Raw genomic sequence first — 56,511 nt, 5'->3', positions numbered from 1 at the left:
CGACGGCGGCACCACCTACACCGGCGCCGAGATCAGCCCCCACTTCGACTCGATGCTGGCCAAGCTCACCTGTCGCGGCCGCACCTTCGAGTCGGCCGTCCAGAAAGCCCGGCGGGCCCTGCTGGAGTTCCGCATCCGTGGCGTGTCCACCAACGTCGGCTTCCTGCAGGCGGTGCTCGCCGACCCCGACTTCGCGGCCGGCGGGGTGACCACCTCGTTCATCGAGGACCACCCCCAGCTGCTCCGCCCCCGCGTCGGCGGCGAGAGCGCGTCGCGCCTGCTCGCCTACCTCGCCGACGTCACGGTCAACCAGCCGCACGGCCCGGCGCCGGTGACGGTGTCGGCGGCCAGCAAGCTGCCCGCACTCGACCGATCGCAGCCCGTCCCCGCCGGCACCCGCCAGCTGCTGCGCGAGATCGGCCCCGACGAGTTCGCCCGTCGGTTGCGCGCCCAGAAGCACGTGGCCGTCACCGACACGACCTTCCGCGACGCCCATCAGTCCCTCCTCGCGACCCGGGTCCGCACCCGCGACCTCGTCGCCGTGGCCGACCACGTCGCCCGCACCACGCCCGAGCTCTGGTCGCTCGAGTGCTGGGGCGGAGCGACGTACGACGTGGCGCTGCGCTTCCTGTCCGAGGACCCGTGGGAGCGGCTCGCGGCGCTGCGCGAGGCAGTCCCCAACATCGGCCTGCAGATGCTGCTGCGCGGGCGCAACACGGTCGGCTACACGCCCTACCCGACGCAGGTCACCGAGGCCTTCGTGCAGGAGGCCGCGGAGACCGGCATCGACGTCTTCCGGATCTTCGACGCCCTCAACGACGTCTCGCAGATGCGCCCGGCGATCGACGCCGTGCGAGCGACCGGGACGACCGTGGCCGAGGTCGCGCTGTGCTACACCGGTGACCTGTCCTCGCCCTCGGAGAAGCTCTACACGCTGGACTACTACCTCCGGCTGGCCGAGCAGATCGTCGACGCCGGCGCCCACGTGCTCGCGGTCAAGGACATGGCCGGGCTGCTCCGCGCCCCCGCCGCCCGGACCCTGGTGACCGCGCTGCGTGAGCGCTTCGACCTCCCCGTCCACCTCCACACCCACGACACCCCCGGCGGCCAGCTCGCCACCCTCCTGGCCGCGATCGATGCCGGGGTCGACGCCGTGGACGCCGCCTGCGCGTCGATGGCCGGCACCACCTCGCAGCCCGCCCTCTCGGCGCTCATCTCCGCCACCGACCACTCGCCGCGGGAGACCGGCCTCAGGCTGGATGCCGTCAACGCGATGGAGCCCTACTGGGAGGCCACGCGCCGCGTCTACGCGCCCTTCGAGTCGGGCCTGCCGGCACCGACCGGGCGGGTCTACCGCCACGAGATCCCCGGCGGCCAGCTGTCCAACCTGCGCCAGCAGGCGATCGCGCTGGGCCTCGGGGAGAAGTTCGAGCAGGTCGAGGACATGTATGCCGCGGCCAACGACATCCTCGGCAACGTCGTCAAGGTGACACCGTCCTCCAAGGTCGTCGGCGACCTCGCGCTCGCGCTGGTCGCAGCCGGCGCCGACCCGGCGGAGTTCGAGGCGGATCCCGCCTCCTACGACATCCCCGACTCGGTCATCGGCTTCCTCAACGGTGAGCTCGGCGACCCGCCGGGCGGCTGGCCCGAGCCGTTCCGCACCAAGGCTCTCGCGGGCCGCACCTGGAAGCGGCCCAGCGAAACCCTCACGCCCGAGCAGCTGGCGGGGCTGGACACCGACCGGCGCGCGACCCTCAACGAGCTGCTGTTCCCCGGACCCACTACGGCGTTCCTCGAGTCGCGCGAGCTCTACGGCGACCTGTCCGTGCTGCCGACCGTCGACTACCTCTACGGCCTGCGGCGCGGCGGGGAGCACCCCGTACAGCTGCGCGAGGGCAAGCAGGTCCTCTACGGGCTCGAGGCGATCAGCGAGCCCGACGAGCGTGGCCTCCGCAACGTGCTGGCCACGATCGACGGCCAGCTCCGTCCGGTGTCGGTGCGCGACCGCAGCGTCTCCGCCGAGGTCGTCTCGGCCGAGAAGGCCGACCTCGCATCCCCCGGTCAGGTCGCGGCACCGTACGACGGTGCGGTGACCGTGACAGTGGCCGAGGGCGACACGGTCGAGGCCGGCCAGACGGTGGCGACCATCGAGGCGATGAAGATGGAGGCATCGATCACCGCTCCGGTCGCCGGCACGGTGAGCCGACTGGCCGTCCGCTCCACCCAGGCCGTCGAGGGCGGCGACCTCGTGCTGGTGATCAACCCTCGTTGAGCACCACGACGTCCGGGTCCGGCTCGGCGTACTCGGTGACCTCCGCCGGATCTTCGCCCGTGACCTGCCGGAACACCTCGGCGGCCACGCCACGCATCCCGTTGATCTTGGGGTGGAACGGCGCAGCGACGCCGGCGCGGAACCGGGGCCCGTTGACCCAGGCGCGGCCCTTGGCGCACACGTCGTGCCCCTCCGAGATCGCCTCGACGTCGACGTACGACGCTCCTGCCGCCGCCGCGCCCTTCTCCAGCGAGTCGTTGAGCAGGCCGGCGATCCCGGTCACAGGACCGAGCACGTCGGCCGGGACGCCGACGGCCCGGCAGGTGCCCTCGGTCGGCAGGATGTCGGGATAGCCCACGACGTGGACGGCGGCGTCGGGTGCAGCCTTCCGGATGCGTCGCACTGCCCGCGCGATGCGATCGGCGACCTTGCGGGCGTCGGCCTCGAGCTCCTCGACCGGGCAGGGACCGCCGGGCTCCTGGCACCGGATCAGCGAGTCGTAGATCGAGAAGTCGTTGCCGCCGATGCCGATCGTCACCAGGTCGGTGTCGGCCGAGACCGCGTCGAGCTGGGGCGGGGCGATGTTGCCGTCGTACATCCGCATCGGCGCGTAGAGGTCCGCGGTGACCGCCGCGGAGCAGGTGACGTCGGTGTAGCTCGCGACGTCGAGCCAGTCGGCGAGGAAGGCCGGGTAGTTGTCGCGGGACCGGGCGCACCCCTGGGGGTCGGTGCGCATGGTGCCTATGAACGGGCCTGCGGAGAAGGAGTCCCCCAGCGCGACGTAGTCGATCGGGGTGGTCACCTCGGTGTCGACGATCGGGTCGGGCAGCCCGGCGTCGCCGTCGGTCACCCCGCCCGCCTCACACCCGGTGGCGGCGAGTGCCAGGGCGGCGAGCAGCGCCGCCGACCACCGGCGTGGACCCGTCACGGGCGTGCTGGTCCCTTCTGGTGCGGGGCGACCGTGAAGGTGAACCAGTCGGAGTAGAGCCCGAGGTAGGAGCGGACCGTGTCGCCGTCGACCCGGGCGGTGCCGGTGGTTCCGATGAAGGCCAAGTCGGTGACCCGGCCTCCCCACTCGCCGTTGCCGTCGCGTGAGGTCACCTCGATGGCGGTCAGGTCGCCGATCGCCGGCCAGTGCTTCTCGACCTGGGTGTCGTCGATCGTGGTGGTCCAGGTGGAGTACTTGTGGCCGGTCACGCCGTCGTACGGGTCGGCCTGGGCGACGAGGTAGGGCATCGACCCGGCCGAGGAGAAGCCGCCGTTGCTGGCGGAGAACTGGGTGAAGGCGGGGCGGCCGTCGTAGAACAGTCCCTGCCTGGCGGTGGCCTGGATCGCGGCCGTGGCGGCGGGGTGCTCGACGTCGGCACCTCCGTAGACCTGGCACTGCGTGGTGTCGCACAGGTCGTAGTGGCCGGCGGAGGGGTGCGAGCGCTCGAACGCGGCGTAGGTGCGCGCGGCCACCGACTGGGCGCTGACCGCGGCGGGCTCCCACAGCGCGGGGACCTCCTGCGGCACGACGCCGCGCAGGTAGGCCTCCATGCTGAGCTTGTTGACCGTCTGCCGCTTGCCCTGGCGGGGCGCGACCGACTGCAGGGTGCCCCGGTAGTCACGGCGGGCCCCGGGGAGCACCAGCGTCAGGAGCCCGGTCGCCGAGGAGAACTCGGCCTCCCCCGGCACCTTCTTCCACGTCCGCCAGGCGCCACCTCTCGTGAACTGCACCGCCGTGTCGTCACCCGCGGCGACCAGGCGCCACTTCTTCGCCCCGACCGTCGGGAGCCGCCAGGTGCGCGAGCGGGCGAGGCTGCTGACCTTGATCCCCCGAGAGGCCACGACCTGTACGTCGCGACCGGTGTCGGCGGTGATCAGCACGCGGATCTTGCCCCTGATCTCGCCCCACGTGGTGCCGGGGTAGTAGAACTCGTCGATCTGCTGCCAGGTCAGTCCTTGCTGGGCCGCGCCGAGGGCGCCGTACTGGGAGAGCCCGTGACCGTGCCCGAAGCCGTGGCCGGTCAGCGTGATCGCGGTGCTGCCGGGGGTGGCCCAGGTCTCTACCAACTTGCGCGGCGCGGCCTCGGCGGGCAGGACGGGCAGCAGCACGGCGCCGGCGAGCAGCGCGAGCAGCAGGCGAGGAGGGCGGGTGCGCAGCATCGGTGAGTTCTCCCCCGAGAAGTCGGTCAGCAGAATCACCCAGAGTACAGCCGGTCCAGAACACCCGGAACCGACCGTGGGATCGATGGCATCATGGAGCGCATGCTCGGTCGCCGACGGCGGGAGAGGCACCAGCTCGAGCTCGCGGAGCTCGATGCCTTCCGGCACGTGCGCCGCGCGGCCGACGAGGACGTGACCCGGTTCGGCGAGGAGCTCTCGCAGCTGCACTTCGACACCCTGTCCACCGACCTGGACGACGCCATGCGGGCCGACTACCAGCGGGCGCTGGACTCCTACGAGGACGCCAAGGCCGCGCTGCGGCGCTCGTCGGCGGCTGCGGACGTCACCGGCGTGACCGCGCGGCTGGCCGACGGCCGCTTCCACCAGGCGTGCGTGCTGGCGGCGCAGGCCGGCGACGCCCGGCCCGAGCGCCGCCCGCCGTGCTTCTTCGACCCCGCGCACGGGCCGGCGAGCCGCGACGTCGAGTGGGCGCCTGTGGGCGGAGTGCCCCGCGAGGTCCCGGTGTGCTTCCGCGACGCCGAGCGACTGGCCGCCGGCGCGCAGCCCGAGGTCCGGCTGGTGCGGCTGGGCGATCGCCGGGTCGCCTGGTTCGCCTCGGGACCGCTCTACGCCGCGTGGGCCGCAGGCTGGTACCACGAGCTGGTGAAGGAGGGCCGTATGGAGGCCGAGCGGCTCACGATGGCCTACGTCGGCGGTGGCCTGGCGGGGCGGGCGGGTGTCGAGGTACCGCTGGGCGCCGCGTGGGCGGACCCCGGTGCGTGGGCCGAGGGAGGAATGATCGACGGCCACGACTTCTCCGGCTACGGCGGGGACGTCGGCGGGGGCGGAGACTTCGGTGGCGGAGACGGCGGCGGGGGCGGCGGCGACGGCTGATCAGCCGCGCCAGGACCCGTCGACGATCAGACCCGGTGCAGCCGCCGCGCGGCCTCGGCGACCGAGCCGCTCATCGACGGGTAGACCGTGAAGGCCTGAGCCAGCTGGTCGGCCGTCAGCGACTCCGACACCGCGATCGAGACGGGGTGGATCAGCTCGGAGGCGCGCGGTGCGACGACCACTCCCCCGACGACGATGCCGGTGCCGGGGCGGCAGAAGAGCTTCACGAAACCGTCGCGCACGCCCTGCATCTTGGCGCGGGCGTTGCCGGCCAGCGGCAGCATCACGACCTGGGCCCGGATCTCGCCCGCGTCGACGGCGTTCTGCGACCACCCGACCGTGGCGATCTCCGGCGAGGTGAAGACGTTGGAGGAGACCTTCTTGAGGTCCAGCGGCGAGACCGCGTCGCCGAGGAAGTGCCACATCGCGATCCGGCCCTGCATCGCAGCGACCGAGGCCAGCATCAGCACGCCCGTGCAGTCTCCGGCGGCGTAGATCCCGCGCGCCGACGTGCGGGAGACCCGGTCGACCTTCACGAAGCCGCCGTCGTCGACGGTGACGCCTGCGTCCTCGAGGCCCAGGTCGGCGGTGTTGGGGACCGAGCCGAGCGCGAGGATGCAGTGGCTGCCGCTGACCGTACGGCCGTCGGTCAGGGTCACCGTGACGGTGTCGCCCTCGCGGGTGACCGACTGCATGCGCGACTGCCCGAGGACGTTCATCCCGCGGCGGGTGAGCACGTCCTCGAGGACGGCGGACGCGTCGGCGTCCTCGCCCGGCAGCACCCGGTCGCGGCTGCTCACGAGGGTGACGTCGATGCCGAGGGACAGGTAGGCGCTGGCGAACTCGGCGCCGGTGACGCCCGAGCCGACCACTATCAGCTTCTCCGGGACCTCGGTGAGGTCGTAGACCTGCTCCCAGGTCAGGATCCGCTCGCCGTCGGGCTTGGCACTGGGCAGGGTGCGCGGCGCAGCTCCGGTCGCCACGATGATCGCGTCGGCCTGCAGCGTCTCCTCGCCGTCGGCGGTGGTGGCCGTGACGGTGAGGTCGGGCCCGAGCCGGCCACGACCCGTCACCACGCGTACGCCGTCGCGGTCGAGGCGGGCCGCGATGTCGGCCGACTGGTCGGCCGCGAGCTGCTTCACGCGGGCGTTGACCCGCGCGAGGTCGACGGTGATCGTGGTGGCGGCGTCGCCCTGGTGGTCGTGGAAGTTGACCCCGAGCTCCTGCGCCGACGACATGTCGGTCATCAGCTCGGAGGTGGCGATGAGCGTCTTGCTGGGCACGCAGTCGGTGAGCACGGCCGACCCTCCGACACCGTCGGTGTCGACGACGGTGACCTCGGCGCCGAGCTGCGCGGCGACGTGCGCCGCCTCGTAGCCGCCCGGGCCGCCGCCGACGATGACGATGTGGTCGGCCATCAGAGGTTGATCATGTGGCCGGCGAGGCCGTGGACGGCCTCCTTGACGGCCTCGCCCAGCGTCGGGTGCGCGAAGACGTTGCGGGCCACCTCGTCGGCGGTGAGGTCCCACTTCTGGGCCAGCGTCAGCACGGGCAGCAGCTCGGTCACGTCCGGCCCGATCATGTGCGCGCCGATGATCTCGTTGTGCTCGGCGTCCGCGACCACCTTGACGAAGCCGACGGCCTCGCCGAGCCCCATGGCCTTGCCGTTGGCGGTGAACGGGAACGTCGCGGTCTTGACGTCGTAGCCCTTGTCCTTGGCCTGCTGCTCGCTGTAGCCGAAGGAGCCGATCTGCGGCATGCAGTAGGTCGCCCGCGGCACGAAGTCGTACTCGACCGGCATCGTCTCGGCGCCGCTGATGGTCTCGGCGGCCACGATGCCCATCGCCTCGGCGACGTGGGCGAGCATCATCTTCCCGGTGCAGTCGCCGATGGCGTAGACGTTGTCGACGTTGGTGCGGCAGTAGTCGTCGATCTCGATGGCACCGCGCTCGGACACCTTCACGCCGATCTTCTCGAGGCCGAAGCCCTCCACCCGCGGCGCGAACCCGAAGGCGGCCAGGAACTTGTCGGCCTCGAGCACCTGCTCGTCGCCCCCGGCGGCGGGAGCGACGGTGACCTTGACCCCGGAGCCGGTGTCCTCGACCTTCTTCACGGCGGTCGAGGTCAGCACCTTCACGCCGAGCTTCTTGTAGTGCCTGGCGAGCTCCTTGGAGATGTCGGCGTCCTCGGTGGGCACCATCCGGTCGAGGAACTCCACGATCGTCACGTCGACGCCGAAGTTGGCCATGACGTAGGCGAACTCCACGCCGATCGCGCCCGAGCCGCCGATGACGATCGAGCCCGGGAGCTGGTCGGAGAGGATCTGCTCCTCGTAGGTGACGACGTTCTCGCTGAGCTCGACGCCGGGGACCAGGCGCACGATCGCGCCGGAGGCGATGATCAGGTTGTCGAAGGTGTAGCCGGTGGTCTGGCCGTCCTTGCCCTTCACGTCGACCGACGTCGGGCCGGTGATCGTGCCCCAGCCGTCGACCTCGGTGATCTTGTTCTTCTTCATGAGGAAGTGGACGCCCTTGACGATGCCTGCGCTCACGTCGCGGCTGCGCTTGTGGGTCGGGCCGAACGCCATGGTGGCGTCACCCTCGATGCCGAACTTGGCCTTCTCGTGCTGGAGCGTGTGCGCCAGCTCGGCGTTCTTCAGCAGGGCCTTGGAGGGGATGCACCCGACGTTGAGGCAGACACCTCCCCAGTACTTCTCCTCCACCACGGCCACCTTCTGGCCGAGCTGGGCTGCGCGGATCGCGGCGACGTAGCCACCGGGGCCGGCGCCGAGGACGAGGGTGTCGAAGTGGGTGTCGGTCACGGGCCCCACCCTAGTTGTCCGCCCGTCGAGGGGGACAACTGGACGTCCGGGCTGGGTAGCCTGTCGCTCGTGACGCTCTACGCCGCCTACGGGACCAACCTCGATCCCGCCCGCATGAGCGAGCGCTGCCCCCACTCGATCCTCCACTCGACCGGCTGGCTGACGGGGTGGCGGCTGACGTTCGGCGGCGAGGAGCACGGCTGGGACGGCGCCCTCTCGACGATCGTCCAGGACCCGTTCGAGCAGGTCTTCGTCGCGGTCTACGACGTCACCGACGAGGACGAGAAGGCTCTCGACGGCTGGGAGTCCGCCGACACCGGGCTCTACCGCAAGACCAAGGTCCGGGTCTCGACGATGACCGGCGAGCTGGTCGTGTGGGCCTACGTCCTCGATGCGTACGAGGGTGGCCTGCCGTCCGCGTCCTACCTCGGCGTGCTCGCCGACTCCGCCGACGCCGCCGGAGCGCCCGAGGACTACGTCGCGGCGCTGCGTCGCCGGGCGTGCCGCTCGACCGGCCTCTGAGCGGGCCTCTGACCGCCACGCGCGCTCTCACCGAGTGACCTCGCCGTCGCTCGCGCGTTGGACAGGCATGCCGCACCACCGCACACACCGGGTCCTGTCGACCCCGCTGGCGTTCCTGCTGGTCCTCCTGCTCGTCGCGCCGCTCATGGGTGCGGCGGCCGAGGCCGCGTCGTCCGCTGCCGCACCGGGGACAGCAGAGGTCGACGCGGCCGACGGCCGCTCCGAGCCGGCGGCCCGCGCCGTGCGCAGCGTGATGTTCGTCGGCAACAACTGGGCCGGCACCGCGACGGTGGTCGACGCCGACACGCGGGAGGTGCTGCGGCGCGGCATCGACCTCGTCCCGGACCTGGAGGAAGAGCTCGCCGCGATCCGGACCGACCCGGAGCGGCTGGCCTTCTACCTGGCCGTGCAGCAGGGTCCCGGGGAGGGCCACGACCAGCTCGTCGACGACATGTTCACCACCCGCAACGGCCGCTACCTCGCGGTGTCGCGCCCCAGCCTCGGCGACGTCGTGTGGATCGACATCGCCAAGGCCGCGGCGGACGACCCGACCGCGATCGTCCGCGAGCAGCAGATGGACGGCCACCGCACTGACCACATGGGCCTCTCACCCGACGGGCGCCGGCTCCTCGTCAGCGACTCCACCGCTCGCCAGGTGATCGAGTACGCCATGGCCCGCCAGACCCTCCCGGACGGGACCGTCGTCCGCATGGGCGACCGGCTGCGCACCTTCGAGTCGGGCGAGACACCGCACGAGAACACCTACAGCGACGACGGACGCACGATCTTCCACGCCTCGATCGGCCGGGTCTACACCCCCGGCGACCACGGCACGGTCCTCGAGGACCCGGTCAAGGGCGACCGCTGGTTGCAGGTCGTGCGCGACCGCGACTTCCGGGTCCTCCGGCGCTGGGACATGGGCAAGGAGCTCGCCGAGGCCGGCTACCCCGGGATGAGCTCGGCCGTGCGGCCGATGGCGCTCGGGCCCGACGAGCGGTTCCTCTGGTTCCAGGTCTCGTTCTTCCACGGCTACGTCGAGTTCGACACCCGAGCCCCGGACCTCAACGGCGTCGTCGACTACTCCTCCGACACCTTGCCCGAGCCCCGCCGCGGGGCGGTCACCCGCGTGGTGCCGCTGCCCAACCGCGTGCCGACCATGCCGCTGGAGCAGTACGTCAACGACTCCGCCCACCACGGGCTCTCGATCGGGGACGACGACCGCACGCTCTGCGTGGCCGGCACGATGGACGACTACGCGGCCCTGGTCGACTCACGCACGACCCGCCGGTGGATCTTCGACCGCGCCACCACCGGGCACGACTACCTCAAGCCCTACTGGACCACCGAGGGCCCTCACGGCACGTGCTGGATCTCGCTCAGCGAGTCCGACGCCGTCGCCGTGCTCGACGTACGCCGTCGCACGGAGGTGGCCTACCTCGCGGTCGGCGACCACCCGCAGCGGGTGCGGCAGGGAGTGGTCCGGGAGGAGGTCGTGGCCCGCTGGTGAGCGGTCTAGAGTTCCCGGCGTGACCAGCCACGACGCACCCCGCCACGACGCCGCGAGTCCCTACGAAGCCGCCACCTCCGCTGCCGCGAGGCTCGCCGAGCTGACCGGGGTCGAGCGCCACGACATCGCCCTCGTCCTGGGCTCGGGCTGGTTGCCGGCCGTCGACGCGCTCGGCGAGGCCACCGCCGAGATCGACACGACCGACCTGCCCGGCTTCAGCGCCGCCGCCGTCGCGGGACACAGCGGCAAGATCCGCTCGATCCGCACCTCGACCCCGGACGGCGAGCGCAACCTCCTGGTCTTCTTGTCCCGCACGCACTTCTACGAGGGCAAGGGCGTCGCCGCCGTCGTCCACCCGATCCGCACCGCGGCCGCCGCCGGCTGCTCGGCGATCGTGCTGACCAACGGCTGCGGCGGTCTCAAGCAGGGCTGGCAGCCCGGCCAGCCCGTGCTGATCTCCGACCACATCAACCTGACCGGGACCAGCCCGATCGTCGGGGCCAACTTCGTGGACCTCACCGACCTCTACAGCCCGCGGTTGCGCGCGATGTGCAGGGAGATCGACCCGAGCCTCGACGAGGGTGTCTACGTCCAGTTCCCCGGCCCCCACTACGAGACCCCTGCTGAGGTCCGGATGGCCGGCATCATCGGCGGCCACCTGGTCGGCATGAGCACCACGCTCGAGGCGATCGCGGCCCGCGAGGCAGGCATGGAGGTCCTCGGCATCAGCCTGGTCACCAACCTCGCCGCCGGCCTGAGCGGCGAGCCGCTCAACCACGAGGAGGTCCTCGAGGCGGGGAAGGCCGCGGCCAGCCGGATGGGCGGTCTGCTCAGCCAGGTCGTCACGAAGATCTGAGGAGCAGCTGATGCGCGTACTCGTCTCCGGCGCCGCGGGCAGCCTCGGCCGGGTGATCACGGTCGGGCTGGCCGAGCTCGGCCACGACGTCGTCGGCCTCGACCTCGTGCCGGCTCCTGAGGGCACCCCCTTCACCTGGCACGAGGCCGACTGCGCCGACCCCGACGCCGTCGCGGCGGTCTTCGCCGAGGAGCGGCTGGACGCGGTGGTCCACCTCGCCGGCGTACCTGACGAGGTGTCGCTGCCGGACGAGCTCACCTCCCACGTCGTCACGACGGCGGCACTCCTCGACGCGATGGTCGCGCACCGGGTGCCGCGCATCGTCTACGCCTCGTCCAACCACGCCGTCGGCCGCACCCCCCGCGCCGACGGTGGGCTCACCGAGCACGCGCTCCCCCGGGCCGACACCTACTACGGCGTCGCCAAGGTCGCCGCCGAGGCCCTGCTGCGGCTCTTCGTCGACCGGCACGGCATCGACGCGGTCTCCTGCCGGATCGGCTCGTTCCTGGAGGAGCCCACCTCCCTGCGCGCGCTCTCGACCTGGCTCTCGCACGGCGACGGCGTACGCATGGTCGAGGCAGCGCTCACCACACCCGCCCCCGGGTACGCCGTGCTCTACGGGATCAGCGCCAACACCCGCGCCTGGTGGGACCTCGAGCCCGGACGGCGCCTGGGCTACGAGCCCCGCGACGACGCCGAGCAGTTCGCCGACCGGATCGAGCCGCGTCCGGACGACGAGGCGGAGGCGGAGTTCGTCGGCGGGCCGTTCGTTCTCGCCCAGCACTATCGACCGGCCCTGGGCTGACAGGAAGCAAGGCCGGGGCCCCGTAGCCTTGACTTGGAGTGCACTCGAAGTCGGACACTGACCCGATGACCAGCCTGAGCATCGCCGAGGCCGCCGAGCAGACCGGGCTGACGGCGCACACCCTGCGCTACTACGAGCGTGACGGGCTGATGCTGCGCTCGGTCGAGCGTGCCTCGTCGGGCCACCGTCGCTACACCGACGACGACCTCCGCTGGATCCAGATGGTGACCCGCCTCCGGTCGACCGGCATGCCCATCCGCGACGTACGCCGCTACGCCGCTCTCGTGCGCGAGGGTGAGGGCAACGAGGGCGAGCGCCTGGCCCTGCTGCTCGCCCACCGCGAGGTCGTCGAGCGCCAGCTGGCCGAGGTCACCTCACACCTGCGGGCGATCGACCACAAGATCGCGATCTACGAGAACAAGGTGGCGCCCGGAGCTTGATCCCCGCGGGGTTGACTTCGAGCGCGCTCGAAGGACTTCGCTGGAGGCATGAGCATCCAGAAGCGACAGATCGGCGCCCTGACCGTCTCCTCCCTCGGCCTCGGCTGCATGGGGATGTCGGAGTTCTACGGCACTCCTGACGAGCAGGGCGGCACCGACACCATCCACCGGGCCCTGGACCTCGGCGTGACGTTCCTCGACACCGCCGACATGTACGGCCCCTTCACCAACGAGCAGCTCGTCGGCAAGGCCATCGCCGGCCGGCGCGACGAGGTGCAGCTCGCCACCAAGTTCGGCAACGAGCGGCGCCCCGACGGCACCATGGTCGGGATCAACGGTCACCCCGACTACGTGCGATCGGCGTGCGACGCCTCGCTGCAGCGGCTGGGCGTGGACCACATCGACCTCTACTACCAGCACCGCGTCGACAAGACGGTGCCGATCGAGGAGACCGTCGGCGCCATGGCCGAGCTCGTCGCGGCCGGCAAGGTCCGTCACCTCGGGCTCTCCGAGGCGTCCGCGCAGAACATCCGGCGCGCGCACGCGGTCCACCCGATCACCGCGCTGCAGACCGAGTACTCCTTGTTCACCCGCGACCTCGAGGACGAGATCCTGCCGACCATCCGCGAGCTGGGAATCGGCCTCGTGCCCTACTCCCCGCTGGGTCGCGGGCTGCTCACGGGGGCCATCAGCGCCCGGCGCGGTGCCGACGACGAGCTGGACCGCCGCCGATCGGCGTACTTCCCACGCTTCCAGGGGGAGGCGCTCGACGCCAACCTCGCCCTGGTTGAACAGGTGCGCTCGATCGCTGCGGAGAAGGGCTGCACCCCCGGTCAGCTCGCGCTCGCCTGGGTCCTTGCGCAGGGCGACGACGTCGCGCCCATCCCCGGCACCAAGCGGGTGCGCTACCTCGAGGAGAACGTCGGCGCCACAGACGTCGAGCTCAGCGCCGGCGACCTCGCCGCGCTGGAGCAGGCCGTCCCCCGTCACGCCGTGGTCGGCGCGCGCTACGGCGACATGACCCACATCGACGCCTGAGCCTCATCGCTCCCGCAGGGGTCAGGTGGAGGCGATCCCCACCTGGCCCTCGCGGAAGGCGTCGACGAACAGCGCGTGGTCCTCGCGCGCCCGCTCGGCGTAGGCGATCCCCCAGTCGCACAGCCAGGTGACGAACTCGTTGCGGCGGCCCTTCACGGACTGCGCGATCGCCTCCTCGACCTGGAAGTCGACGAGGTCCTGCTGGCTGTCCTCGTCGGAGGCGCAGTGGATCTTCGCGGTGGCCCGGCCGAGCAGGTCGACGACGGCCCGCATGTCGGCCGGCTCGTTGATCTCCTCCCAGTCCAGGTCGACCTCGTAGGGCGACACCTCCGACACGACGTACCCGACCCCGTCGATGCGGGTGTGCCCGAGCAGCGGATCGGTGTGCACCTGCAGGGCCCGCTGGCTCACGACCGTGCGGTGCCCCTCGTGCTCGAAGTAGGCGTCGACCTCGCTCGAGTCGACGAACCGGCTCAGCGCGGGGATGTTGGCCTGCTTCATGCTCAGCACCACGTCGTTGTCGAGGGCCTGGCTGTAGCCCTCGACCAGCACGTTGTACGCCGGCAACCCGGCGCTGCCGATGCCGAAGCCGGTCTTGCCCACCACGTCGCGCAGCTCGTAGAAGAGCTGGCGGTCGAAGCGCTTGGAGTCCGGGATCGTGTCGAGGTAGTCGCGGAAGGCACCCACGACCTCCGTCCGCTCGTCGCGCGAGAGGCGTCGCGTGGTCCCGTCCTCGGCGAACTTGCGGGTGCCGCGCTGCATGACCGTGACCTCGTCCAGGAGGTCGGCGCGGCGCATCAACCGTGCCGCCTCGAGCGCCGCCAGCACCGGTCCGTGGGCGTTGTCGAGCCGGATCGCGAAGTCCTCGTCGTCCGCGGTCCCGGTGTAGTGATTGACCTGGGCGAGGTAGGAGCGGGCGTAGCGGGCGATCAGCTTGCGGATCGCGTCCTCGGGGAGGGCCTTCTGCCACGCGAGGAGGGCCAGGCTGGCGGCGAAGCGCTGGAGGTCCCAGGTGAACCGGCCGACGTAGGCCTCGTCGAAGTCGTTGACGTCGAAGATCAGCCGGCCGTCGGAGTTGAGGTAGGTGCCGAAGTTCTCGACGTGGAGGTCCCCGTGGATCCAGATCCGCTCGCCGCCGTGCGTGGCCCACTCGTCCGGCTCCGCGGTCACGTCGTTGTAGAACAGGCAGGCGGTGCCGCGGTAGAACGCGTGCGGCTCCCGGGCCATCTTGCGGTACTTCGCGCGGAAGGCGGCCGGATCGGCGCGCATGAGGGGCGCGAAGGCGTCGCGCAGCGCATCGACGATCACGGCGGTGCGGTTGCCGGGGGCCATGTGGGCACTCTAGGCGTCAAGGTGTCAGGGGCCGTGCGATAGGAATAGGGCCATGGCAACCACACAACTCGGCGACACCACCGTCAACACCGTGGGCGAGCTGCCCCCGGTCGGCTCGCAGGCACCCGGCTGGGACCTGGTGGGACTCAAGTTCCAGCAGCTCACCGACGCCGACACCGCAGGCAAGCGCGTGGTCCTCAACATCTTCCCGAGCATCGACACCGGCGTGTGCCAGGCGAGCGTCCGCAGGTTCAACGAGCTCGCGGCGGAGCTGGACAACACCGCGGTCGTCAACGTCTCGGTCGACCTCCCCCTGGCCCAGGCGCGGTTCTGCGGCGCCGAGGGCATCGAGCGCGTCGAGGTCGGCTCGGCGTTCCGGTCCTCCTTCGGCGAGGACTACGGCGTCGCGATGGCCGACGGTGGCTGGCAGGGCATGCTCGCCCGCTCGGTCATCGTGCTCGACGAGGACCGCACGGTCCTCCACACCCAGATCACCGACACGATCGGCACCGAGCCCGACTACGACGCCGCGGTCGCCGTCCTCTCCTGACGCCCCGTCCAAGGGCTCGCTTCGCGCCGCGACGCCCCGGGTCTCCACCGGGACTCGTCACTGGCGCGAGGCGAGCCACTCGTGCTCGATCCGAGGCAACAGGTTCGACTCGAGGAAGACCGCGGCAAGCTCCTTGTCGCCCATCGAGGCGCGGAAGAACATCGGCACCGTGAGTCCGTGCCCGGGGCGGTGCAGGACCGTGATCGCATCACCCGGCTCGATCAGCCCGGGCTCGCGGACCGCGAGGTAGGCGCCGGTGCGGCCATGCTCGGCGAAGCGCCGCACCCAGCGGGGCTCGGCCATGTGCTTGGCGAAGGTCGCGCACGGCACTCGCGGACCGCACACCTCGAGCGACGCGCTCCCCACCTGCCAGCGCTCGCCCACCTCGGCGGCATCGACGTCGAGGCCATGGGTCGTGAGGTTCTCGCCGAACATCCCGTCGGCCAGGTCGCGGCCGAGCTCCGCGCCCCACCAGTCGAGCTCCTCGCGCGCGAACGCGTAGACGGCCTGGGTCTCCCCGCCGTGGTGCTTGCGGCTGAAGATGGCGTCGCCGACCACACCACTGCCGAGCCCGCCCCGCTTGGGTCCTGGATCGCGCACCTCGATGCGGTCGACGGGATGCTTGTGGATGCCGCTCGGGCGCCGGAGACCGGGGACCGGCGCACCGGCGCTGGCGTTGACGGAGCGGACAGTGGCGGTCACGGGCACACGCTAGTCGCCCGTGTGGCAGACCGCCTCGATGTTGTTGCCCTCGGTGTCGCGGACGAAGGCGCCGAAGTAGCCGGGGTGGTACTCCGGCCACAGGCGCGGCTCGTGGAGCGACTCCGCGCCGGCCGCCACGGCCTCGGCGTGCCACGCACGCACGGTCGCGGAGTCGGGGGCGCGGAAGGCGACGTGCACCTCCCGGTTGGCACCGACGCCCTCGAAGGTGCTGATCCAGAAGTCCGGCTCCTCGGTGCCGTAGCCGATGGCCACGTCGAAGTCCATGATGCGCCGGTGGCCCAGCACCCCCAGGACCCGGTCGTAGAACGCCGCCGCGCGCGGCAGGTCGGTGCAGTTGATGCCCAGGTGATCGATCATGTCGGGATCCTTGCACCGGTCACCGACAGCCGGTCCTCACCCGCTCCGGCCGACGGGACCGTCGCGCGTCGCACGGCGAGCGCGAGGAACGAGGCCGCCACCAGGTAGGCGACGCCGTAGGCCATCCGGCCCACCTCGGGCAGGTAGAACTGCGGGAGGAAGAGGACGAGCAGCACGCCGAGCGGCCAGCCGGCCCAGGCCAGCTGCCCCGCCATTTCCCCAGCCATTGCCCCAGCCATGCGTCGCCAGGCGCTGGCCATGGCCACGCCGCTCACCGCGAGGAGCAGCAACCCGAGTCCGAACATCGTCATGGCGACGGGCTGCTCGCGGATCTCGGTGATCAGTGCCATGCTCGCGGCGTCCGCGTCGTGAGCCTGGCGCGCGACCACGTGGAGTGCAAACGTCTCGGCGCCGTAGTAGGGCAGGACCAGGACGACCCCGCCCAGGCCCGCCCAGCGCGCCAGCAGGCCGCTCACGCCTCCGGCGTAGTCCGAGATGCGGAGGGCGGCGCGCGCGACGGACGCGAGGGCCAGCATCCCGCAGACGTGGGAGACGACCCACCAGCCCGACGCCATCGCCTGCACCGCCTCCGGGCCTGCGCCCTTGTCGCCATAGGGGCGCAAAAGCAGGTACGCCGCCATGAGCACCCCGCTGCTGACCAGCGGCATCGCCGCGTCCCGGATCGTCCGACCTCGCATCGCCTGTCTCCTCCCAGAATGAGAGAGCGGTGCTCTCTCTTTCGGCAAGAGTAGCTGGTTCTGGTCACCAACTGCAAGAGCAGTGCTCTCGTTCTGTGCCACACTGGCGCCCATGGCGGGAGCACGACGAGAAGCGCGGGCCGAGATGACCGATGCGATCCTGGCCGCGGCCAGGCGGGAGATCGCCGCCAAGGGCGGCGGGGGTCTCTCGATGCGTGCCGTCGCGCGGGAGGTGGATCTCGTCTCGTCCGCGGTCTACCGCTACTTCCCGACGCGCGAGGCGCTCCTCACGGCCATGATCATCGAGAGCTACGGCCACCTCGCCGAACGCCTGGAGGCCGTCAGCGCACGCGGTCGCGAGCGCCGCTGGCGCGGCCTCGCGCGCGCGATGCGTGACTGGGCGCGCTCGTCCCCGCACGAGTTCCAGCTGATCTACGGCACGCCCATCCCCGGCTACGTGGCCCCACCGGAGACGATCCCCGCGGCCGCCCGCGTGGCCGACCCCTACCTGAGGTGCGCAGCCGTCCAGCCCCTGGAGCCGTTCGGGGACCGGGCGCTCCGCGCCCAGATGTCGGAGCTGGCAGACCTCGGACTCGATCCGTCCGGCGCGGCCGCGACACTGGCCGAGCTGGCCGCACTCGTGGGGTTCGTCAACCTGGAGCTCGCCGGCCACTTCGTCGGCACGGCCGACCCGGCCGATCGACTCTTCGACGCCCTGGTCAGGCGCCAGTGCGCGTCGCTGCGGCTCGGGGATAGCGTGCGCCCATGACCGAACCGACCGCCTCCCTCCTCGACGTGGCCCGAGCCTGGGCCGCGGAGGACCCCGACGAGCAGACTCGTGCCGAGCTCGAGTCGGTGATCGCGGCTGCCGAGCGCGGCGACGGGACCGACCTGGCCGACCGCTTCGCCGGGACGCTCGAGTTCGGCACCGCGGGTCTGCGGGGCGCGCTCGGCGCAGGCCCCAACCGGATGAACCGCGTCGTGGTCACCCGCGCCGCGGCCGGCCTGGGGGCCTACCTCAAGGACACCGGCCACGCGGGCGGTTCCGTGGTGATCGGATTCGACGCGCGGCACAACTCCGACGTCTTCGCCCGCGACACCGCCGAGATCATGACCGGGGCGGGGTTCAAGGCGCTCGTGATGCCGCGGACGCTGCCCACGCCCCTCCTCGCCTTCGCGATCCGCGAGCTCGGCTGTGCGGCCGGCATCATGGTCACGGCCAGCCACAACCCGCCGCAGGACAACGGCTACAAGGTCTACCTCGGCGACGGCAGCCAGATCGTGCCGCCCGCCGACACCGAGATCGCGGAGCGGATCGCCGCGGTCGGCGCGATCGCCGACCTGCCGCGCGGCGACGCGGGCAAGGTCGTGGGCGAGGCCCTCGTCGACCACTACCTCGACACAGTGGCGGGCCTCGCCGGCGACGGCCCCCGCGACCTCACCATCGTCTACACGCCACTGCACGGCGTGGGCGGCACGACGGTCGCCCAGGTGCTGGAGACCGCCGGGTTCGACGCGCCCAGCATCGTCGAGCAGCAGGAGCACCCCGACCCCGACTTCCCGACCGTGTCCTTCCCCAACCCCGAGGAGCCGGGCGCGATGGACCTGGCCATGGCGCTCGCGGCCGAGCAGCGCGCCGACCTGGTCGTCGCCAACGACCCCGACGCAGACCGATGCGCCGTCGCGGTCCCCGACGCCCACGGCTGGCGGATGCTGCGCGGCGACGAGGTCGGCGCCCTGCTCGCCCACCACCTGATCGCGCGCGGGCGCACCGGGACGTACGCCAACTCGATCGTGTCCTCGAGCCTGCTCGGCAAGATGGCGGCGGCCGCGGGGCAGCCGCACGAGGAGACGCTCACCGGCTTCAAGTGGATCGCTCGCGTGGAGGGCCTCGCCTTCGGCTACGAGGAGGCGCTGGGCTACTGCTGCGACCCCGAGCACGTCCGCGACAAGGACGGTGTCTCCGCCCTGCTCCTCGTCTGCGAGCTCGCCGCGCAGGCGAAGGCGCAGGGGCGCGGCCTCACCGACATCCTCGACGACATCGCGCACCAGCACGGCCTGCACGCCACCGACCAGCTCTCGGTGCGCTTCGACGACCTCGCCGACATCCCCGCGACCATGGACCGGCTGCGGGCCGCTCCCCCGACCACCCTCGGCGGCCTCGCGGTGGAGCGGGTCGAGGACCTGTCCGAGGGCTCGGCGGCTCTGCCACCCACCGACGGCCTGCGCTACTCCCTCGCCGACGGAGCGCGGGTGATCGTGCGCCCGAGCGGCACCGAGCCGAAGGTGAAGTGCTACCTCGAGGTCGTCGTGCCCGTGGGTGACGCCGGACAGGATGAGGGTGGGGTGGACGCGGCCCGGATCTCCGCGGCCGGGCGACTCGACGCGATCAAGGCCGACCTGCGGGGAGCGGCGTTCAGTGGTTGAGATGTCGGCACTCCCCCTCCGTGCCCTGGCCGTCCTCTGCCTCGCGGTGCCGGCCGCCGGCGGCGTTCCCGCACCCGCGTCGTCGTACGCCGCCGAGGCCCCGCGCACCTGGCGGGTCGGCCCCGACCGGGCGCTGGCCACACCGAGCGCCGCGGCGGCGTTGGCGGAGGACGGCGACACGGTGCTGATCGATCCCGGCACCTACTCCGGCGACGTCGCCATGTGGACCCAGGACGACCTGACGCTGCGCGGCGACGGCGGCCGGGTGCACCTGCGCGCCGACGGGCGGGACGCCCAGGGCAAGGCGATCTGGGTCATCGCCGGCGACCGGACGACGGTCGACCGCATCGAGTTCAGCGGCGCCGCGGTGGCTGACCGCAACGGCGCCGGCATCCGCCAGGAGGGCACCGGGCTCACCGTCACGCGGAGCTGGTTCCACGACAACGAGACCGGCATCCTGACCGGGGCGGACCCCCTCAGCGACATCGTGATCACCCGGTCCCGCTTCTTCCGCAACGGCGCCGGTGACGGCTACTCCCACAACCTCTACGTCGGCGCCGTGCGGTCGCTGACCGTCAGGGGCAGCTGGTTCTCGGGCGCCGACACGGGCCACGAGATCAAGTCGCGCGCCGGGCGCAACACGATCGTCGCCAACCTGATCAGCGACGGCGACGCCACCGCCAGCTACTCCATCGACCTCCTCAACGGGGGGCGCTCCGTCATCGCGGGCAACGTGATCGTGCAGGGTCCGCACTCGGAGAACTCCGCGCTCGTGTCCTACGGCGCCGAGGGGCTCACCCACCCCTCGCACACGCTCTGGGTCGTCAACAACACCTTCGCCAACCGGCGCGACTCCGGAACCTTCGTGGCCCTCGCCGAGGGCAGTCGCGCCCACCTGCGCAACAACCTCCTCGTCGGCCCCGGCGACCTGACCGACCGCGCGAGCGCCGACGCGCGGGCCAACCGGCGGGTCGGGGTCGGTGGCTTCGTGGACGCCGCCGCGGACGACTTCCGCCTCCGGCCCACCTCACCTGCCGTCGACCGCGGCGTCGCCGTGCCGCCGCGCTGGCGGGCACTCTGGGAGTACGCCTCCCCTGCGCGGGCCACCCGCCGCACGGTCGTCGGACGGATCGACCTCGGAGCCCACGAGCTCCACTGACCTCGGACTACCCTGTGCCCATGACCCGGACCGCTGCCGTGCTGCTGGCACCAGTGCGTCCCGCGCTCGCCCTGACGCTGGTCGGCATCGCATCACTGCTGACGGCGTCCCTGCTGGCCCCGACGATGTCCGCGCAGTCGGTCCTCGTCCTCGCGGCACTGACCACCGCGACGGCAGCCATGCTCGGCGCCCGTCGCCTCGTGGTGCCGCCCGCCCCGGGTGGGCTGATGCTGCCTGCGCGATGGGCCGACGAGGTGCTCCCCCACCTGGCCGGGCGCTCCACCGACGTCGTCCACCACCCCCAGCGCCCACGCGCTCCTGGACAGGTCTGACACGTCGCCTTCGGCGACCGCGTCCCCGACCGTCCCTTCATCATCTCCAGGAGCCACGCATGTCCTTTCTCGACCCCTTCTCGCACGCCCTCGCTGCGGTCCTCGCGGCCGCCCACGACGGCCTCACTGACCTCGGCGCCGACCCGGCAGCCGGCGGCACCTGGCTGCTCTGCGTCGCCGCCGTCGTCGTCACCCTCCGCCTCGCCCTCCTCCCGGCCGTGGTCCACGGCGTGCGGCAGGCCCACGCCGCGGCCCGCGCCCGACCTCACCTCCAGGACCTCGCCAGCCGCCTCGGCGACCGCCCGGACGCCGACAGCCTGCGCCGGCACCTCGCCGAGCGCCGCCGGGTCTCGGCCGAGCACGGCGTCAGCCGGCTGGGCTGCCTGCCGGTGCTGCTGCAGCTGCCCGTGTGGCTGGCGCTCTACCACCTCCTGACGGACGTCGCCTCGGGCACCGCAGTGGGTGCGATGGGTCCCGGGCTCGTGTCGTCCCTGGGAGCCGCGTCCGTCCTGGGGGTCTCCTTGGCCGGGAGCGGCTACCTCGGCGGCGGGCCCGTCCACCTGGCCGTCGTCACCGGGCTGGCCCTCACCGCCGCGACCCTGTCGTACGTCACCCAGCGCTGGGTCGTCGCGTCCAACACCCTCACCGAGGGCCTGCCCGAGGCGCTGGTCTCGGCACAGCGGATGATGCCCGCGCTGTCCGCACTCGGCCTGGTCGTGGCGGGCGGCGTCGTCCCGGTAACCCTGCTCGCCTACTGGGTGTGCAACTCGGCGTGGACGCTGGGCCAGTCGGCCGTCGTCACGCGCTGGTTCGCCACCCCCGGGACGGCGGCAGCTGCCAGGTGGAGCTAGGGGGTGACGACGACGTTGCCCACCTTGCGGCCCGAGTCGACCAGTCGGTGCGCCTCGACGATGTCGTCCAGCGGCAGCGTCCGGCTCACCACGACGCGCAGGTCACCGGCCGCCACGAGGTCGAGCAGCGTCGTGAAGTCCTCGGGGCGCTCCGGGGCGGGGCCGGCGAACACATCGCCGCGCGCCCGGAGCGTCTGGCCCAGGTCGGCCACCGCGAGCAGCAGCACGCCGCCCGGCGCCAGGAGCGAGCGGCCGAGCGGGGTGGAGACGTTGCCGACCGTGTCGAGGACGACGTCCCAGCGCTGGGTGACCGACGCCAGCGGGGTGCGGGCGTAGTCGAGGACGCTCTCGGCGCCCAGGTCGCGGACCAGGCCGGCGTTGGCGGCGCTGCACACGCCCGTGACGTGGCCGCCTGCGCGACGCGCCAGCTGCACGGCCGTCGTCCCGATCGCGCCCGACGCGCCGTTGACCAGCACCCGCTGCCCCGGGCGCACGCGGTCGCGCAGGAAGTGCAGCGCCGTCGTGCCACCGAAGAGCACGGCCGCGGCATCCTCGTGCGTGACCTCGGCCGGCTTGACCACGAGGCGGTCGGCGCGCGCGGCGACCAGCTCGGCGTGCGTCCCGAGCCGAGCGCCCGTCATGCCGCACACCTCGTCGCCGACGGCGACGCCCTCGACCCCGGGACCGACCTCCTCGACGACACCCGAGAAGACGCCTCCGAGCACCGGCCGGCGCGGACGCCGTACGCCGAACGCGAGCCGCGCCACCTGCCCGAAGCCGCGCGGGAAGCGCGCCGCGCGGATCCGGCCGTCGGCCGAGGTCACCGCCGCCGCACGCACCCGCACCAGGACCCCACCCTTGGCCGGCGAGGGCGCCGGCACCTCCCGGACCCCGACCAGCTCGGGCGGGCCGTACTGCTCCACGACTGCTGCCAACACGTCCGTCTCCTTTGCCTTACACCTGTAAGTCAGGCTGGCGCCAGAGTAGCCTTACGCCCGTAAGTCCGCCATGCGAGGAGCTCCCGTGTCCAGACCACCCCTCTCGACCCAGCGGGTCATCGACGCCGCCAGCCGGGTCGCCGACGTGGCCGGGCTGGCCGGCGTGAGCATGCGGAGCGTGGGTCGCGAGCTCGACGTCGAGGCGATGTCGCTCTACCACCACGTCGCGAGCAAGGAGGCGCTCCTGGACGGCTTGGCGGACTGGGTCTTCGAGCACAACGACACCCCCTCCACCACCGCGCCCTGGCGCCCCGAGATGGAGGCCCGCGCCCGGTCGGCGCGCACGGTGCTGGCCGCCCACCCGTGGGGCCTCGGGCTGATCGAGTCGCGCCGCTCGCCCGGCGCGGCCACGCTGCGCCACCACGACGCCGTGCTCGGCTGCCTGCGCAACGCCGGCTTCTCCGTCGCGCTGGCGGCGCACGCCTTCTCGGTGCTCGACGCCTACGTCTTCGGTTTCGTGCTCACCGAGGTCAACCTGCCCTTCGAGCCCGGCGAGTCGGCGGAGGACTTCGTCGCCGACCTCGGCGTCGTCCTGGCCGACCACCCGCACCTGGCCGAGATGGTCGCCGAGCAGGTCGTCGGCCGCGACTACCAGTACGGCGACGAGTTCGACTACGGCCTGGAGCTCATCCTCGACGGGCTCGAGGCGAGGTTCCTGGACGACCGCGACAACGCCTGACCGGGACTCCCGTCCCGGCTGGACCGGGATCACAGACCCTGTCGCCCCGCGAGCCGAGGGCGTACAACCGAGGGATGAGCCGGACACGCACCCTCCTCGTGGCAGTGGCATGCACGACCCTCCTCGGCGGTGGGCTCGGACCCGCCGGCGCGACCGGAACCGCCGGCGCGACCGGGCCCGCCGGGCATGGCGAGCGGGCCCAACGCCCGCTCGCCTGGACCAGGACCAGCGATCCGATCGTTCTGCGACCCAACACGGTGATACGGGAGATCGGGTGCTCCCCCACCGGCTCCGCGTGCGTCGCGGTCGGACATCGGCATGACGAGAGCCGCGCACAGGTGCCGGCCGTCCAGCGGTGGGACGGGTCGGCCTGGCAGGCGGAGGCGCTGGTCCCGGCTGCGAGCGAGGGGTTGGTCGAGGTCGACTGCAGCACGCCGCTGGACTGTGTCGCGCTCGAGGCTCCCCAGTGGAACGGCGGGCTGACGCGTCGGATGGCGGTCCGGTCCGCTCCCGGTTGGCGGTGGCTCGACTTCCAGGTCGCCGACGAGAGCATGGAGCTCACCTCCGTGTCCTGCGCGTCCCCCGTCTCGTGCGTGCTCACCGGTCCCGGGCGCGGGGTCGTCGTCTTCGATGGCACCACGGTCCGGTCCTTGCCCCGCACGCCTGTAGAAGTCAGCACGCTCTCCTGCCCCAGCGCTGCCTATTGCGCTGCGGTCAGCCAGGGCGCCTTCGTCGAGTGGGACGGCACGACATGGACGACATCGGCGCTCGAGGGGACGGGCTCCCTCACCGACGTCGACTGCTGGGCCGAGCAGCGCTGCCTCGCCATCGCGGACGGCGACGGCGGGACGTCGTCCTATGTGCGGTCGCCGGGGTCGACCTGGCGGCAGGACACGGCGCCCGGCGGCCGATCGACGTCCTTCGACGAGTCGGGACTCGGGGCGCCGGGGCTGGAGTGTGAGGGCACCGGGGAGTGCCACCTGCTCCGTTCCTTCGGCCCGCGCCGCGCACCGGAGCTGCGCCTGCTGTCGTGGAATGCCGGCTTGTGGGCCTCCCACACACCGCCGGATCCCGACGGAGTCGTCGTGGCCCTCGGGTGCCGAACGGGAGAGTGTGTGCTGGTGGACCTCATCGTCACGTCCCCTGGGCAGCCGGCGGTCCTCACAAGCGCGCTGCACGGCTACGGCACTCAATGGGCGCGCCACACCATGGCCAACCCGCTGGGCGTCCCTCCGCAGACCTACCCCCATGAGGCAGCCTGCCCGGCACGGGACTGGTGCCTGGTCCTCGGCGCGTCAGGGGACGTAGGGCAGTACGTCGTCCGGGGGGACGGGGCCGGCTGGCAGGAAGTGCCCGCGGCGCTGGAGGACCAACGCGATCTCGACTGCTGGCGACCCGACGCCTGCGTCGTCGTCGGGTCGGACGGGAAACGGCCCCGCAGCGCTGTGCTCCGAGACGGACGTTGGCGGCTGCTGCCCGCTCTGTCGCCCGGGTGGCTCGTGGCCGGCGCGATCACCGGCGTGAGCTGTGTGGAGGCCCACTGTGTCTACTCCGGGTACTACCGGGCGCGGCACGACGTCGGCACGGGCATCTTCGTGGCCCGACGCACCGGGGGGGCATGGCGAGCACAGCGGCTCGGTCCGCTGGTGCGCGACGAGGGCGCGTTCACAGGACGACCGTCCATCGACTGCCCCACGGCGTCGCGCTGCGTCGCCGTTGTCTCGATGAGGCTGGCGGACGACAGGAACCCCACCTCGTTCGAGCTGGTCCTGGAGGACGGCCGCTGGCACCACGCCGCACTCGGCAAGGGCTTCTCCCTCTTCGAGCTGGACTGCGCTGACGCGATGCACTGCGTCGCCGGAGGCGAGGAGGGGCGGCCCGCGCTGGTGATGTCGAGGGGTGCCGACGGCACCTGGCGACGCGTGGCCGTCCACACCCGCAACGCCGCCTTCTACTCCGTGTCCTGCCCGACGGCGCGCGAGTGCTACCTCGCGGGCGTGGGCAGTCGGGTCCGTCGGCTCACCCGCACGCAGGAGGTGTGGCGGGCAGGAGCTGCTGCTGTGCCGCGCAACATGACCGACGTCGCGTGCTCGGGGCCGCGAGCGTGCCTGACGTTCAATGCAGAGTCGACCTGGATCGGGCGGTGACCCCGGGGGCACCTACGTCGCGTCAATGTGCGTGGATTCAGCTGCTCATGACCAGCGACACGGCGAGCACGAGGACGGCGACCACGATCAGCGCCAGGGGGAGCCACGCCCGCTCACGGCGTACGGGGTCGGGCAGCGCGAGCTGCTCGGGCGAGCCGGGCCGGACGCCCGCCTCACGCCGCGCGGAGTCCACCAGCTCGTAGAGGCGGTTCTCCACGAAGTCTGCGTAGGGCATGCCCTCCTGGGGGACGGCGTCCCCGGAGGCGCCGGGAGTGCCCCGGGCCGTGATCGCCTTGCGCCACGGACGCCCGACCACGGTCGAGACCCAGCGACGGTCGCCGGCGCGCACCACCAGGACCTGGCGGACCGCCATCTCCTCGACCGCGGCGAGCCGGACATGGAGGGTCTCGGCGAGGTTGCGCATCACCAGGTGCTCGTGGGTCGCCCACAGCGCCGGGCGCAGCATCGCAGCCCAGGCCAGCACGCCGAGCAGCGCGGCGGCGGCTGTCAGCCACGGCGGGAATCCCTCGTCGAGGTAGACCAGCCCGGCGAGCACCACGACCCCTGCCAGCACCACGGTCAACCACCCGGTCACCCGGCCGCTGGTGGGGTGGAACCGCTCGACCACCTCGTCGGAGTCGTCCTGCAGGGGTGCCATGTTCTCCTCGTCCATTTGGGCAGACTTTGGCCCTCTGTGGATTGCCCGGCCCTTCCACGCCAACTCTATGCTGGGTCGGTGACACCCATTGCCAGCTCGACGGCGAGCTCCACCTCTGACTCGGGGGTCTTCGACGACGTCGTGCGCTCGGACTCCTCCCTCCGCCGGTTCCTCCACGGCCTCCCCGGAGTCGACCAGGTCGGCTGCGAGGCACGCGCCGCCGGACTCGGCACCCGGTCGATCAAGACCACGGCGAAGGCCTACGCGATCGACCTGGCGATCCGCATGGTCGACCTGACCACGCTGGAGGGCCAGGACACCCACGGCAAGGTCCGCGCGCTCGCGTCCAAGGCGATGCGACCCGACCCGGCCGACCCGTCCTGCCCCGCCACCGCGGCGGTCTGCGTCTATCCCGACATGGTCGCCACCGCCAAGCAGACCCTCGGCGACAGCGGCGTCCACGTCGCGGCCGTCGCCACCGCGTTCCCCAGCGGTCGCGCGGCGATGGACATCAAGCTGGCCGACACACGTGACGCGGTCGAGGCCGGCGCCGACGAGATCGACATGGTCATCGACCGCGGTGCGTTCCTCTCGGGCCGCTACCTCGACGTCTACGAGGAGATCGTCCAGGTGCGCCACGCCTGTGGCGACGCACACCTCAAGGTGATCTTCGAGACCGGCGAGCTGCAGACCTACGACAACGTACGTCGCGCCAGCTGGCTCGCGATGATGGCGGGCGCGCACTTCATCAAGACCTCCACCGGCAAGGTGCAGCCGGCAGCGACCCTGCCGGTCACGCTCATCATGCTCGAGGCGGTCCGCGACTTCCGCGAGCAGACCGGCCAGATGGTCGGGGTGAAGCCGGCCGGCGGCATCAAGACCAGCAAGGACGCCATCAAGTACCTCGTGATGGTCAACGAGACCTGCGGACCCGACTGGCTCGACCCCGACTGGTTCCGGTTCGGCGCGTCCACCTTGCTCAACGACCTGTTGATGCAGCGCACCAAGATGACGACCGGTCGCTACTCCGGTCCCGACTACTTCACGCTGGACTGAGGCTCACCCCATGACCGACAACACCTTCGAGTACGCCCCCGCACCCGAGTCGCGCGCGATCGTCGACATCAAGCCGTCCTACGGCCTGTTCATCAACGGCGAGTTCGTCGACGGCAACGGCAGGGCCTTCAAGACGATCAACCCGGCCACGGAGGAGGTCCTCGCGGAGGTCGCCGAGGCCGACGACGCCGACGTCGACGCCGCCGTGAGGGCCGCGCGCCGCGCGTACACCCGCGTCTGGTCGCGGATGTCGGGCGCCGAGCGCGCCAAGTACCTCTACCGCATCGCCCGGATCATCCAGGAGCGCGGCCGCGAGCTCGCGGTGCTGGAGTCGATCGACAACGGCAAGCCGATCAAGGAGTCGCGCGACGTCGACGTCCCGATCGTCGCGGCACACTTCTTCTACTACGCCGGCTGGGCCGACAAGCTCCAGTACTCCGGCTACGGGTCGACCCCGCTCGGCGTGGCCGGTCAGGTCATCCCGTGGAACTTCCCGCTGCTCATGCTGGCGTGGAAGATCGCACCGGCGCTCGCGTGCGGCAACACCGTCGTGCTCAAGCCGGCGGAGACCACTCCCCTGACCGCGCTGCTCTTCGCCGAGATCTGCCAGCAGGCCGACCTCCCGCCGGGTGTCGTCAACATCGTCACCGGTGCGGGTGAGACCGGGCGCGCGATCGTGTCGCACCCCGACGTCGACAAGGTCGCGTTCACCGGGTCGACCGAGGTCGGCAAGGCGATCGCCCGCGCAGTGGCCGGGAGCGACAAGAAGGTCACCCTCGAGCTCGGCGGCAAGGCCGCCAACATCGTCTTCGACGACGCCCCCCTCGACCAGGCCGTCGAGGGCATCGTCAACGGCATCTTCTTCAACCAGGGCCACGTGTGCTGCGCCGGCTCCCGCCTCCTCGTGCAGGAGTCCGTGGCCGAGGAGGTCATGAGCCGCCTCAAGCGCCGCATGGCGACGCTGCGTGTGGGCGACCCCCTCGACAAGAACACCGACGTGGGCGCGATCAACTCCGCGGAGCAGCTCTCGAAGATCCGCGAGCTGTCGGAGGTCGGCGAGTCCGAGGGCGCCGAGCGCTGGTCGGCCCCGTGCGACCTGCCGTCCAACGGCTACTGGTTCGCCCCGACCGTCTTCACCGGCGTGTCCCAGGCCCACCGGATCGCGCGCGAGGAGATCTTCGGCCCGGTCCTGTCCGTGCTGACCTTCCGCACGCCGTCCGAGGCCGTCGAGAAGGCCAACAACACCCCGTTCGGCCTGTCGGCCGGCGTGTGGACCGACAAGGGCTCGCGCATCCTGTCCATGGCCAACCGCCTGCGGGCCGGCGTGGTCTGGGCCAACACGTTCAACAAGTTCGACCCGACCTCGCCGTTCGGCGGCTACAAGGAGTCCGGGTACGGCCGCGAGGGCGGCCGCCACGGGCTCGAGGGCTACCTCAAGAACACTGAGAAGGGAGCGAACAGCTGATGTCTCGCATCGATGTGCGCAAGACCTACAAGCTCTACATCGGCGGGCAGTTCCCGCGCTCGGAGTCCGGCCGCTCCTACGTCGTCAACGACGCCAAGGGCCGCCTGCTGGCCAACGCCGCCCAGGCCTCCCGCAAGGACGCCCGCGACGCCGTGCTCGCCGCCCGTGCCGCCTTCGGCGGCTGGTCGGGCAAGACGGCCTACAACCGCGCGCAGGTCGTCTACCGCATCGCCGAGGTGCTGGAGGGCCGGCGCGAGCAGTTCGAGGCCGAGCTGCGCGCCTCCGAGGGGGTGTCCCCGGCCAAGGCCCGCACCTACGTCGACGCCGCGATCGACCGCCTCGTCTGGTACGCCGGCTGGGCCGACAAGATCACCCAGGTCGTCGGCAACGCCAACCCGGTCGCCGGCCCGTTCTTCAACCTCTCCAGCCCGGAGCCGAGCGGCGTCATCGCCGTCGTCGCCCCCCGGGGTCCCCTCCTGGGCCTGGTCAGCGTCGTCGCGCCGCTCATCATCACCGGCAACACCGTCGTGGTGATCGCCAGCGAGGACCACCCGCTGACGGCCATCACCCTCGGTGAGGTCATGGCCACCAGCGACCTGCCCGGCGGCGTGGTCAACGTGCTCACCGGCTCGGTCGCCGAGATCGCGCCGTGGCTGGCCTCGCACATGGACGTCAACGGCATCGACCTCACCGGCGTCACCGACGCCGACCTGGCCGTCGAGCTCGAGGTGGCCGCAGCCGACAACCTCAAGCGCGTACGCCGTCCCGCCCCCGGCACCGACTGGCTGGCCGAGCCCGACCTGGACCGGATGACCCGCTTCCTGGAGACCAAGACGGTCTGGCACCCCATCGGGGTCTGACTGGCGTTCACACTTCTCAAGCTCGAAGTTTGCTCGCGGTATGTACGGGCGAACTTCGAGCTTGTCTGTTCGGTAGCGTCGCCGCGAAGAGTCGGTCGCTCGCAGGGAGGCGCTCACGACAGCCGGGGCGAGCCTGCGCGGACCTGGCGGGCAACCCTGAACTTCCACTCGTGCGAGTGGAACTCCATCAGCCGCGGGCGTGAACACAGCACAACAGGGATGAGCTTCCGCCCCTACGAGTGGAGGTTCATCCCTGTTGTACTGGTCAGCGCTCGATCAGCGGTTGAGCAGGGCCGAGGCCAGCACGCCGAGGATCTCGTTGGGGTTGTTCACCAGGTAGTTCTTGCCCCCGGTCGCCGCGGCGATCTGCTCGAGCTCGCCGGTGTCGGCGTCCTCGGAGATACCGATGATGATCACCTTGACCGGCTTGGCGGGGTCGCGGATCGTCTTGAGCTGGTTGACCAGCGAGTCGAGCGACAGCGAGCTGGAGTCGTCGCTGGCGCCGTCGGTGAAGATCACCACGGAGTTGAACCACGCCGGGTCCCACTTCTCCTGGGCGTGCTTGTACGCCGCCAGCGTCGTGTCCATGACGCCGGTGCCGCCACGGACGCGGCCCACGAGCTTGGCTGCCTCGCTGCGCACGACCTCGCCGTGACTGCCGGCGTCGCCGGCGTCGGCGTCGAGGCGGTCGAGGCTGGCGTACTCCTCGTAGGACACACCACCCTCGCCGCGGTTCTTGGAGAAGCCCCAGATGCCGATCCGGGCCTGGGCCGGGAAGGCGTCGAGCGCCACCTGCGAGGCCTGGACGGCGAGCTGGATGCGGGTGGTGTCGCCGATGGCGGTCTTCATCGAGCCGGACAGGTCGACCACGGCGAGGATGCTGGAGGGCACCGAGAGCACGCGCCACTGGCGCAGCGTGTCGTCGGTGGTCTTCTGGGCCACCTTCTCCAGCACCTTGGTGTCACCGAGGCCGATGCCGTTGGGCAGCGGGGCGCCGTCGGGACCGCGCAGCTCGGCTGCCTCGATCGCCGCGACGCCGGCGCTGGAGGTGAACCAGCGGGTCATCGCGCGACCGACGCGGGCCGAGAGGTCGCCACCCGAGGCGAGCACGTCCATGCTGCCGCGGTTCACGTCGATCAGCGGGTACTGCAGCATCGGCACGCCGGTCGCAGGCGCCACCATGTTGATCTGGTCGTTGCCGCGCCGGGCCGCGAGGTAGGCGTTCTCGGTCGCGGGCACCAGCTGGGTGCTGCTGGCGGAGATCGTGCTGAGGTCGGTCTCCGTGGAGCCCCCGGCGACGGCACGTTCACCGTAGGTCTGCGCGACGGGGACCGTCTTCTCCTCGATGGACTGAGGGGTCTCGCCGGTCTGCTTCATCTCGGCGTACGGCGCCAGCAGCGCCAGCGCCGAGGCGCCCTCGGCGCTCGGGTCGGCCATCGCCAGGCTGCCGTTGCCGAGGGCGGCGCTCCACGAGGAGGGCGCCTTGGCGGCGGGGCCGCCGATCAGCCCGACGGGGGTCTGCGCGAGGACCGCGGCGATCTCCGTGCCGGTCCAGCCGGCAGCGGTCAGCTGACCCTTCCAGGTCGGGCTGTCGGGGATCCAGATCTCGGGCAGCTCGGCATTGGGGTCGGCCAGCAGGGCGACCACGTCCTTGACGCTCCCGGTGGAGACCTGGATGTCGATGCAGGGCTCGTCGGCGTTGACGTCCTTCACGGCCTCCTTGACGAGGAGCTCCATGGCCGGAGCTGTGGTCAAGGTCACCTTCTCGGAGACACAGTCGGCTGCTGCGGAGTCGTCGTCCCCGCCCAGGGTGAAGAAGGCGATGACGCCGACCACCAGGAGGAGGGCGAGTCCTGCCAGCAGCGGCACGTTTCCGGCGAGGCCGGAGCGGTGGTCCGCCCCTGCTGGGCTGTCTACGGTTTCGGGCGCGGTCGAGTCGTCGAGACTCATGAAGGTCCTCCCACAAGGAGCGTTCAATCGGGGGTCTGGGCGAGACTAGTCTCCGGCTTTACCGTCCGTGGCCGAACGAAGGAAATGAGTCTCCAGCGATGCAGAGCGCCCAGGTGGTGGTCCTGGCAGGGCCGAGCGGAGCCGGCAAGTCCCGGCTCGCCGAGCGGCTCGGGCTCCCGATCCTCCGGCTCGACGACTTCTACAAGGACGGGGACGACCCGTCGCTACCCCGCATCACCACCGGGGCGAACGCCGGCATCGTGGACTGGGACCACCCGGACTCCTGGAGCCACGACGACGCCCTCCAGGCGATCGAGGAGCTGTGCCGCACGGGCCGGACCGAGGTCCCGATCTACGAGATCGCCCTCAACGGCCGGACCGGCTCGCGCCCGGTCGACCTGGGCGGCCGGACGCGCTTCGTCGCCGAGGGCATCTTTGCGCCGGAGGTCGTCGCCGAGTCCCGGCGGGCCGGTTTGCTCGCGGCGGCCTACTGCATCACCCAGCACCCGTTGGTCACCTTCTGGCGCCGGCTCACCCGCGACCTGCGCGAGCACCGGAAGCCGCCCGTCGTGCTCGTGCGTCGCGGCCTGGACCTGTTGCGCGACCAGCGCCGCGTGGTGGCGCACGCCGTCGAGCGCGGGTGCCGCCAGGCCACGCCCGACCAGGCGTACGCCGAGCTGACCGCCCAACCCCAGCCCTCGACCGGCTCGGCGTGAGGCTCCAGCAGCCCGACCGCCGGTCGTGCGGGGCCGCCTCGCTGGTGATGGCCCGCCGACTGGTCCACCCGCCCTACGCCGGGCTGGTGCGCGACCAGGCGACCTTCGCCCACGAGGCGCGCACCCTGCACCGCCGGATCACCTCGCTCACCGACACGGCCGGGGGCTGGCAGGTGCCGTGGCCGCGCGCGTTCGGCACCCCGCCCTGGGCGGTGGCACGCGAGCTGCGCCTGCTCACGGGGGTGCGCTACGCCGTCCGCGTGGTCCGCCTGGGCCGTCGGGTGTTGGCCCACCTCGAGAGCGCGAGCGCGGACCGGCCCGCCGCGGTCTTCGTCGGCGACCGGGTCCTGCCGCGGCACGTCGTGCTGGTGACCGGCGTCGCGGGCGGCCGCACCCGGACCTACGAGCCGGCGTCAGGGCTCGTCGTCGACCTGGGCCGGGACCAGTGGGAGCAGGGCGACCTCGGCCTGGCCGGCTGGGACCGCCCGTGGTTCGTGGTCAGCCCCGCCCGATCACGGGCCCGTCAGTCCTGAGCGATGAGCTCGGCGTAGCCGGGCTTGACGACCTTCTCGATGATCGCGAGCCGCTCGTCGAAGGGCAGGAAGGCCGACTTCATCGCGTTGATGGTGAACCACCGCAGGTCCTCGAGCGTGTAGCCGAACGCCTCGACCAGCCCGTGCATCTCGTCGGTCATCGACGTCCCGCTCATCAGCCGGTTGTCGGTGTTGACCGTGACCCGGAAGCGCAGCTTGGTCAACAGCCCGATCGGGTGCGCGGCGAAGGACTCGGCGGCGCCCGTCTGGATGTTGGAGCTCGGGCACATCTCCAGCGGGATCCGCTTGTCCCGCACGTAGGCCGCCAGCCGGCCGAGCTCGACCGCGCCGTCGTCGGCGACGGTGATGTCGTCGATGATCCGCACACCGTGGCCCAGCCGGTCGGCGCCGCACCACTGGAGCGCCTGCCAGATCGACGGCAGCCCGAACGCCTCGCCCGCGTGGATGGTGAAGTGGGCATTCTCCCGCTGGAGGTACTCGAACGCGTCGAGGTGGCGGGTGGGTGGGAAGCCGGCCTCAGCGCCCGCGATGTCGAAGCCCGCGACCCCTTCGTCGCGCCACTTGACCGCCAGCTCGGCGATCTCCATCGACCGCGCCTGGTGACGCATCGCGGTCAGCAGCTGTCGTACGACGATCCGGCCGCCGCTCGCGGCCATGCCCGCCTCGAAACCCTCCCGCACCGCCGCGACGACCTCGTCGAGCGACATCCCGCCGGTCACGTGCTGCTCGGGCGCGTAGCGCACCTCGGCGTAGACCACGCCGTCGGCGGCCAGGTCCTCGACGCACTCACGCGCCACCCGCGCGATGGCCGGTCCGTTCTGCATCACCGCGACCGTGTGGTCGAAGGTCTCGAGGTAGCGCACCAGGGAGCCGGAGTCGGCCGACTCGGCGAACCAGCGGCCGAGCGACTCGGCGTCGTCGGCCGGGAGCTGGTGGCCGACCTCGGCAGCGAGCTCGACGATCGTCTGCGGCCGCAGCCCGCCGTCGAGGTGGTCGTGCAGCAGCACCTTCGGGGCCGCGTGCACCTGCTCGCGGGTCGGCAGGTGCTTGGTCGTCTGGGTCACGTCGCTCACGGGACCATCCAACCAGCCACCCGGGACGACCCGCTGGCCGCGACTCCTAGGGTGAGGCCATGCGCACCTTCACCACGCTCGACGACGTCGCCGCCGCCGCCGGGTCCGAGATCGGCACCAGTGAGTGGCTCGAGGTCGACCAGGCCCGCATCGACGCGTTCGCGGACGCCACGCTGGACCACCAGTGGATCCACGTGGACCTCGACGCTGCGACCAGCGGGCCGTTCGGCACGACGATCGCCCACGGCTTCCTCACCCTGAGCCTGCTGCCGCACTTCGCCTCCCAGGTCTTCCGCCTCGCGACGCCGGGCGCCCGGCTCAACTACGGGCTGGAGAAGGTGCGCTTCCCCAGCCCGGTGCCGGTGGACAGCCGGCTGCGCTCCCACGTGCGGTTCGGCGAGGTGCGCGACCTGCCCACCGGCAAGCAGCTGGTCGTCGAGCACACGATCGAGATCGAGGGCCACGACAAGCCGGCCTGCGTGGCCGCGCACGTCGTGCTGCTCCTCGCCTGATCGCGAGCTTGCTCGCGATCAGTCCGCGGTCTAGCCGACCCGGTCCAGCACGATCGGGCCAGGGGTGAACGACGCGCCGTCGGCAATGTCGTAGCCGCCCCCCAACGATGCCAGCGCCCTGTCGAAGCGCTCCGGCTCGTCGGTGAGCAGGGTGAAGAGCGGCTGACCCTCGGTGACCGCGTCGCCCGGGCGGGCGTGCCAGACCACACCGGCCCCAGCCTGCACCGGGTCCTCCTTGCGGGCGCGGCCCGCGCCGAGGCGCCACGCGGCCAGCCCGACCGCCATCGCGTCGAGGCGGGTGAGCGTGCCGCTCGCGGGGGCGGGGACCACGTGCGACTCGCGCGCCTGTGGGAGCTCGGCGTCGGGGTCACCGCCCTGGGCGCGGATCATCGCCTTCCAGGCGTCCATCGCGGAGCCGTCGGCCAGCTTGTCGGCCGGATCGACGTCACCGCGACCGGCGCCTGCGAGCATCTCGCGGGCCAGGGCGAGGGTCAGCTCGACCACGTCGGCCGGGCCGCCGCCCGCCAGCACCTCGACCGACTCGGCGACCTCGACGGCGTTGCCGGCACTCAGCCCGAGCGGCGTGGCCATGTCGGTGAGCAGGGCGACGGTGTGCACCCCGGCGTCGGTGCCCAGCGCGACCATCGTCTCGGCGAGCTCGCGGGCGGTGGCGAGGTCCTTCATGAAGGCGCCACTGCCGACCTTGACGTCGAGCACCAGGGCGCCGGTGCCCTCGGCGATCTTCTTGCTCATGATCGAGCTCGCGATCAGCGGGATGGCCTCGACCGTGCCGGTGACGTCGCGCAGGGCGTACAGCTTCTTGTCCGCCGGGGCGAGTCCGTCGCCGGCCGCGCAGATGACCGCGCCGACGTCCTCGAGGATGGCGAACATCTCCTCGTTGCTCAGCGCCGCGCGCCACCCGGGGATGGACTCGAGCTTGTCCAGGGTGCCGCCGGTGTGGCCGAGCCCACGGCCCGACAGCTGCGGCACCGCCACGCCGCAAGCGGCGACGAGGGGTGCCAGCGGGAGCGTGATCTTGTCGCCGACACCGCCCGTGGAGTGCTTGTCGGCCGTCGGCCGCGTGAGCGTCGAGAAGTCCATCCGCTCGCCCGACGCGATCATCGCCGCGGTCCAGCGCGCGATCTCCGTGCGGTTCATGCCGTTGAGCAGGATCGCCATGGCGAGGGCGGACATCTGCTCGTCGGCGACCTCGCCACGGGTGTAGGCGTCGATGACCCAGTCGATCTGGCTGTCGCTCAGCTCCTGCTTGTCGCGCTTGGCGAGGATGACCTCGACGGCGTCGTGTGCGGGCATCACTGCGTTCCTTCCCCTGCGAAGTCGGCGAGGTCCTCGGGCCCGAAGGCGTCGGGCAGCACCTCGGACATGGGCTTGATCCCCGACACGGTCCAGAGCAGCAGGTCGCGGCCGCCGTGCTCGAACAGCAGCTGCCGGCAGCGCCCGCACGGCATGATGACGTCCCCGTCGCCGTTCACGCACACGAAGTGGGTCAGCCGGCCACCCCCAGTGGCGTGCAGCTGGGACACCACCCCGCACTCGGCGCACAGCACGACGCCGTACGCCGCGTTCTCCACGTTGCAGCCGACCACGAGCCGGCCGTCGTCGACGCGCGCGGCCGCGCCCACGGGATACCCCGAGTACGGCGCGTAGGCGCGCGCCATCACCTCGACGGCGGCTGTCTTGAGGTCGTCCCACTCCGACTGATGCACGCCGCCACTATGGCGCATACAACGAAGCCGTGGTCTTTGGCACTTTCCGCCGAAAGATCTTCTGCGACTTTTATGTCTCAAACGCATATCAGGAGTCCCGAACCGCGTGACGGGTGGCACTCAGGGGGGCATCATGACGCCGGAACACTGACCCCACCCTGGGGTACATGAACTTGGAGGCATTGTGAAGAAGTCGAGGAAGGTCGTCGCGAGCGGCCTGGTGTCGCTGCTTGCTGCCGCGACCCTGGCTGCGTGCGGTGACGCGCCCGAGGAAGAGACCAACACCGGGACCGGTGGCGGGAGCGAGACGCCCGCCGTCAGCGACTTCCTGCCGTGCATCGTCTCCGACGCCGGTGGTTTCGACGACAAGTCGTTCAACCAGCTCGGCTACGAGGGCGCCAAGCAGGCCGCCGACGAGCTCGGCGTCGAGCTCAAGGACGTCGAGTCCAACAGCGAGAACGACTACGGCCCCAACCTGGAGAGCCTGGTCGGCGAGGGCTGCGACGTCATCGTGACGGTCGGCTTCGCCCTGGCCTCGGCCACCAAGGAGTCGGCCGCCGCCAACCCCGACATCGAGTACGTCCTCATCGACGACTCGGCCGACGGTGGCGAGGACGGCCAGACCTTCGACGGCAAGGCCGACGAGGCCAACATCAAGCCGCTGCTCTACAACACGGCCGAGGCCGCGTTCCTGGCCGGCTACGCCGCTGCTGACTACACCAAGACCGGCACGGTCGGCACCTACGGCGGCATGCCCTTCCCGACCGTCACGATCTTCATGGACGGCTTCAAGCAGGGCGCCGAGTACTACGCCAAGGAGAAGAAGAAGGACGTCGAGGTCGTCGGCTGGGACGGCAAGAACGGTTCCTTCACCGGAGGCTTCGAGGCCAACGAGGCCGCGACCAGCACCGCCAAGCAGATCCTCGACCAGGACGTCGACGTGATCCTGCCCGTCGGTGGCCCGATCTACCAGGGCGCGATCACCGCGATCGAGGACTCGGGCAAGGACATCGCGATGCTCGGTGTCGACGCCGACCTCTACGAGACCGACCCCGCCACCCAGCCGTACGTCCTGACCTCCATCCTCAAGGGCATGAAGGTCTCGACCTACGAGGCCGTCCTGGCTGCTGGCAAGGACGAGTTCGACTTCGCCCCCTACATCGGCACCCTCGAGAACGGCGGGGTCGACATCGCGCCGTTCCACGAGTTCGAGGACAAGGTCAACCCCGAGCTCGAGTCTGAGCTCGAGACCGTGAGGGCCGGCATCATCGACGGCTCGATCGAGGTCAAGTCCTACCTGGGCTGAGCACCACCACGCTCCATCGCGGAGGGAGGCCGACGAATCGTCGGCCTCCCTCTCTTTTGCCAACTTTCCGACCCTAGGATGCGATCCATGAGACTCGTCCTGCGAGGCATCACCAAACGCTTCGGCAGCGTGGTGGCCAACGACTCCATCTCCCTCACGGTCGAGCCCGGTGAGATCCACTGCCTGCTCGGTGAGAACGGTGCCGGCAAGTCGACCCTCATGAACGTGCTCTACGGCCTCTACAAGGCCGACGAGGGCGAGATCGAGCTCGACGGCGAGGTCCAGCACTTCACCGGGCCCGGAGACGCGATGGCGGCCGGGATCGGCATGGTCCACCAGCACTTCATGCTCATCCCCGTCTTCACGGTCTCCGAGAACGTGATGCTCGGCAACGAGTCCACCGGCTTCGGCGGCACGCTCGACGTCGACGAGGCCCGCAAGCGCGTCCTCGAGATCTCCGAGCGGTTCGGCTTCCACGTCAACCCCGACGCGCTGGTCGAGGACCTTCCGGTCGGTGTCCAGCAGCGCGTGGAGATCATCAAGGCCCTCTCGCGCGACGCCGAGCTCCTCGTCTTCGACGAGCCGACCGCGGTCCTGACGCCCCAGGAGACCGACGAGCTGATGGAGATCATGCGCCAGCTCAAGGAGGCGGGGAAGGCCATCGTCTTCATCACCCACAAGCTCCGCGAGGTCCGCGAGGTCGCCGACCGGATCACCGTCATCCGGCTGGGCAAGGTCGTCGGCGAGGCCGAGCCCACCGCGACCAACGCCGAGCTGGCGTCGATGATGGTCGGCCGCCCGGTCGAGCTCGTCGTCCACAAGGACGAGCCGACCCTCGGCGACGACGCGCTGGTCGTCAAGGACCTCCGCGTGGTCGACCTCGCGGGGAACCGCCAGGTCGACGGCCTCAGCTTCACCATCCGCGCGGGCGAGGTTCTCTGCGTCGCCGGCGTGCAGGGCAACGGCCAGACCGAGCTCACCGAGGCCATCCTCGGCCTGCAGGACGACGTCAGCGGCTCGATCAGCCTCGACGGCGTCGAGCTGGTCGGCAGGTCGACCCGCCAGATCCTCGACGCGGGGGTCGGGTTCATCCCCGAGGACCGCCAGGTCGACGGTCTCGTGCCCGGTTTCACGATCGCCGAGAACCTCATGCTCAACCGCAGCTTCAAGTCACCGTTCGTGAAGAACGGCAGCCTGCGGATCGGCGCGCTGCGCGCGTTCGCCGACAAGACGCTCAAGGCGTACGACGTCCGCGCCCGCGACATCGACACCCTCGCCGGCAACCTCTCCGGCGGCAACCAGCAGAAGGTCGTGGTCGCCCGGGAGCTCTCGCGTGACCTGCGCCTGCTCGTCGCGGCGCAGCCCACCCGCGGTGTCGACGTCGGCTCCATCGAGTTCATCCACAAGCAGATCGTCGCGGCCCGCGACGGCGGCATCCCGGTCCTGGTGGTCTCCACCGAGCTCGACGAGGTCGTCGCCCTGGCCGACCGCATCATGGTGCTCTACCGCGGCCGCATCGTGGGCGTAGTGGCGGCCGACACCCCCCGCGAGACCCTCGGTCTCATGATGACCGGCGAACGCCCGCAGGACCTGAAGGACGTGGTCGCATGAACACCGACGCGAAGCCGGCGACGGAGCCCGTCAAGGAGCCGGACGCTCCCCAGGACCGCGACGCGGAGGCGAAGTCCCGCTCGCTGCTGAGGGACATCACCTCCGGGGACGCGCTCGCCGGAGTGCTCGCGGTGCTGCTCGCCGTCTTCGTCGGGTCGGTGATGATCGCCGCGACCGACGAGGCGGTGCGCGAAACCGCCAGCTACATCACGGCCCGGCCCTCGGACTTCGTCACCGCATTGTGGGAGTCCATCTCCGGCGCCTACAGCGCGATGTTCCGCGGTGCGGTCTTCAACTACAACCTCACCGAGCCCGCCCAGCAGTGGCGCCCGCTCACCGAGACGCTGAAGTTCGCCGGCCCACTGATCGCCGGCGGCCTGGGCGTCGGCCTCGCCTTCCGCGCGGGCCTGTTCAACATCGGTGGCCGCGGCCAGATGCTGATGGCCGGCGCCGCAGGAGGCTGGGTCGGCTACCAGCTCGACCTGCCGATGATCATCCACCTGCCGCTCGCCATCCTGGTCGGCATGGCGGCCGGAGCCATCTGGGGCGGCATCGCCGGCCTCCTCAAGGCCCGCACCGGCGCGCACGAGGTGATCGTCACGATCATGCTCAACTACGTCGCCTACTACCTCCTCTTCTACGCCCTCTCGCGGCAGTTCCTCCTCCAGGCGCCCGGCTCCGCGAACCCGAAGTCGCTCCCGATGAAGGACACCGCCATCCTGCCCAAGGTGCTCGGCGACCAGTTCAACCTGCACCTCGGGTTCGTGCTGGCGCTCGTCGCGGTCGCGGTCGCGTGGTGGCTGCTCAACCGCTCGACCCTCGGCTACCGTATCCGGGCGGTCGGCGAGAACCCGCACGCCGCGCGTGCGTCGGGCATCGACGTCGGCAGGACCTACACGGTCGTCATGATGATCGCCGGCTCGCTGCTGGGCTTGGCGGGCATCAACCAGGTGCTCGGCACGGTGACCAGCGGCATCTCGCTCGACCTCGACGCCTCCATCGGCTTCGACGCGATCACGGTGGCGCTGCTCGGTCGCTCCAGGCCCCTCGGGATCCTGGCCGCCGGGATGCTGTTCGGCGCCCTCAAGGCCGGCGGCTTCACCATGCAGACCTCCGAGAACATCTCGGTCGACCTGGTGCTGGTGGTCCAGTCGCTGATCGTCCTCTTCCTCGCCGCACCTCCCCTGGTGCGCGCGATCTTCCGGCTCCCCGCCCAGGAGGCCAAGTGAGCACCGCGACCGTCCCCCCTGCCGCCGAGAGCGGTGGGCTGGCCCCCGACCCCGTCGTGACTCCCACGAGGTCGGCCGGCACCAAGAAGCTGCCGATCATCCTGGGCGTGATGACCGCGTTCCTGGCCGCCATCATGCTGGGCTCGGCGCACTCGGGCGAGACCACGTTCCAGCTGTCCGCCGAGACCGACTTCGTCACCCTGCCCGACATCACGGTGCCGTCGATGGTCACCGGGTGGGTCATGGCGCTGGTCTGTGCCGCGCTCGCTGCCGAGGCCGTACGTCGCATGCTCGCGCACGTGCGCCAGCCGGCGTGGCTGCCGATCGCCTTCGCCGTCGCCTGGATGGTCGGCTTCCTGAGCTGGGCGGCGGCCGACGACCGGATCCGGCTGGTCAGCCTGCTCGGCGGTGCGGTCGCCCTCGCGATCCCGCTCGTCTTCGGCGCGCTGGGCGGCGTGCTCGGCGAGCGTGCCGGTGTCGTCAACATCGCCATCGAGGGCCAGCTCCTCTTCGGCGCGTTCGCGGCGGCGATCACCGCCTCGCTCACGGGCTCCCCGTGGCCCGGCCTGCTGGCCGCGATGGTGGCCGGAGCGCTCATCGCGCTGGTCCTGGGCCTGTTCGCCATCACGTACTTCGTCGACCAGGTCATCGTCGGCGTGGTGCTCAACGTGCTGGTGATCGGCCTGACGAACTTCCTGTTCCGGCAGGTGCTGACGCCCAACGCCGACACGCTCAACTCCCCCGACCGGCTGCGTGCGGTCCCGATCCCGGTCCTGGGTGACATCCCGCTGATCGGCCCGATCCTGTTCCGCCAGACCCCGCTCGTCTACGTGCTCTACGCCGTCGTCGTGCTGGTGACGTACGCGCTCTACCGCACCCGCTGGGGCCTTCGGGTCCGCGCGGTCGGCGAGCACCCGAAGGCGGCCGACACGGTCGGCATCAAGGTCAACCGCACCCGCTACAACACGATCCTGCTCGCGGGTGCGATCGCGGGGCTGGGCGGCGCCTACTTCAGCCTCGTGTCCGTCGCGGGCTTCAACCGCGAGATGACCGGGGGCGCGGGCTTCATCGCCCTGGCCGCCGTCATCTTCGGCAAGTGGGACCCGATCCGCGCCACCCTCGCCGCGCTGCTCTTCGGCTTCGCGTCGAACCTGCAAGGTGTGCTGTCGGCGATCGGCTCCAACGTCCCGAGCCAGTTCATGCTGATGCTCCCCTACCTCGTCACCATCTTCGCCGTGGCGGGACTGGTCGGCCGGTCCCGGCCACCCGCGGCAGACGGGATCCCCTACCGGAAGCAGTAGCGGGCCTCACACATCAGAACAGCCCGGCGCTGCGGCGCCGGGCTGTTCTGTATCCAGGGAGCGAAGCTGCCTGGGTGCTGATCTGGTGTGAGTAGAGCAGTGGCGGGGTGACGCACCCAGATCGCGGCTTCGACGAAACTGAGTCAGGTCCGAAACCCATCTCAGCCGCGCGCTCCCACTTTCCTCGGGAAGTCTGTCGCGCTGCGAGACTTGCCTTGCCCACTCCCGTACTGGGCAGCCAGCGAGGCGACCCACGAGTCCCAGTGAGAAGTTCTACGAAGGACGGAAGCAGGTGTGGCCGATGGAGCAACTGCCGCGGTTCGCGGCGTGGCGCTTCGTGGACGCAGTCGAGGGCTTCGAGGTCGTCTACACCGCGCCTGGCGAGCTTCGAGGACACACGTCGGCAGTTGAGGACGGCAAGCCGTACGCCGTCCACTACGCCATTCATTTCGACGAAGAATGGCGCACCCGCGAGGTCCTCGTCAGCACCGACACCGTTGCCGGGGCGCTCGGTGTGAAGCTGGCGTCGAACGGGGCAGGCAGATGGACCGTGAACGACCAACCGAGACCTGACCTTGACGGTCTGATGGACATCGACCTCGAGGCGTCGGCGTGCACCAACACCTTCCCGGTGCACCGACTTCCCCTTGCTGTCGGTGAGACAGTCAGAGCACCGGCGGTGTACGTCCAGGCGCTCGACCTGGCCGTACGACGGCTCGAGCAGACCTACCGCCGGCTCGACGCCGACCGATTCCACTACACGTCAGAAGGTGGGTTCGTGGCCGTGCTGCGTTACGACGAGAGCGGGCTGATCGTCGACTACCCGGGGATCGCTGTGCGCTTCGCCTGACTGCGCCCCGGACACCCGCATCTTGGCCGACATGCGCACGTCGCGGCAGCGAGGGCGAGCGTCGTGGGCGAGTAGGCCATGGGCGTGCATGTCGTGCCATCCGTCGAGATGTAAGGCCTGCGAGCGCTTCGTTCCCTCTGGAACGAAGCCAGCTTTGGTGGCGACGCGACAAGACGCCGCGTTACTGGTCGAGTGGTCCAGTTCCAGACGGTGGAAGCCGACCTCGTCAAAGGCCCAGTCCGCAATGGCGCCAAGGGCACGTGGCGACGCCCCGACCGCGGGCCTCCGGGAGAACCCAGTACGAAACTTCGGCGCGAGCCTCGTCCAGGGCGAGGCTGCCGATCGCGATCCGGCCCAGCAACGATCCAGCCCGGGCGATCGCCCAGCCGCCCCCGCGCTCCTGCTCCCAGCGGTCCAGCTCGTACGCAACCCATGACTGGGCTCGTTCAAAGACATGGATCGGGAGTGCCAGCGGTGGATGTCCGGGTCCTCGTGGGCCCGAACCAGCGAGGGAGCGTCTGCGTGCTCCCAAGGGCGCAGCGTCAGCCCTGCCGCGGACAGTCGCGGCTGCGGCCGCTGAGACAGGTGGCCGGGCGGCAGCACCGGTTCCGACGTAGTTCCGGGCTGCGTCACGGAAGCACGGTAGCGCCGACCATCAGGTGTCAGGGCCATGCCCAGTTCGCCGCGCGAGACTCGCCGGTCATGTCCCACAAGACCTGTCCGCAAGGCATCACCGGTACTGGGTGGCTGCGCGGCGACATGGTGGCGCAAGGCGGGTCTCGGCGTGCGTATGGTGTGGCACGTGCCCGACAACGTCCTGTGGATCGTCACGGACGATCAGATGCGGTCGACGCTGAGGTCGATGGACCGCACCTGGAGACGGCTGGTGCGCAAGGGGGTGCACTTCCGGCGGGGATACAGCGCGATGCCGTTGTGCGGTCCGGCGCGCGCCTCGATCCTGACGAGTCGCTACCCCCACAACCACGGGTGCGACACCAACATGACCCATCAGCCCTTCGTGGCTCAGGGGCATGACCGGGACACGGCGGCGACCAGGATGAAGGAGGCCGGCTACGACACCGGCTACTTCGGGAAGTACATGAACGGACTCGCCGAGCAGCCGGCGTACGTCGCCCCCGGTTGGGATCGCTGGGTGACGTTGCTCGACGGCATGATCGACAACCCCAGGGTGAACGTCGACGGCACGGTTCGGAGAGTCGCCTCGCAGCGGGAGTTCGACCGCGTCGCCGCCCGGCGGCTGCGCCGCTTCATCCGCCGCCACCAGGACGACGGTCCGTGGTTCGCTGTGTATTCGCCGACAGCGCCCCACGGTCCCTACACGCCGAGCGCCGAGCACGCCGATGACTTCGACGGGGTTCCCTGGGATCCACCGGCGTTCAACGAAGCCGACATGAGCGACAAGCCCACGTGGCTGCGAGCCCTCCCGCCGCAGGACCGTCGCCGGATGCGGCAGATCTACGAGGGCAAGCTGGAGGAGCTGCAGGACGTCGACGACCAGATCGGCAGGGTGTTGGACGTCCTGCGCCGGACCGGCCAGCTCAAGAGGACGTGGATCTTCTTCGTTTCCGACAACGGCTACCTGCTGGGCGAGCACCGGCTGCTCTCCAAGTCACAGCCATACGAGGAGGCGGCGGGCATCCCGTTCGTCGTGCGCGGGCCGGGTGTCGAGCCGCGCGCCGTCGATGCGCTGGTCTCGCAGGTCGACCTGATGCCCACCACGCTCGAGATCGCCGATCTTGACCCGGACACCGGGCGCGAGCTCGATGGCCGATCCATGCTCGAGCCGCTCCGGTCCGGCGACTGGTCCTCCTGGCGACGCCGCCTGATCATCGAGAACACGAACCTCGACTGGTCGCTGCTCCGGGAGGGATCTCACGCCTACCTCGAGCACCACGGCACTGGGGAGTGGGAGCTCTACGACCTAGAGCGCGACCCCCACCAGCTCGCGAGCCTGCGCGACGCCGACGTCTCCGACTGGGCAAGGAGGACCGGCCAGCTCTCGGGCACTCAGGGCCTCGCCCTGCGCAGACTCGAGCAGTAGCAGCGAGCCGACGTCGCCAAACACTACGGCGGCGACAAGACCGCCTCGGTCGCGACGGCGGATTGACGCACAGACCGCCGGCAAATCCGGACGTTCGGTGTGCCTACGACCACGCCCGTCCGTCGTGGCGACGGAACGGGGGGCCGACTACGGGTCAGCCGAGGTCGATGTGTCCGCGGTACACGTAGGTCACCGTGTCGCCGATGATGTCCTTGAAGTCGAGCCGTCCGGTCGCTCCCTCGAAGCCGCCCGTCCCGGAGCCTGCCACGATCGGGTGCTGGCAGCGTCCGTGGATCTCGACGGTGAAGTCCGCCTCGTACTTGCCCTGGAACCGGTAGTTGGTCGTGAACGTTCCCGGCGCACCACCGTTCAGCGACCCGACGAACATCTCATGACCGGTCTCGATCCAGCCTCCGGACGGCGTCTGCTTGGCGTCCACCACCCCGGTGTACAGGCAGCCCTCCAGCGACCCGGTCAGCCGCAGCCCCGGATAGCTCGTGAACCCTGCGGGCGGCGAGTCGCACACGGTCGAGTCATAGCCCGCGTCACCATCGATCTGCGTCGTCCCGGTCGCGCTCGCCGGGGCCATCAGTCCTGTCCCTAGCAGCCCGCCCATCAGCATGCCGAACATCGCCAGTCGTCGAATCTTCGTGCGCATGATTCCTCCAACAGCCGGGGGGCAACTGGAGCGACGCGGTTCGCCGTACCTGACCGAGCGACCTCCTCGGCACTCTGCCGGACAACCCGGCCAGTGCCTACCCGGGCTAGTCCGCGTGTAAAAGCGGCGTCCAACCAGAGGGGTCCGCATCCGCGCCCTGTCATCGGTGCGGGCTCAGGCGGCGGAGTGACGCATCCCAGGTCGCGGTGCGACCAACGATGTACCTTGCGGCGAACGAGGCCGTCGTCGAACAGCGACGCGCCCACCGAGCCAGTGGCGCGGGCGGGCAGCCTTTCTGAGACGGGGGACCCGGATCAGCTGCGCTTACTTGCCGCGCCACCGGGGTCCGGGGTAGCGCCATCAGTGTGGCTACGTCATCACCAAAGCACGACGATTGAGGATCCGCAAGGCCGAGCGCCGAAACCGATCCTTGATCAACTCTCTCGGAGGAGCCCCGAGCCACATCACAGAAGCTGGAACGGCGGATAGTCCCCTGCCCCGGATAGTCGGCCGGCGCCCGGAGCATGAGTTGAGTCCTATGACGACGTGCCTAATGCCACCACCAGCGGCCGACGACGACTGCGACTTCACGGTGGCAGCCGCACAACCGAGCGCGTCGGCGATCTGCGCCTCGCTCAGATCCTCGTGGTAGCGCAGCACGATCACTGCTCGCTGCCGGTCGGGCAGCGCGCCCGCCGACGGCTCGACACCAGGGTGTTGGCCAGCATGCGGCGCACGTACGCCTTCCGCGGCCAATCCACGTACGCGTTGGTGCGGCGATCCGGTTCGTCCCGCGCCCCTCAGCGTGCCGTGAGTTTCCCTGGGACGCGTCCGTGACGTTCGCCCCTCGCTGGGAGGACACGGACCCTAAAGGACCGCGCCGCGGGGCGAGACTTCCACCGCCGCAACACCCCTTGCGTACAGCACCAAGAGCCGATCGCCGTGCCTACAGCGAAGCACGCCGGAATCCTGCGAAAGCGTGATGACGACGTGGTCGATGACTTCGCTTTCACTTCCCGAGTTGCGGTCGTCGTACGTGACATCCAGGCTGTCACCGCTGATGAGTCGGACACGAAGCACAAGCCCTTCCATGTCTCGCACACTAGACGCGCGCAACGCCGGCCCGCCATGAATCTCCGGTCAAGGCACGGTGCCTTCGGAGACAAGGGTTCGGTTGACAGGCTGACGCAAAACTCCAAGCCGACAGGCGGCGGAAGACGGGCTGATCGCGGAGTGATCGGACGCGCCGCAACGTCCGACTAGTCTTCGATCCCCAGCAGGGGCAGCCTGTTCCGGGCTCAACGCTTCCGGATGCTGTAGGCGCCGACTCGCGGCGGACGGCCCCACCTACGGCCCGCTCTCCGAGGAGTAGACACGACCAGTCGGCGTCGTCGTGACGATCGCAACCGGCGGCCCATTGCCCTCGCCGATGGGTGAGGCGCGCCAGCCCGGGAGCGACTTGGCGAGATTGCAGGCCTGGCAGAGACCTTGCGCGTTGGCGAGAGCGGTGCGTCCTCCCTTGGAGCGGTCGCGCACGTGGTCGATCTGGGCGACCGGCGCGTCGCACCAAGGCGTGCGGCACGTGGGATGGACCAGAGCCACGAGCTGGGCAACACCTGCAGGGAAGCGGCGCTGCCGCGACTCTGCGGCCACGAGATGCTCGGTGGTCGGCCGGGTGAAGAGTCGGCGGACCCACCGGCCCTGCTCGGGAGCGGCTTGGAGGATGCGGGACGCGACCGCTGCCGGGATGGGCCCGACGGACCCCGCTCCGGGCGCGGAGAGCTCAGCGACGCCCTCGCCGGAGCCGAGGAGAGCGTCGGCATCCAGGACGAGGTTCACGCACACGGGCACGGCCTCGGCGCTCTCCTGACCGGTGGACGCGGGCGACGAGGACGTCTGCCATCACCTGCCCGCGTGTGCGCTGGTCGCCAGCACTGCGAGCCGAGTCGGCCTCGGCCTTGAGCGCGGCATAGGCCGCCACCCCTTGGGCGACGGGCAGGAGAGTGGTCAGCTGGGCCATGCAGTCGGGCGCAGGACGGAGCGAGACGTAGCGATCGTCAACCGCACGGGCGGAGCGGTCGACCACGGCCTGCGGGTCGAGCCGGTAGGCGACCCGACGCGCGGCCGCGACGAGGGCGCGAGTGCCCATCCGGCCGAGCTCGGCAGCGGCCTCCGGCGTCCCGGCGAGCTCGCGGTCTACGGCACTGCGGTCCTCGCGCGTCAGGCATGCGGTCTCCTTGACCAGCAGGGTGGCGCGCCACTCGCTGAGCGCGCCGGAGCGCAGCGCGGCGAGCGTGTGCGGCATTTCACGCACCAGCGCCTTGCCGAGGCCGAGCAGCTTGCCGCCGGCGTGCGGCGACTCGCGTCGCGCCAGGGCAACCTCGTGGGAGACGCCACGACCCTGCTCGCAGGCAGGCACGCCGCGCGCTGCCTCCGTCATGCGACGCGAGGCGTCCAGCTCGGCCGCCAGGAGCGCCTGGGCAGCGGATGCGGCGGCCTTGATGTCCTCGAGAGCCGAGAGGCGGTTGACCCGCTCCGCGTCGGCCAGTGGCACACCCAGAGCCAGCCCCGTCTGCGACGATCCCAGCACGCGCGCGAGCAGGGCGAGCGACGGCCCGTCGGGCTGCTCGAGGGGGCCCTCGAAGGCCGCGACTTCCGGCCCCACCCACTGCGTCGTCATGCCTCCATTCCAGCAGACGCCACCGACACCGAACCCCCGTCATTACGCGTGGATCCACAGCCTGGATAACAATTTTCGAACGTATGTCCTAGGTCGCCCAGCCCGGGTGGCCACCCTGAAGATCGTCGTGGAAATCGCCCGTTGGGTACGTCGCATTCGTGGAACGAGGGCTTCGCACATCTCATGCCGCCCCGCTTGCTCAACCACGAACAGGTCGCCCGTTGGAAGAGAGAGCTCGAAGCGGCACCGCTGATGACCGCCTGCGTGGCGTCGTGGCGTGGGTCGTCGGCTCATGGATCGCGCCCTCGGCGATCTGCACGGAGGGGGCTACCAGGAGGCCATCCGCCGTTCCCTGATCGCCCGTTCCGACGCGAACATGGGCTGACCACACATCGGCGAGCCGGCCGATGGCGGCTCAGCGCCGCGTCCCAGAGCGGGCCGCCGCCACCACTCGAGCAGCGGCACCTGTTGTACTGGGGCGACTGGGCGGGCCTTGGGAGGCGCCCAGCCGTTCAGTCGATCAACGCGCGGAGGGTGCTGATGAACGCCGAACATCTCGATCCTGCCCAGGCGAGCGCCGGTCTCGGTGACGCGACGATCGCCGAGAGCAGCCAGCGCTACGCCTCCCTCTTCACCTACCACCCCCACGCGGCCTACTCGGTGGATCGGCGCGGCTACTACACCGATGCCAATCCCCGAGCGCTCGAGATGACGGGCCTGAGCCTGCAGCAGATGAGGGAGACGCACTTCTCCCAGGTCATCCATCCCGAGGACCTGCACATCATCCAGGGGGCCTTCGACGGCGCCATGACCGGAGAGACCCAGCTGGTCGAGGCGCGCGTGCTGCGCGACGACGGCGAGGTCATCGACATCCGCTGCACCGCGATCCCGGTCGTCGTCGGAGGCGAGGTCGTCGGCGTGCACGGGATCGCCGAGGACGTCACCGCCGCCAAGCAGGTGGTGCGCCAGCTCGAGGAGGCCAACGCTGCCAAGACGCTGTTCCTGGCCACCGTGAGCCACGAGATCCGTACGCCCCTGGCCGTGCTAGTCGGCGCCACCGATCTCCTGATGGATGCCGAGCTGGAGCCCGAGCCCGCGCACTACGCGGACATGGTGCATCGCTCCAGCCAGCGGCTGATGGGCCTCGTGGACGACATCCTGGAGTTCTCCGGGCTCGAGGCGCACCAGACCGTGCTGCATCCGCGACCGTTCGAGCCGCGCTCCGTCGTCGACGAGGTCGCCGAGTGGGCAGTCCCGCTGGCCGAGAGCCGCAACCTCACCATCTCGTTCGTCGTCGACGAGTCCGTCCCGGCGACCGCGGTGGGTGATCCTCGGAGGGTCACCCAGGTCGTGACGAACCTGGTGCAGAACGCGATCACCTACACCGAGTCGGGCTCGATCGACGTACGCGTCAGGTCCAGGGCCGCCGCGCGCACGCCGGACGACGACGCGTGGGGGACGGGCAGCTGGGTCGAGTTCGCGGTCGCCGACACCGGCGTGGGGATCGCGGAGGACCACGCGCAGGCCCTGTTCGACCCGTTCATCCAGGCGGACCCCCGCCCGGCCATCGAGCACCGTGGCGTCGGACTCGGGCTGGCGATCTGCCGCGAGCTGGTCGACCTGATGGGCGGGCAGCTCCGGGTCCTCTCCACGGTCGGGGAGGGGAGCACCTTCGTCTTCGGCCTCCCACTCGGAGACGTCGCGGATGACAGCGACGTGCGAGCGAGGACGTCCTCAGCCGGCTGAGAGCGCCGTCACCGCTGCCTCGGCCAGCACCCTGGAGGCGATGCACGTCGCGGCCTCGTCGATGCGGAGGTTGCCCTGGTGGAGGTCGTACGTCGGCCCGCCGGGGGTCCGCGTGCCGAGCCGAGCCATCGCCCCCGGGACGGAGTCGAGGTACCAGCCGAAGTCCTCGCCGCCGAGGCTCTGGGTGGTCGTCACGTGCCCCTGCTGGCCGAGCACGTTCTCCAGGGCGATGCCGAGCAGCCTGGTCGAGACCGCGTGGTTGACCACCGGCGGCACCCCGCGCTGGTAGGTGACCTCGGCAGTGACGCTGTAGGGGGCGACGATCGACGTGATCAGCTGGCGGATGAGGTGCTCGGCGTCGGCCCACGCGACCGCGTCGAGCATCCGGACGGTGCCGGCGACGACCCCGCCGTGCGGGATCACGTTGTGGGCGGAACCTGCGCGCACCATCCCCCACACCACACTGACGCCGGCGCGCGGGTCGAGTCGGCGGCTGAGGATCGCGGGCAGCTCGGTGATCACCTTGCCGAGCGCGAAGGTGAGGTCCTCGGTCAGGTGGGGGCGTGAGGTGTGGCCGCCCTTGCCGATGAGCCGGACGGTGAGCGCGTCGGCAGCACCCGTCAGCGGCCCCTCGCGCAGCCCGATCCGACCGACGTCGAGGCTCGGGTCGCAGTGCAGGCCGAAGACGTGGCTGACCTCCTCGAGCGCGCCTGCGGAGATCAGGTGGAGCGCCCCGCCGGGCATGACCTCCTCCGCGGGCTGGAACAGCAGCCGTACGCGACCGAGCAGCAGCCCGCGCGCGGCGACCTCGGCCAGCGCGAGGCCGGCACCGACGAGCCCCGCGGTGTGGACGTCGTGCCCGCAGGCGTGGGCGACACCGGGGACGGTGCTCCGCCACGGGTCGGAGATCAGGTCGTCGACCGGGAGGGCGTCGAGGTCGGCCCGCAGCGCGACGAGCGGCCCTTCGTGCCCGATCTCGGCCAGCACTCCCCCGCCGTCGGGCCGCGTGGTCGTCCAGCCCGCCGCCTCGAGCGCGGTGACGACCGCGTCGGACGTGCGGGTCTCGGCCCAGCTCAGCTCGGGGTGCGCGTGGAGGTCCCGGCGGAGCGCGACGATGTCGTCGGCGTACTTGTCGACGACGTCTTCGATGACGGAGGTGGTGGGGGTGACGGAGCGTGAGGCAGATGGCATGACCGGCCCAGTCTAGATCGGCTGGCCGTCGTAGGCGGCGAGCAACCGATCCGCGGCCAGTGGTGCCGGCAGCTCGCCCGCCAGCACCGCCCGTCGTACGTCGTCGCGCACGGCCGCCACGCCGGCCGAGGACCGCAGCCGCTGGGCGAGCTCGTCGCGCACCAGTGCCCAGGTGAACTCGAGCTGCTGCTCGGCGCGCTTGCGTGCCAGCCCGTCCTCGCCGAGGTGCTCACGGTGGGCCTCGACGCGGTGCCAGACGTCGTCCACGCCGACCCCGGTGAGTCCCGAGCAGGTCACGACCGGCGGTGCCCACTCCGCATGGCCGCGCACCAGCCGCAGCGCCCCGGCGAGCTCCCGGGCGGCGACGCGGGCCTCGCCCTCGTGCTCCGCCCCGCCGGACGAGTCGGCCTTGTTGACCGCGACCACGTCGGCGATCTCGAGGATGCCCTTCTTGATGCCCTGGAGCTGGTCGCCGGTGCGGGCGAGGGTGAGGAAGAGGAAGGTGTCGACCATCCCGGCGACGGTCACCTCGGACTGCCCGACGCCCACCGTCTCGACCAGCACGACGTCGTGGCCGGCCGCCTCGAGCACGAGCATCGCCTGAGTGGTGGCCCGGGCGACCCCGCCGAGCGTGCCGGCCGACGGCGAGGGCCGGATGAAGGCCCGCGGGTCGACCGCGAGCGCGGCCATCCGGGTCTTGTCGCCCAGCACGGAGCCGCCGGTGCGCACCGAGGACGGGTCGACGGCGAGCACTCCGACGCGGTGCCCGGCCGCGGTGAGCCGGGTGCCGAGGCTCTCGATGAACGTGGACTTGCCGACGCCGGGGACACCCGAGATGCCGACCCGCGTCGCCAACGGCCTCGAGGCCGCTCGGGCGCGCTCGGCCAGCTCCGTCAGCAGCTCGCGCGCGGCGACCCGGTGCTCGGCGCGGGACGACTCGACCAGCGTGATCGCTCGCGAGACGTCCGCGCGCCGGCCCGCGAGGACGCCCTCGACCAGCGCCGGGACGTCCACCTGCCGGGCCGGGCGGGCCATCAGGCGCAGCCCATCACTGCGAGCGCAGCCGGGCCAGCAGGTCGAGCGCGGACTCGGCGATCACGGTGCCCGGCAGGAACACCGCGGCCGCGCCCATCTCCTTGAGGGTCGCCACGTCGTCGGGCGGGATCACGCCGCCGATCACGATCATGATGTCCGGTCGCCCCTGGTCGGCCAGTGCCTGCCTGAGCGCCGGCAGCAGCGTGAGGTGGCCGGCGGCGAGCGACGAGACCCCCACGATGTGCACGTCGGCGTCGACCGCCTGCTGGGCGACCTCCTCGGGCGTGGAGAACAGCGGCCCCACGTCGACGTCGAAGCCGAGGTCGGCGAAGGCGGTGACCACGACCTTCTGCCCGCGGTCGTGGCCGTCCTGGCCCATCTTGGCCACCAGGATGCGCGGGCGGCGGCCCTCCTCGGCCTCGAACTCCTCGGTCGCCTCGAGGACTGCGGCCACGGCGCTGCCCTCGGCGGCCCCTGCCTCGTCGCGGTACACGCCGCTGATCGTACGGATCACCGCCTGGTGGCGGCCGTAGACCTTCTCCAGCGCGTCGGAGATCTCGCCGACCGTGGCCTTGGCGCGGGCCGCGTCGACCGCCAGCGCGAGGAGGTTGCCCTCCAGCGAGCCGCCGCCCACCGGACCGCGCTCGGCCGAGGCGGTGAGAGCGTCGAGCGCACGGCGTACGTCGTCGTCGTCGCGCTCGGCGCGCAGCCGCTCCAGCTTGGCGACCTGCTGCCGGTAGACGTCGTCGTTGTCGACCCTCAGCACGTCGAGCTTGTCCTCGGCGGCCAGGCGGAAGGTGTTGACGCCGATCACCTTCTGGGTGCCGGAGTCGATCCGCGCCTGGGTGCGGGCGGCGGCCTCCTCGATGCGCATCTTGGGGATGCCCTGCTCGATCGCCGCGGCCATGCCGCCGGCACGCTCGGCCTCGAGGATGTGGGCCCACGCGCGCTCGGCGAGGTCGTGGGTGAGCTTCTCGACGTAGTAGGACCCGGCCCAGGGGTCGATGATCTCGGTGGTGCCGCTCTCCTGCTGCAGCAGCAGCTGGGTGTTGCGGGCGATCCGGGCCGAGAAGTCGGTCGGCAGGGCGATCGCCTCGTCGAGGGCGTTGGTGTGCAGCGACTGGGTGTGGCCCTGCGTGGCGGCCATCGCCTCGATGCAGGTGCGACCGACGTTGTTGAAGACGTCCTGCGCGGTCAGCGACCAGCCCGAGGTCTGGCTGTGGGTGCGCAGCGAGCGCGACTTCGGGTTCTGCGGGTCGAAGTCGTCGACCAGCCGCGCCCACAGCGCCCGGGCCGCGCGCATCTTGGCGACCTCCATGAAGAAGTTCATGCCGATCGCCCAGAAGAAGGACAGCCGCGGGGCGAACTGGTCGATCGTCATGCCGGTCCCGAGGCCGGCGCGGATGTACTCCACGCCGTCGGCCAGCGTGTAGGCGAGCTCCAGGTCGGCCGTCGCTCCGGCCTCCTGGATGTGGTAGCCGGAGATCGAGATGGAGTTGAAGCGCGGCATCTTCTGCGAGGTGAAGGCGAAGATGTCGCTGATGATCCGCATGCTCGGCGCCGGCGGGTAGATGTAGGTGTTGCGGACCATGAACTCCTTGAGGATGTCGTTCTGGATGGTCCCCGCGAGCTGCTCCGGCTTCACCCCCTGCTCCTCGGCCGCCGCGATGTAGAGCGCGAGCACCGGCAGCACGGCGCCGTTCATGGTCATCGAGACCGACATCTCGTCGAGCGGGATGCCGTCGAAGAGGGTGCGGGTGTCGTAGATCGAGTCGATCGCCACGCCCGCCATGCCGACGTCGCCGCGCACGCGCGGGTGGTCGGAGTCGTAGCCGCGGTGGGTGGCGAGGTCGAAGGCGACGCTCAGGCCCTTCTGCCCCGCGGCGAGGTTGCGGCGGTAGAAGGCGTTGGACTCCTCGGCGGTGGAGAAGCCGGCGTACTGCCGGATCGTCCACGGCTGGGTGGTGTACATCGTCGGGTAGGGCCCGCGCAGGAACGGCGCGATCCCCGGCCACGTGTCGAGCGCGTCGAGGCCCTCGAGGTGCTCGGGGCCGTAGACCGGGAGGATGTCGATGCCCTCGGGGCTGGTCCAGGGCTCGCCACCCCCTCCACCGGTCGAGGACTGCGGCCCGCCGCTGGTCGACGAAGGACGAAGTCCTGTCACGAGACCACCGGCCAGAGGCACGTCGGCGAAGCTCTTCGGGATCGTCATCGGGACAGCTCCTCTCGGACCCGCGCCAGGAAGGCGAGGGCATCGACCCCGACCGAGCAGGAGTCATCGACGTCGGTCACGGTCCGCTCCCCCGGCTTCCCCGCCAGCACGACGTACGACGCTCCTGCCGCACGCAGCGCGGCGACCAGGTCGGCGCCCCACTCGGCGTACGCCGCGTCGGTGCCGGCCAGGCAGACCACCGGCTGGCCCCCTCGCTCGGACCGGTAGACCGCCGTCACCGCCTCGACGCCGTCGGTGGCACCGGCCACCTCGACCGCGACCCCGCCGGCGGCGAACAGGTTGGTGGCGAAGGTGGCTCGCGCGGTGTGCGCCGCGATCGGGCCCATGGTCGCGAGGAACACCGGCCGCGCGGCCGGCTCGTCGCGCATGGCCTCGTACGCCCAGCCGTAGTGGCGGGCATGGCGGGAGGGAGCAGGCGGACGCTCAGGCAGCGTCTCGTCGAGGTTCGGGAACTCCGAAACACCCGTCAGCGGCCGGGACCGGTCGGCGACCTGGGCGTCGCGCGCCGCGGCCACCTCCTCCACGCGCTGCTTGACCCCAGCGCGGGCGGCGTCCGACAGCGCGCCGCCGTCGGCCTCGATCCGGCCCAGCTCGGCCCACCCCGCCGCAGCGAGGTCGTCGGTGAGCTTCTCGACCGCGTAGGAGCCGCCGGCCGGGTCGGTGACCGCGGCGACGTGCGACTCCTCGATCAACAGCGACGAGGTGTTGCGGGCGATCCGGCGGCCGAAGGCGTCCGGCATGCCGAGGCGCTCGTCGAAAGGGACGACCGTGACCGCGTCAGCGCCGCCGACCCCGGCCGCGAAGGCAGCGATCGTGCCGCGCAGCATGTTGACCCACGGGTCGACCTTGCCCATCATGGCGCGGCTGGTGACCACGTGCTGGCGCTGCGGGACGTCGCTCGCTCCGCTGGCCTCGAGCACTCGGGCCCAGAGCCGGCGCGCTGCACGCAGCTTGGCGATCGTGGGGAACTGCTCGTCCGAGGCGGCGTAGCGGAACTCGACCAGCGTGGCCGCCTCGTCGACGGAGAAGCCGGCCTCGGTCAGCACCCGGAGGTAGTGCACGCCCACGGCCATCGTCCAGCCGATCTCCTGGGCGTCGCTGGCTCCCATGTCGTGCAGTGCGGTGCCGTCCACGACGGCGCCGAGCACGCCGAGCGACTGTGCGCGGCGCACGGTGGCCACGAAGGCGTCGGCGACCCTCGAGCCGTCGTCAGCGACCCGCTCACCGAACATCAGCGCAGTGGCCGGGTCGGAGGAGAGGTTGTTGCCCGGGTGCGGCTGGTCGGGAGTGTCCTCCAACAGGCGTGCCAAAGCCTCGGACTGCTCGGCGTCCGGGCGCTCGAGGCTGACCGGCGCCAGGTCGAGCAGCACCCCACGCAGCGCGACAGCGACGTCTGCGCCGGGCTCGAGGTCGAGGTGGAGCGAGGTCGCACCGTTGTCCAGGTCGACCAGTGCAGCCTCGTTGACCGCCTCCGCGTCGTCGCCGACGAGCGACGTACGCACGTCCCACGCGCCGGCGCGCACCGGGCGCCCGGTGGTGATGAGACCGTCGAGGTCCGACTGCTGCCCGATCGGCGCCACGTCGATGCCGTCGAGGGTGGTGCGCGTCAGTGCCGCCCACACGTCCGAGTCGGGTGCGTCGTCCCGGAGCCGGCGCGCCTTGCGCAGCACCGCCGCGGTCGCGGCCTCCCACGCGGCGGCGTCGTAGGTGTCGCCGTCGCCCACCAGTCGCAGCGAGCCCTCCTCGGGCTGCAGCTCCTCGGGTTCGGCCAGGCCACCTTCGAGGTCACCATCACGGTCGGTCATACGCCGCAGGATAGGACGCGGCCCGCGGCATGGGCAGCCGCGGACCTATGGGATTCGTCTCACCGCGGAACCCGGCGACGACTAGTGTCACGCCCATGTCGATCTGGGGGGAGGGTTGGTACGCCGACCCTCAGGACAAGCACCGGCTCCGCTGGTGGAACGGCTCGGCGTGGACCGAGAACACGCTGGCCCGGACGGACGACCGCCGCGATCTGCCCCGGTGGTGGAGCGGGTTGTCCGTCGGCCTGCAGGTCGCGCTGGCGGCGTGCTTCGTCGCGTCGGCATTCACCTTCTACGTCGACCTCGAGACCTTGGCCTTCGTCGACGAGGCCCGCCTGCGACCCGACACGGTCACGATGGCCGACGCCGAGCGCATCGACCGCCTGACACTCTGGTCGTTGACCGAGACCGTTGCCTACCTCGTCACGGGAGTGCTGTTCATCACCTGGCTCTACACCGTCCACTCCAGCGCACGGATGGACCGCTCGGCGCTGCAGCGCAAGTCCGGCTGGGCGATCGGCGGATGGCTCGTGCCGATCCTCAGCTTCTGGCGTCCGTTCCAGATGGTCACCGACGTGCGCCGCGGGGCCACCGGCCACCAGGACGTCGCGGTCTCGCGCCGCCAGGGCTGGTGGTGGGGCATGTGGCTCGCGGTCCTCGCCTCGTCCGTCTACGTC

54 protein-coding genes (2 of these 54 cut by a window edge) are annotated in these 56,511 nt (G+C 71.2%); 30 read left to right on the top strand and 24 right to left on the bottom strand.

Annotation, left to right across the window (positions count from 1 at the left end):
- Positions 1–2,272: the 3' portion of a pyruvate carboxylase gene (locus J3P44_RS21655; RefSeq protein ID WP_255892555.1), read on the top strand. Its footprint begins 1,136 nt before the window's first position; the window shows 2,272 of its 3,408 coding nt (coding positions 1,137–3,408); its start codon lies beyond the left edge, outside the window; it ends in the stop codon at positions 2,270–2,272.
- Here J3P44_RS21655 and J3P44_RS21650 read toward each other — a convergent pair.
- Together J3P44_RS21650 and J3P44_RS21645 are read right to left on the bottom strand one after the other, a co-directional pair.
- Positions 2,259–3,200 carry an SGNH/GDSL hydrolase family protein gene (locus J3P44_RS21650; RefSeq protein WP_255892554.1) on the bottom strand — a complete coding sequence of 314 codons (942 nt, stop codon included), beginning with the start codon at positions 3,198–3,200 and terminating at the stop codon, positions 2,259–2,261. The genes J3P44_RS21655 and J3P44_RS21650 overlap by 14 nt on opposite strands.
- Positions 3,197–4,459, bottom strand: coding sequence for a SpoIID/LytB domain-containing protein (locus tag J3P44_RS21645; protein WP_255892553.1), 1,263 nt, complete (start codon positions 4,457–4,459; stop codon positions 3,197–3,199). The genes J3P44_RS21650 and J3P44_RS21645 overlap by 4 nt, the downstream gene beginning before the upstream one ends.
- A gap of 63 nt (positions 4,460–4,522) precedes the next feature.
- Here J3P44_RS21645 and J3P44_RS21640 point away from each other — a divergent pair, with 63 nt between their 5' ends.
- A complete protein-coding gene (locus tag J3P44_RS21640) occupies positions 4,523–5,314 on the top strand; it encodes a hypothetical protein (protein ID WP_255892552.1) in 792 nt (263 codons plus the stop codon).
- 26 nt (positions 5,315–5,340) lie between these two features.
- Here J3P44_RS21640 and J3P44_RS21635 read toward each other — a convergent pair whose 3' ends face one another.
- Both J3P44_RS21635 and lpdA read right to left on the bottom strand, forming a co-directional pair.
- Complete coding sequence (locus J3P44_RS21635) at positions 5,341–6,732, bottom strand: NAD(P)H-quinone dehydrogenase (RefSeq protein WP_255892551.1); 1,392 nt, start codon at positions 6,730–6,732, stop codon at positions 5,341–5,343.
- Complete coding sequence (lpdA, locus tag J3P44_RS21630) at positions 6,732–8,135, bottom strand: dihydrolipoyl dehydrogenase (protein ID WP_255892550.1); 1,404 nt, start codon at positions 8,133–8,135, stop codon at positions 6,732–6,734. Before lpdA ends, J3P44_RS21635 begins: the two co-directional genes overlap by 1 nt.
- A gap of 69 nt (positions 8,136–8,204) precedes the next feature.
- Between lpdA and J3P44_RS21625 the strand changes: the two genes are divergently transcribed.
- From J3P44_RS21625 to J3P44_RS21600, 6 genes are all read left to right on the top strand, one after another.
- The gene (locus J3P44_RS21625; RefSeq protein WP_255892549.1) at positions 8,205–8,657 is read left to right on the top strand and encodes a gamma-glutamylcyclotransferase family protein; all 453 of its coding nucleotides are present in this window, start codon (positions 8,205–8,207) and stop codon (positions 8,655–8,657) included.
- Between the two features lie 67 nt (positions 8,658–8,724).
- The gene (locus tag J3P44_RS21620; RefSeq protein WP_255892547.1) at positions 8,725–10,164 is read left to right on the top strand and encodes a YncE family protein; all 1,440 of its coding nucleotides are present in this window, start codon (positions 8,725–8,727) and stop codon (positions 10,162–10,164) included.
- Between the two features lie 19 nt (positions 10,165–10,183).
- On the top strand, positions 10,184–11,020 hold the full coding sequence (locus tag J3P44_RS21615) for a purine-nucleoside phosphorylase (RefSeq protein WP_255892546.1): 837 nt from the start codon (positions 10,184–10,186) through the stop codon (positions 11,018–11,020).
- Between the two features lie 10 nt (positions 11,021–11,030).
- Positions 11,031–11,825, top strand: coding sequence for an NAD-dependent epimerase/dehydratase family protein (locus J3P44_RS21610; RefSeq protein ID WP_255892545.1), 795 nt, complete (start codon positions 11,031–11,033; stop codon positions 11,823–11,825).
- 65 nt (positions 11,826–11,890) lie between these two features.
- Positions 11,891–12,265: a MerR family transcriptional regulator gene (locus J3P44_RS21605; RefSeq protein ID WP_255892544.1), complete on the top strand. Its 375-nt coding sequence runs from the start codon at positions 11,891–11,893 to the stop codon at positions 12,263–12,265.
- A gap of 48 nt (positions 12,266–12,313) precedes the next feature.
- On the top strand, positions 12,314–13,303 hold the full coding sequence (locus J3P44_RS21600; RefSeq protein WP_255892543.1) for an aldo/keto reductase: 990 nt from the start codon (positions 12,314–12,316) through the stop codon (positions 13,301–13,303).
- Between the two features lie 21 nt (positions 13,304–13,324).
- On the opposite strand, the gene J3P44_RS21595 is transcribed toward J3P44_RS21600, so the two are convergent.
- On the bottom strand, positions 13,325–14,635 hold the full coding sequence (locus tag J3P44_RS21595) for a DUF2252 domain-containing protein (protein ID WP_255892542.1): 1,311 nt from the start codon (positions 14,633–14,635) through the stop codon (positions 13,325–13,327).
- A 52-nt stretch (positions 14,636–14,687) separates the two neighbouring features.
- Between J3P44_RS21595 and tpx the strand changes: the two genes are divergently transcribed.
- The gene (gene tpx / locus J3P44_RS21590; protein ID WP_255892541.1) at positions 14,688–15,185 is read left to right on the top strand and encodes a thiol peroxidase; all 498 of its coding nucleotides are present in this window, start codon (positions 14,688–14,690) and stop codon (positions 15,183–15,185) included.
- 57 nt (positions 15,186–15,242) lie between these two features.
- Here tpx and J3P44_RS21585 read toward each other — a convergent pair whose 3' ends face one another.
- From J3P44_RS21585 to J3P44_RS21575, 3 genes are read right to left on the bottom strand one after another with little or no spacing between them, the layout of a single operon-like run.
- On the bottom strand, positions 15,243–15,887 hold the full coding sequence (locus tag J3P44_RS21585; protein ID WP_255892540.1) for an MOSC domain-containing protein: 645 nt from the start codon (positions 15,885–15,887) through the stop codon (positions 15,243–15,245).
- A gap of 9 nt (positions 15,888–15,896) precedes the next feature.
- On the bottom strand, positions 15,897–16,265 hold the full coding sequence (locus J3P44_RS21580; protein WP_255892539.1) for a VOC family protein: 369 nt from the start codon (positions 16,263–16,265) through the stop codon (positions 15,897–15,899).
- Positions 16,262–16,963 (bottom strand): hypothetical protein, encoded by a 702-nt coding sequence (locus J3P44_RS21575; protein ID WP_255892538.1) that lies wholly within the window; start codon positions 16,961–16,963, stop codon positions 16,262–16,264. Before J3P44_RS21575 ends, J3P44_RS21580 begins: the two co-directional genes overlap by 4 nt.
- Before the next feature lie 112 nt (positions 16,964–17,075).
- Between J3P44_RS21575 and J3P44_RS21570 the strand changes: the two genes are divergently transcribed.
- From J3P44_RS21570 to yidC, 5 genes are read left to right on the top strand one after another with little or no spacing between them, the layout of a single operon-like run.
- On the top strand, positions 17,076–17,732 hold the full coding sequence (locus tag J3P44_RS21570) for a TetR/AcrR family transcriptional regulator (RefSeq protein ID WP_255892537.1): 657 nt from the start codon (positions 17,076–17,078) through the stop codon (positions 17,730–17,732).
- Positions 17,729–19,390, top strand: coding sequence for a phospho-sugar mutase (locus tag J3P44_RS21565; protein WP_255892536.1), 1,662 nt, complete (start codon positions 17,729–17,731; stop codon positions 19,388–19,390). The genes J3P44_RS21570 and J3P44_RS21565 overlap by 4 nt, the downstream gene beginning before the upstream one ends.
- A 1-nt stretch (position 19,391) precedes the next feature.
- Complete coding sequence (locus J3P44_RS21560) at positions 19,392–20,549, top strand: right-handed parallel beta-helix repeat-containing protein (RefSeq protein WP_255892535.1); 1,158 nt, start codon at positions 19,392–19,394, stop codon at positions 20,547–20,549.
- A 20-nt stretch (positions 20,550–20,569) separates the two neighbouring features.
- The gene (locus J3P44_RS21555; protein WP_255892534.1) at positions 20,570–20,881 is read left to right on the top strand and encodes a hypothetical protein; all 312 of its coding nucleotides are present in this window, start codon (positions 20,570–20,572) and stop codon (positions 20,879–20,881) included.
- Between the two features lie 59 nt (positions 20,882–20,940).
- A complete protein-coding gene (gene yidC / locus J3P44_RS21550) occupies positions 20,941–21,732 on the top strand; it encodes a membrane protein insertase YidC (protein WP_255892532.1) in 792 nt (263 codons plus the stop codon).
- Here yidC and J3P44_RS21545 read toward each other — a convergent pair.
- Positions 21,729–22,670, bottom strand: coding sequence for an NAD(P)-dependent alcohol dehydrogenase (locus J3P44_RS21545; RefSeq protein ID WP_255892531.1), 942 nt, complete (start codon positions 22,668–22,670; stop codon positions 21,729–21,731). The genes yidC and J3P44_RS21545 overlap by 4 nt on opposite strands.
- An 85-nt stretch (positions 22,671–22,755) precedes the next feature.
- On the opposite strand from J3P44_RS21545, the gene J3P44_RS21540 reads away from it, so the two are divergent.
- Entirely contained in the window at positions 22,756–23,409 is a 654-nt protein-coding gene (locus J3P44_RS21540) for a TetR/AcrR family transcriptional regulator (protein WP_255892530.1), read from the top strand.
- Positions 23,410–23,483: 74 nt separating this feature from the next.
- The gene (locus tag J3P44_RS21535) at positions 23,484–25,556 is read left to right on the top strand and encodes a hypothetical protein (protein ID WP_255892528.1); all 2,073 of its coding nucleotides are present in this window, start codon (positions 23,484–23,486) and stop codon (positions 25,554–25,556) included.
- Positions 25,557–25,593: 37 nt separating this feature from the next.
- Here J3P44_RS21535 and J3P44_RS21530 read toward each other — a convergent pair whose 3' ends face one another.
- On the bottom strand, positions 25,594–26,229 hold the full coding sequence (locus tag J3P44_RS21530; RefSeq protein ID WP_255892527.1) for a hypothetical protein: 636 nt from the start codon (positions 26,227–26,229) through the stop codon (positions 25,594–25,596).
- Positions 26,230–26,292: 63 nt separating this feature from the next.
- Here J3P44_RS21530 and deoC point away from each other — a divergent pair, with 63 nt between their 5' ends.
- Genes deoC through J3P44_RS21515 form a run of 3 tightly spaced genes read left to right on the top strand, consistent with a single transcriptional unit; the run spans position 26,293 to position 29,595 of the window.
- Entirely contained in the window at positions 26,293–27,270 is a 978-nt protein-coding gene (gene deoC, locus J3P44_RS21525) for a deoxyribose-phosphate aldolase (RefSeq protein WP_255892526.1), read from the top strand.
- 10 nt (positions 27,271–27,280) lie between these two features.
- On the top strand, positions 27,281–28,735 hold the full coding sequence (locus J3P44_RS21520; protein ID WP_255892525.1) for an aldehyde dehydrogenase family protein: 1,455 nt from the start codon (positions 27,281–27,283) through the stop codon (positions 28,733–28,735).
- Positions 28,735–29,595 (top strand): aldehyde dehydrogenase family protein, encoded by an 861-nt coding sequence (locus tag J3P44_RS21515; protein WP_255892524.1) that lies wholly within the window; start codon positions 28,735–28,737, stop codon positions 29,593–29,595. The genes J3P44_RS21520 and J3P44_RS21515 overlap by 1 nt, the downstream gene beginning before the upstream one ends.
- Before the next feature lie 276 nt (positions 29,596–29,871).
- Here J3P44_RS21515 and J3P44_RS21510 read toward each other — a convergent pair whose 3' ends face one another.
- Positions 29,872–31,545 (bottom strand): substrate-binding domain-containing protein, encoded by a 1,674-nt coding sequence (locus tag J3P44_RS21510; protein ID WP_255892523.1) that lies wholly within the window; start codon positions 31,543–31,545, stop codon positions 29,872–29,874.
- A gap of 98 nt (positions 31,546–31,643) precedes the next feature.
- Here J3P44_RS21510 and J3P44_RS21505 point away from each other — a divergent pair, with 98 nt between their 5' ends.
- Both J3P44_RS21505 and J3P44_RS21500 read left to right on the top strand, forming a co-directional pair.
- The gene (locus J3P44_RS21505; protein WP_255892522.1) at positions 31,644–32,261 is read left to right on the top strand and encodes an ATP-binding protein; all 618 of its coding nucleotides are present in this window, start codon (positions 31,644–31,646) and stop codon (positions 32,259–32,261) included.
- Positions 32,258–32,794, top strand: coding sequence for a hypothetical protein (locus tag J3P44_RS21500; RefSeq protein ID WP_255892521.1), 537 nt, complete (start codon positions 32,258–32,260; stop codon positions 32,792–32,794). Before J3P44_RS21505 ends, J3P44_RS21500 begins: the two co-directional genes overlap by 4 nt.
- Here the strand turns inward: J3P44_RS21500 and J3P44_RS21495 are convergent.
- Positions 32,785–33,888 (bottom strand): adenosine deaminase, encoded by a 1,104-nt coding sequence (locus J3P44_RS21495; protein WP_308212287.1) that lies wholly within the window; start codon positions 33,886–33,888, stop codon positions 32,785–32,787. The genes J3P44_RS21500 and J3P44_RS21495 overlap by 10 nt on opposite strands.
- 59 nt (positions 33,889–33,947) lie before the next feature.
- On the opposite strand from J3P44_RS21495, the gene J3P44_RS21490 reads away from it, so the two are divergent.
- Positions 33,948–34,400: a MaoC family dehydratase gene (locus J3P44_RS21490; RefSeq protein ID WP_255892520.1), complete on the top strand. Its 453-nt coding sequence runs from the start codon at positions 33,948–33,950 to the stop codon at positions 34,398–34,400.
- A gap of 30 nt (positions 34,401–34,430) precedes the next feature.
- On the opposite strand, the gene J3P44_RS21485 is transcribed toward J3P44_RS21490, so the two are convergent.
- Together J3P44_RS21485 and J3P44_RS21480 are read right to left on the bottom strand one after the other, a co-directional pair.
- The gene (locus J3P44_RS21485) at positions 34,431–35,714 is read right to left on the bottom strand and encodes a thymidine phosphorylase (protein WP_255892519.1); all 1,284 of its coding nucleotides are present in this window, start codon (positions 35,712–35,714) and stop codon (positions 34,431–34,433) included.
- Positions 35,714–36,145 carry a cytidine deaminase gene (locus J3P44_RS21480; protein ID WP_372496680.1) on the bottom strand — a complete coding sequence of 144 codons (432 nt, stop codon included), beginning with the start codon at positions 36,143–36,145 and terminating at the stop codon, positions 35,714–35,716. The genes J3P44_RS21485 and J3P44_RS21480 overlap by 1 nt, the downstream gene beginning before the upstream one ends.
- Before the next feature lie 166 nt (positions 36,146–36,311).
- Between J3P44_RS21480 and J3P44_RS21475 the strand changes: the two genes are divergently transcribed.
- The 5 genes from J3P44_RS21475 to J3P44_RS21455 all read left to right on the top strand — a co-directional run bounded on the left by J3P44_RS21475 (position 36,312) and on the right by J3P44_RS21455 (position 42,424).
- Complete coding sequence (locus J3P44_RS21475; protein WP_255892518.1) at positions 36,312–37,433, top strand: BMP family lipoprotein; 1,122 nt, start codon at positions 36,312–36,314, stop codon at positions 37,431–37,433.
- Between the two features lie 87 nt (positions 37,434–37,520).
- Positions 37,521–39,044 (top strand): ABC transporter ATP-binding protein, encoded by a 1,524-nt coding sequence (locus J3P44_RS21470; RefSeq protein ID WP_255892517.1) that lies wholly within the window; start codon positions 37,521–37,523, stop codon positions 39,042–39,044.
- Positions 39,041–40,273 (top strand): ABC transporter permease, encoded by a 1,233-nt coding sequence (locus tag J3P44_RS21465; RefSeq protein WP_255892516.1) that lies wholly within the window; start codon positions 39,041–39,043, stop codon positions 40,271–40,273. The genes J3P44_RS21470 and J3P44_RS21465 overlap by 4 nt, the downstream gene beginning before the upstream one ends.
- Positions 40,270–41,574 (top strand): ABC transporter permease, encoded by a 1,305-nt coding sequence (locus J3P44_RS21460; RefSeq protein WP_255892515.1) that lies wholly within the window; start codon positions 40,270–40,272, stop codon positions 41,572–41,574. Before J3P44_RS21465 ends, J3P44_RS21460 begins: the two co-directional genes overlap by 4 nt.
- 301 nt (positions 41,575–41,875) lie before the next feature.
- Positions 41,876–42,424, top strand: a complete 549-nt coding sequence (locus J3P44_RS21455; protein WP_255892514.1) for a putative glycolipid-binding domain-containing protein — start codon at positions 41,876–41,878, stop codon at positions 42,422–42,424.
- A 226-nt stretch (positions 42,425–42,650) separates the two neighbouring features.
- Here the strand turns inward: J3P44_RS21455 and J3P44_RS25850 are convergent, their stop codons facing one another.
- On the bottom strand, positions 42,651–42,956 hold the full coding sequence (locus J3P44_RS25850; RefSeq protein WP_372496679.1) for a GNAT family N-acetyltransferase: 306 nt from the start codon (positions 42,954–42,956) through the stop codon (positions 42,651–42,653).
- Positions 42,957–43,226: 270 nt separating this feature from the next.
- Between J3P44_RS25850 and J3P44_RS21450 the strand changes: the two genes are divergently transcribed.
- Positions 43,227–44,486 (top strand): sulfatase family protein, encoded by a 1,260-nt coding sequence (locus J3P44_RS21450; protein ID WP_255892513.1) that lies wholly within the window; start codon positions 43,227–43,229, stop codon positions 44,484–44,486.
- Positions 44,487–44,640: 154 nt separating this feature from the next.
- On the opposite strand, the gene J3P44_RS21445 is transcribed toward J3P44_RS21450, so the two are convergent.
- The 5 genes from J3P44_RS21445 to J3P44_RS21425 all read right to left on the bottom strand — a co-directional run bounded on the left by J3P44_RS21445 (position 44,641) and on the right by J3P44_RS21425 (position 47,824).
- Positions 44,641–45,144, bottom strand: a complete 504-nt coding sequence (locus J3P44_RS21445) for a hypothetical protein (protein ID WP_255892512.1) — start codon at positions 45,142–45,144, stop codon at positions 44,641–44,643.
- 369 nt (positions 45,145–45,513) lie between these two features.
- Positions 45,514–45,804 (bottom strand): hypothetical protein, encoded by a 291-nt coding sequence (locus tag J3P44_RS25650; RefSeq protein WP_308212286.1) that lies wholly within the window; start codon positions 45,802–45,804, stop codon positions 45,514–45,516.
- A gap of 207 nt (positions 45,805–46,011) precedes the next feature.
- Positions 46,012–46,236, bottom strand: a complete 225-nt coding sequence (locus J3P44_RS21435) for a hypothetical protein (RefSeq protein WP_255892511.1) — start codon at positions 46,234–46,236, stop codon at positions 46,012–46,014.
- Between the two features lie 255 nt (positions 46,237–46,491).
- Entirely contained in the window at positions 46,492–46,989 is a 498-nt protein-coding gene (locus tag J3P44_RS25645; protein ID WP_255892510.1) for an HNH endonuclease, read from the bottom strand.
- The gene (locus tag J3P44_RS21425) at positions 46,928–47,824 is read right to left on the bottom strand and encodes a 13E12 repeat family protein (protein WP_255892509.1); all 897 of its coding nucleotides are present in this window, start codon (positions 47,822–47,824) and stop codon (positions 46,928–46,930) included. Before J3P44_RS21425 ends, J3P44_RS25645 begins: the two co-directional genes overlap by 62 nt.
- A 540-nt stretch (positions 47,825–48,364) precedes the next feature.
- Here J3P44_RS21425 and J3P44_RS21420 point away from each other — a divergent pair.
- Entirely contained in the window at positions 48,365–49,570 is a 1,206-nt protein-coding gene (locus J3P44_RS21420) for a sensor histidine kinase (RefSeq protein WP_255892508.1), read from the top strand.
- Here J3P44_RS21420 and J3P44_RS21415 read toward each other — a convergent pair.
- From J3P44_RS21415 to J3P44_RS21400, 4 genes are read right to left on the bottom strand one after another with little or no spacing between them, the layout of a single operon-like run.
- On the bottom strand, positions 49,559–50,761 hold the full coding sequence (locus J3P44_RS21415) for an amidohydrolase (RefSeq protein WP_255892507.1): 1,203 nt from the start codon (positions 50,759–50,761) through the stop codon (positions 49,559–49,561). The genes J3P44_RS21420 and J3P44_RS21415 overlap by 12 nt on opposite strands.
- Before the next feature lie 12 nt (positions 50,762–50,773).
- Entirely contained in the window at positions 50,774–51,796 is a 1,023-nt protein-coding gene (meaB, locus tag J3P44_RS21410; RefSeq protein WP_255892506.1) for a methylmalonyl Co-A mutase-associated GTPase MeaB, read from the bottom strand.
- Positions 51,797–51,809: 13 nt separating this feature from the next.
- A complete protein-coding gene (gene scpA, locus J3P44_RS21405) occupies positions 51,810–54,008 on the bottom strand; it encodes a methylmalonyl-CoA mutase (RefSeq protein WP_255892505.1) in 2,199 nt (732 codons plus the stop codon).
- On the bottom strand, positions 54,005–55,834 hold the full coding sequence (locus tag J3P44_RS21400) for a methylmalonyl-CoA mutase family protein (protein ID WP_255892504.1): 1,830 nt from the start codon (positions 55,832–55,834) through the stop codon (positions 54,005–54,007). Before J3P44_RS21400 ends, scpA begins: the two co-directional genes overlap by 4 nt.
- A 95-nt stretch (positions 55,835–55,929) precedes the next feature.
- Between J3P44_RS21400 and J3P44_RS21395 the strand changes: the two genes are divergently transcribed.
- A protein-coding gene (locus tag J3P44_RS21395) for a DUF4328 domain-containing protein (RefSeq protein ID WP_255892503.1) crosses the window boundary here: on the top strand, positions 55,930–56,511 show its 5' portion. 183 nt of this gene lie beyond the right edge of the window; only the first 582 of its 765 coding nucleotides appear in the window; the start codon lies at positions 55,930–55,932; the stop codon falls past the right edge of the window.

The sequence above is a fragment of the Nocardioides astragali genome (assembly GCF_024436375.1).
In the GTDB taxonomy this organism is placed as follows: domain Bacteria; phylum Actinomycetota; class Actinomycetes; order Propionibacteriales; family Nocardioidaceae; genus Nocardioides; species Nocardioides astragali.
The sequence above is the reverse complement of the archived record's forward strand: the minus strand, read 5'-3'. Positions and strand labels throughout refer to the sequence as shown.

Bases quoted from the DNA above. Each gene is read 5' to 3' on its own strand.
- J3P44_RS21640 (WP_255892552.1), top strand. From the start codon at position 4,523: ATGCTCGGTCGCCGACGGCGGGAGAGGCACCAGCTCGAGCTCGCGGAG.
- J3P44_RS21635 (WP_255892551.1), bottom strand. From the start codon at position 6,732: ATGGCCGACCACATCGTCATCGTCGGCGGCGGCCCGGGCGGCTACGAG.
- J3P44_RS21620 (WP_255892547.1), top strand. From the start codon at position 8,725: ATGCCGCACCACCGCACACACCGGGTCCTGTCGACCCCGCTGGCGTTC.
- J3P44_RS21610 (WP_255892545.1), top strand. From the start codon at position 11,031: ATGCGCGTACTCGTCTCCGGCGCCGCGGGCAGCCTCGGCCGGGTGATC.
- J3P44_RS21605 (WP_255892544.1), top strand. From the start codon at position 11,891: ATGACCAGCCTGAGCATCGCCGAGGCCGCCGAGCAGACCGGGCTGACG.
- J3P44_RS21600 (WP_255892543.1), top strand. From the start codon at position 12,314: ATGAGCATCCAGAAGCGACAGATCGGCGCCCTGACCGTCTCCTCCCTC.
- J3P44_RS21595 (WP_255892542.1), bottom strand. From the start codon at position 14,635: ATGGCCCCCGGCAACCGCACCGCCGTGATCGTCGATGCGCTGCGCGAC.
- tpx (WP_255892541.1), top strand. From the start codon at position 14,688: ATGGCAACCACACAACTCGGCGACACCACCGTCAACACCGTGGGCGAG.
- J3P44_RS21580 (WP_255892539.1), bottom strand. From the start codon at position 16,265: ATGATCGATCACCTGGGCATCAACTGCACCGACCTGCCGCGCGCGGCG.
- J3P44_RS21575 (WP_255892538.1), bottom strand. From the start codon at position 16,963: ATGCGAGGTCGGACGATCCGGGACGCGGCGATGCCGCTGGTCAGCAGC.
- J3P44_RS21570 (WP_255892537.1), top strand. From the start codon at position 17,076: ATGGCGGGAGCACGACGAGAAGCGCGGGCCGAGATGACCGATGCGATC.
- J3P44_RS21565 (WP_255892536.1), top strand. From the start codon at position 17,729: ATGACCGAACCGACCGCCTCCCTCCTCGACGTGGCCCGAGCCTGGGCC.
- J3P44_RS21560 (WP_255892535.1), top strand. From the start codon at position 19,392: ATGTCGGCACTCCCCCTCCGTGCCCTGGCCGTCCTCTGCCTCGCGGTG.
- J3P44_RS21555 (WP_255892534.1), top strand. From the start codon at position 20,570: ATGACCCGGACCGCTGCCGTGCTGCTGGCACCAGTGCGTCCCGCGCTC.
- yidC (WP_255892532.1), top strand. From the start codon at position 20,941: ATGTCCTTTCTCGACCCCTTCTCGCACGCCCTCGCTGCGGTCCTCGCG.
- J3P44_RS21535 (WP_255892528.1), top strand. From the start codon at position 23,484: ATGAGCCGGACACGCACCCTCCTCGTGGCAGTGGCATGCACGACCCTC.
- J3P44_RS21530 (WP_255892527.1), bottom strand. From the start codon at position 26,229: ATGGACGAGGAGAACATGGCACCCCTGCAGGACGACTCCGACGAGGTG.
- J3P44_RS21520 (WP_255892525.1), top strand. From the start codon at position 27,281: ATGACCGACAACACCTTCGAGTACGCCCCCGCACCCGAGTCGCGCGCG.
- J3P44_RS21515 (WP_255892524.1), top strand. From the start codon at position 28,735: ATGTCTCGCATCGATGTGCGCAAGACCTACAAGCTCTACATCGGCGGG.
- J3P44_RS21510 (WP_255892523.1), bottom strand. From the start codon at position 31,545: ATGAGTCTCGACGACTCGACCGCGCCCGAAACCGTAGACAGCCCAGCA.
- J3P44_RS21505 (WP_255892522.1), top strand. From the start codon at position 31,644: ATGCAGAGCGCCCAGGTGGTGGTCCTGGCAGGGCCGAGCGGAGCCGGC.
- J3P44_RS21490 (WP_255892520.1), top strand. From the start codon at position 33,948: ATGCGCACCTTCACCACGCTCGACGACGTCGCCGCCGCCGCCGGGTCC.
- J3P44_RS21485 (WP_255892519.1), bottom strand. From the start codon at position 35,714: ATGCCCGCACACGACGCCGTCGAGGTCATCCTCGCCAAGCGCGACAAG.
- J3P44_RS21480 (WP_372496680.1), bottom strand. From the start codon at position 36,145: ATGCGCCATAGTGGCGGCGTGCATCAGTCGGAGTGGGACGACCTCAAG.
- J3P44_RS21470 (WP_255892517.1), top strand. From the start codon at position 37,521: ATGAGACTCGTCCTGCGAGGCATCACCAAACGCTTCGGCAGCGTGGTG.
- J3P44_RS21465 (WP_255892516.1), top strand. From the start codon at position 39,041: ATGAACACCGACGCGAAGCCGGCGACGGAGCCCGTCAAGGAGCCGGAC.
- J3P44_RS21455 (WP_255892514.1), top strand. From the start codon at position 41,876: ATGGAGCAACTGCCGCGGTTCGCGGCGTGGCGCTTCGTGGACGCAGTC.
- J3P44_RS21445 (WP_255892512.1), bottom strand. From the start codon at position 45,144: ATGCGCACGAAGATTCGACGACTGGCGATGTTCGGCATGCTGATGGGC.
- J3P44_RS21435 (WP_255892511.1), bottom strand. From the start codon at position 46,236: ATGGAAGGGCTTGTGCTTCGTGTCCGACTCATCAGCGGTGACAGCCTG.
- J3P44_RS21425 (WP_255892509.1), bottom strand. From the start codon at position 47,824: ATGACGACGCAGTGGGTGGGGCCGGAAGTCGCGGCCTTCGAGGGCCCC.
- J3P44_RS21420 (WP_255892508.1), top strand. From the start codon at position 48,365: ATGAACGCCGAACATCTCGATCCTGCCCAGGCGAGCGCCGGTCTCGGT.
- J3P44_RS21415 (WP_255892507.1), bottom strand. From the start codon at position 50,761: ATGCCATCTGCCTCACGCTCCGTCACCCCCACCACCTCCGTCATCGAA.
- meaB (WP_255892506.1), bottom strand. From the start codon at position 51,796: ATGGCCCGCCCGGCCCGGCAGGTGGACGTCCCGGCGCTGGTCGAGGGC.
- scpA (WP_255892505.1), bottom strand. From the start codon at position 54,008: ATGACGATCCCGAAGAGCTTCGCCGACGTGCCTCTGGCCGGTGGTCTC.
- J3P44_RS21400 (WP_255892504.1), bottom strand. From the start codon at position 55,834: ATGACCGACCGTGATGGTGACCTCGAAGGTGGCCTGGCCGAACCCGAG.